This window comes from Hymenobacter frigidus (assembly GCF_014640435.1).
GTDB classification, from domain to species: Bacteria; Bacteroidota; Bacteroidia; order Cytophagales; family Hymenobacteraceae; genus Hymenobacter; species Hymenobacter frigidus.
The window spans coordinates 1-57,671 of sequence record NZ_BMGY01000005.1 but is presented as its reverse complement, the minus strand read 5'-3'; the positions used below and the strand labels follow the sequence as shown (position 1 = coordinate 57,671).

Sequence of the window (57,671 nt, the reverse complement as noted above, 5' to 3'; positions counted from 1 at the left end):
ATAAGCCGGCTCCAATAATAACACCGATACCAATCGCAATCAGGCTAACGCCATTAAGGCTACGCTTGAGGGTATTAGCCCCCGTTTCGGCCGCTTCCAATCGAAGCAGCTCTAAAGATTTTTTAAGCATGAAAATGGATTGACGCTCCTGATGAAGCGTGGAAAACAACTGTGCTGACGCACAGAATAATTAGAACGTCATGTCGAGCAGAGCCGAAGCATCCCGCTTGGGGCAGTAGTCAAAATCGTTTTACGATTGAGCTACTGCCCCGAGCGAAATACCTCGGCTGCGCTCGGCATGACGTTCCTGTTTAACTATTGGACGACCTACGCCAACACCTGAATAACGGACTCCGAGAATCGCTCCATCTCCTCCAGCTGCGGGCTAGCCTGCAGCAGGAAGAAATCCACGCCGACGTTCTCAAACTCTCCAATCCGGTCCTGCAGCTGCGCTGGCGTGCCGGTGAGGCCGGTGCGCAAACCCCGGTTTGATACCGAATAATCTTGCAACGACACCTGCTGTTCGAGCTGCGTACCAGCCAGCCACTGCTGGTAATTGCCGAAGCCCGCAGCCGAGGCTTTCACATTGGTGATTCGGTCGAGCTCCTTCTTTACGTCCTGCTCGTTGTCGCGCACAATCGTGTAGCCGGCCACGCCGAATTTCATGGGCGGGAGGCCTTTCTGCTCACGGCGGCGGCGCATGTCGGCAATGCGGGCACCTATTTGCTCGGGCGAGTCACCGTGCATCACGTAGCCGTCGCACTGGGTCGAGATGAGGTCCTTGGCCGCTTCCGACTCGCCGCCCGCGTACAGGAACGGGGCCTTGGCGGGCTTGGGCTGCAGCACGTTATCGGCCACCTGGTAGTACTTGCCGTCGTAGCTGAAATGGTCCTGCTTCCACACGTTGGTCACCACGTCGAGCCACTCGCGGGTGCGGGCGTACCGGTCGTCGTGCTGCTCAAAGTGCAGGCCGTACTTGGTGGCCTCGTCGCGCCACCAGCTCGATACCACGTTCAGCGAGAGCCGGCCGGGGGCAATTAAATCGATGTTGGCGGCCTGCTTGGCCAGCAGCGCCGGCTGGTGAAACGTGGGCCGCACGGCCACCATTATTTCCAGGTGCTCGGTCACGGCGGCCAGCGCGGCGGCCGTGCTCCAGGCCTCCAGCGACGGCGACTCCGGACCCTTGATGTCGTTCAGGTACAGTTCCGCCACCAGCGTCAGGTCGTAGCCGAGGGCTTCGCTGCGCTGCGCTAGCTGCTTCACATAGCTCCAGTCGGTAGGCATTTGCTCGTCTTCCACGTTGCGCAGCCAGCCCCCAAAAATGGGCATCCAATATCCAAATTTCATGGCTTGTTACTTTATAAAACGGTTGTTCAGAAACGGTCATGTCGAGCGCAGCCTGGACAGCTCGCGTGCTTGACTTTTATGATTACTGCCGCGAGCGAGATGTCTTGGCTGCGCTCGACATGACGGCCTGTTTGTGTTAAAATCGATTAAGCAGTAGCCAACTCGCCCTGCGCGGCCACTGCGACAACGGGCAGCTGCGTTTCGAGGTAGTCCACGAAGCGGGCATAAGGGTCGAAACCCACCACGTTCACGGCATCGGCCACGAAATTTGACAGCGCGTTGATGTCGTAGAACAGCACGTCGCCGGTACGGTCATCAATCAGGTACTCGATGCCGCCCACGTCAATTTTGGCGGCGGCCACAATGCGCTCCACGGCGGCAATGACGTCGGCCGGCGGCGTGAAGGCTTCCACCTGAATGCCCTTTTTCGGCGCTTCCATCAGGCAGAAATCGGCCGACTGCACCTCCGGAATCTGGCAGATTTCGGCCGGGCACAGGTTGAAGCTTTCGCCAGTGGTAAACACCTTCATGGCGTAGAGAAACTTGCCGTCCAGCATTTCCACGCGGTGGATGTTGCCGCCGCGGGGCGTCACGTATTCCTGCACCAGAGCGGTCTGGTCGATGCCGAGGTCAATCTGGTTATTGTCCACGGCCGCCTGCAAGCCTTCGATGGTATCGAAGCGGATGATGCCCGCGCCGCTGCCCCCGATATTCACCTTCACCACAATCGGGAAGCGCAGCTCCTTCGCCGCATCCACGGCCCGCGAGGCGTGATTGATAACCCGCGAGGCCGGGTATTTCAGCCCCAGCGACTCAAACAGCGAAAGCTGCCGGGACTTATTCGTCTCAATGGCCGTGGCCACCGAGCCGTTGATAATGCGCGTGCCGATGCGCTCTAGGTGCGTGGCAAAACCGGCCGTGTGGAAAATGCCCTGACCGTGCCCGCGCAGGTAAGCGGAGGAGCTCATGCGGTTCACCACAAGGCTGTAGCGGCTTTCCTTTTCCGAAGGATTGAAGAGGTGGTGGGCGGCGTCGATTTTCTCGTAGGGCAGCTCGCGCCGGTCCAGCTCCGCGAAGAGCGGCTTGAACCATTCGGGGTGCTCGAAGTAGATGCCAATGGGCTTTTGCAGGGATGACATAAGAAACAGTAATGAGATGAAGTAGAGTCGGAAAAAAAGCTGTGATTCTGAGCCATGTGGCACTTAAAAGCGCACGGCGGCAAATCCAGCGAGAATTAAAATTGAAGCCCGAGCGGGTTGCCGGTAGTTCATTTCCTGAGGGTCGAAGCACGCAGCCGCATCAGCAGAGGGCAGGCAGTGAGGCCGGACGCATGCTAAAAAGCATAACGCGAAACGGACCCAACCCTAATACGGAGCAATCGGCAAACAACCCGGAAAATGAGGACGCAGACGCCGCGGGCGGCCGTAAACACGCCGCTACCGGAAGCTAATCGGCTTCGACAACGGACTTACCTACCCGCGAAAAACTACTCGGGATGGGTTAAGCCAGACAACAACAGCAACAACAGCCCATACCAGCCATTCGCATACTAGCGACGGGGGCACGAAAAGCAGTAGTTCGGAGGGGGAGGTTGTTGGGGGCTTCCACGGCAACTTGTTTTTATATGGTCAGGAATTGGCACCGTGCTCGCGATTGCGAATGGTTGCCGGCGCGTCAGTGAGCCTGTCTCTCAGCGCCTCTGTATAAAAACAATCCTTTAGGAGAAAGAATTGATAGTACAAATGTAGGGATGAAATCCTAATCCCGGCAAAAAGTTGGCGGCGACATACACTTACCTACATAAAAAGCACGTCATGCTGAGCGCAGCCGAAGCATCTCTACCGCGCAAGTAATGCAATTTACTCGCGGTGAAGATGCTCCGGCTGCGCTCAGCATGACGTGTTGCTGGGGATAAATTTCTGCCCTAAATAAGGCCGTTTGCTTACCGGCGCAGGGCCAGCCGCACACCGGCCATCAGCCAGCGCGACGGCATCTGGGCCCCCAACAGGTCGGAGTATTGCCCATTGAACAGGTTCTGAACCTGCCCCGTGAACCACAGCCGCTCGGGCAGCAGCGCCGCTTCGAGGCGGGCGTTGAAAACCACATAGCTCGGGGTGAGCGCAACGGCCAGCTGACCATTGGTGGGCGTGACGGTAGTTTGCTGGGCAGTTCGCTGCTTATACACGCCGCCCACAGCCACGGTGAAACGCCGCTGCACTAAGCTCAGGTTGCCGCTCACCAGGTGCTTGGCCACGTTGCTCAGGTACTGCGACACTACTTCGCCGGCCACGTTGAGGTGCGTGTAGGTGTAGCCCACGCTGCCTTCCAGCCGCAGGCCGGCTGCGAGCTTGGCGCGGGTGCTGGCTTCAAATTCCAGGCCCTGGGTGGTGACGGCAAACAGATTCTGAGCGAAGCGGTAGGTGGCTGCCGGGTTCAGGTTGGTGAAGCCTGTAGCCTCCCGAACCTGGCTACTAGGGGTGTTCACGTAGTCAATCAGGTTGCGGCCATAGCGGTTGAAGTAGGTGGCGCGCAGCGTGATGGCGGGCAGGGGCTCAAAGTCGAGGCCACCTTCGTAGCTGATGGTGCGCTCGGCGCTCAGGCCGGGGTTGCCCACGTTGAACAGATTAGGTACGGTGCCGGGCCGGATGGCCGAGTTGTACTGCTCGGTGAAATTGGCCGCCCGAATGGCCCGGCCCACGGCGGCGCGCACCGTCAGCTTCTCGCCCACTTGCTGGCTGGCCGTGAGTTGGGGCACCACTTCGGTGCCGTAAGCCTGGTCGTGGTCGAGGCGCAGGGCCGCCGTCACGTTCAGGCCCGTATAGGGCGCGAGGCCGGCCACGGCAAAGGCCCCTTGGTGCCACACGGCGTGGTTGCCGCGGTCGTTGCTGCGCACGGAGCGGCGGTCGGCCTGGCCGCCCAGGGTGAGCTGCACCTTGTCGGAGAGGCGCAGCTGGTGCTGGCCCTGCACGTTGAGGTAGTGCATAAGGTGGTCGCTGGCCACCGAGGTGGGCGTGAACACATAAACGTCGGTGCTGGACGTGCCCACCAGCTGCAGCTCGGTGCGGGCGCGGGGGTTCCAGTCGTAGCGCAGCTGGCCCTGGTACCAGTCGCGGGCGGTGGTTTCGCGGGCGCGGTCGCTGGCCAGGGTCGTGTAGTAGTTCTGGGCGTTGTATTCGCGCCGGTCGAAGCTGGCGCGGGCCGCCGCGCTGAGCTTGTCGCTGATTTGGTAAGCCCCGGAGAGCGAGTAGGTGTTCAGCTTAAAGTCGTTGCGCCCGCCGCCGGGCACGCTCAGCAGCTGGCCGCTGGCCGAGTTGTTGAGGATGCCACCGGCCAGGCGCAGGCCCTTGTCCTGGCCGTAAAAGCCGGCGTTGGTGCTTTTCAGGTTGTACTCGCCGGCCAGGAAGGTGCCGGCCAGCTCAACACCGTCGGGCCGGTGGGTAGCTGCGAAGGTTTTGGTCACGATATTGATGAAACCGCCCACGGCATCGGGGCCGTAGAGGGCCGCGCCGGGGCCGCGCACCACCTCAATCTGCTCAATCTCGGCCGGGGTGATGGGTAGGTAACCGGCAAAATGGCCCGTGAGCGGGTCGTTCAGCCGCATGCCATCCAGCAAAATCAGCACTTGGTTGAAGGTGGAGCCACGCAGGGTGATGTCGGCCTGGGTACCGAAGTTGCCGCGGCTCTGCACCTCGATAGCCGGCAGCAGGCGCAGCAAGTCGTCGAGCGAGGCCACCGGATACTGACTGAGGGTGCGGCCGGGAATCACGGTCACGTAGCGGCCGGTCTGGCCGGCGGGCTGGTTGAGGCGGGAGCCATAAACCGTGACTTCGCGCAGGGCACGGCTGCTGTCAGCGGGGGTTTGGGCGAGGGCATTGCCGGTGATAAAAATACAGAGGAAGGGCGTGGCGTAGCGCGTAAGTCGCATTCAGATGGGAGTTGATGAGGGTGCAAAGCTACTGTAGCGCGGAATCTGCGAGTCCGCGAGTTGACCACACGACGCGCGGACTCGCACAGTCCACGCTACTTTCGTGGCGGGCTGGGCAACGTTGACCACGTTGCCCCGTCCTTCGCGCGAATTCACTTTTTTACCTCCCACCAAGTTTTTTCAATGAAGCATCTTTTTGCGATGGGCCTCCTGAGCCTGGCGGCCATGGCTCCGGCAATGGCGCAAGCTCCCACTCCACCGGCCCCCAAGGCTGAATCCCCTTACCGCGCCTCGGTTACCAAAGTCAACGACCTGGTGCACACCAAGCTTGACGTGCGTTTCGACTACGCCAAGCGCTACCTCTACGGCAAAACGTGGATTACGCTCAAGCCCCACGGCTACCCCACCGACTCGCTTCGCCTCGACGCCAAAGGCATGGAAATTAAAGCGGTGGCGATGATGAGCGGCGGCCAGCAGCAGCCGCTGAAATACACCTACACCGATGCCGCCAACCTGCGCATCAACCTAGGCAAAACCTTTAGGCCCGGCGAGGAATACACAATTTATATCGACTACGTATCGAAGCCCGATGAGCTGAAAGTGAAGGGCAGTGCCGCCATCACCGACGCGAAAGGGCTATACTTCATCAACCCGGACAGCGCCGTGGCGGGCAAGCCCGTGCAAGTCTGGACGCAGGGCGAGACCGAAGGCTCGTCGGCCTGGTTTCCGACCATTGACCGGCCCAACCAGAAAACCACCCAGGAAATCAGCATGACCGTGCCCAGCAAGTATGTCACGCTCAGCAACGGCCGCCTGGTGAATTCGGTACCCGCCGGTGCCGGCCTGCGCACCGACACCTGGAAAATGGAGCTGCCCCACGCCCCCTATCTCTTTATGATGGCCGTGGGCGACTTCAAAATCTACAAAGACACCTGGCGCGGCAAGGAAGTGAGCTACTACCTGGAGCCCAAGTACGCGCCCTTTGCCAAGCAGATTTTCGGCAACACGCCCGACATGCTGGAGTTTTACTCCAACCGCCTCGGCGTGGAGTACCCCTGGAATAAATACGCCCAGATTGTGTGCCGCGACTACGTGAGCGGGGCCATGGAAAACACCACCGCCACCCTGCACGGCGAGCAGGTGCAGCGCACCGACCGCGAGCTGCTCGACCGCGAGTATTCGGGCGAATCAGTGATTGCGCACGAGCTGTTTCACCAGTGGTTCGGCGACTACGTGACGGCCGAATCGTGGTCGAACATCACGGTGAACGAGACCATGGCCGACTTCGGTGAGGGCATCTACCTGGAGCACCGCGACGGCCGCGATGCCGCCGAAGCCCACTACTACCGCTACCTCAGCCGTTACCTGGCCAGCCCGCGCGATGCCACCAAAAACCTGGTGCGCTTCCACTACGACAGCCAGGAGGACGTATTTGACCTGGTGAGCTACCAAAAGGGCGGAGCTATTATGGACATGCTGCGCACTTACCTCGGCGACGAGGTATTCTTCGCCAGCCTCCAAAGATATTTGAAGGACAACGCCTTCGGCACCGGTGAAGCGCACCAGATGCGCCTGGCCTTTGAGGCCGTGTCGGGCCAGGACTTGAACTGGTTCTACAACCAGTGGTACTTCGATGCCGGCCACCCCATCGTTGCCATCGACTACAACTGGGACGCGGCCCGCAAAATCCAGTCCGTGACGGTGAAGCAGACCCAGCCGGGCCGCGCCTTCCAACTGCCCTTCGTCATCGACTACTACGTGAGCGGCAAAGTGCAGCACCAGGCCGTAACTATGACCGAAGCCACCCAGACCTTCTCGATGGCGCTGCCGGCCAAGCCCGACCTGGTGAACGTGGATGCCAACAAGAAAACCCTGTGGCTGAAAACCGACAACAAACCCATGGGGGAGTTTGCCTACCAGTACGCGCACGCCCCCCGGGTGGTAGACCGCCTGGAGGCCGTGGCCGCTGCAGCTAAGGAACAAACCACCAGCGCCGCCGCCCGTGGCGTGCTACTGGCCGCCATCAACGATAAATTTTATGGCGTGCGCGGGGCGGCCATTCAGTCGCTAAAGCTGGATGACAAAGCCGTGGCCAAGGCCGCCGCCGCTCCCCTGCGCAAGCTGGCTGCCTCCGAAAAGCAGACCGCCGTGCAGGCGCAGCTGCTGGCTTCGCTGGCCAAGCTGAAGGATAAGAAGGATGAAAAATTCTTCACGAATCAACTCAACAGCCAGTCGTATGGCGTGCAGGGTGCCGCGCTGCGCGCCCTGGCCGCCGTGCAGCCTGCTCAGGCCCTGACCCGCGCCAAAGCCTTCGAAAACGACTCGCATAGTGCCCTGAGTGAGGCCGTGGTGGCCGTGTACGCCAAGAGTGGCGGCCAAGCCGAATGGGCTTATGTGCGCAACAACTTTGACGCGGCCCGCCCCCAGACGCAGTTCAACCTGGCGCAGCCGATGGCCGATATGATGGGCCGCCTCGACGACCCATCTGCCTTTGCCGAAGGCGTGAAACGCCTGCGCGACCTGGGCGTGAAGTATAAAACCTACGGGGCTGATAAGATGGCCACCACCATGCTGCAGGAAGCGGCCAAGGGCCAGGCAAGCCGGGCGCACGCTACCGAGGCCCAGCAGGCAGTCGACAAAGCTGTTCAGGAGCTGAAGGACGCCAAGTAATTCTCGCTTTTGTTAAGAAGCTATCTGAGTTAATAAAACGGTCATGCTCATCTGACGTCCGCTTGTCGAAGCATCTCTACCGCTTCGTTGCACCGGCTCAAGCGAAGCGGCAGAGATGCTTCGACTGCTCTCAGCATGACCGTTTCAGAATGATTTTAGCTGCCGCAACCAGCTTCTAAACAAGAAGGCCTGCCGCAATTGCGGCAGGCCTTCTTGTTTAGAAGCTGGTTGCGGCAGCCGGGCGTTTACTCTGCCAAGCTGGCCGGCGGGACCTAGGCAGAGTCGTGCTTGGGGCCTTTTTTGGTGCTGGATTCTTCTTGGGCGGTAAGCACGGCGGGAGCTTCGGCCTCGGAGTTGGTTTCCGTCGCTTCCTCCTCGTACACTTCGGTGCCGTAGATGTGCTGGAGGTCGGCGAAGGTGGAATTGTCCACTTCCAGGTCTTTCAACACCCCATCAGCCAGGTCGTAGACCAAGCCGTGCAGAATGGGCGGGTTGTCGCTGCGCATGGCGTTCTGAATGATGTTGGTTTTGGCCAGGTTGCGCACCTGCTCGATGACGTTGAGCTCGACCAGGCGGCGCATCCGCAGCTTGGGGTCGGCGATGCGGAGCAGCTCGGTTTCGTGCAGGCGCACCACGTCGCGCACGTTGGTCAACCAGTTGTCAATCAGGCCGTACTGCTTGTTGGAAGCCGCTGCTGCCACCCCGCCGCAGCCGTAGTGGCCAACCACCAGAATGATTTTGACTTCGAGCACTTCCACGGCGTATTGCAGCACCGAGAGCAGGTTCAGGTCGGTGTTGACCACCACGTTGGCGATGTTGCGGTGGGTGAACATCTCGCCCGGCGCGGTGCCCGTGATGGCACTGCCGGGCACCCGCGAGTCGGAGCAACCGATGAACAGGTAGCGGGGCTTTTGGCCCGTGGCCAGCTTTTGAAAATACTCGGGGTCTTCGGCCAGCCTGCTTGCTACCCAGCGGCGATTGCCTTCCAGAATGTGTTCCATATAAAAACTAAAATGAAGGCACCAGCCGTCCCGTTTTCAAAAAAACGACCCGGAGCGCCGCGAAAAATACCAATTAATGCGTACCCAACTCTACCTGCCGAATGCCGCGCAGCTCCAACTCGATGCCCCGCGCCGGGGCTGCTTGCCGAAACGCCTCAATGGCTTCGAGCACATCCTGGTCGATGACATCGGAACGGGAGCCATCGAGGATGACGCGACTACCGGCGGGCAACTGCTCCAGCGTGGTCACGATGCTGGCTTTGTTGAGAAATGACACGTGTTCGGGCAGGCGCAAGTGCATATGGCTGGCAGTTTCGCCCTCCGCTGCCTCGGCGGCCTCGTCGCGGCGCAGGTAAGAGCCGGCTTTGGCGTTGTCGCGCAGAATAAAGAAGAAGCCCAGCACCAAGCCGATGCTCACGCCCTTCAGCAAATCGGTGAAGAGCACGGCCACGATGGTGATAATGAAAGGTACGAACTGCTCGCGGCCCAGTGCCCACTGCTTACGGTACAGGGCTGGGGTGGTCAGCTTGAAACCCACCAGCAACAGTACCGCCGCCAGCGCCGACAGCGGAATCAAGTTCAGTATTGAACCCAAAAACAGCAGGCTTATCAGCAACAAAATGCCGTGGATGATGGCCGACATCTTACTCTGCCCACCGGCGGCAATGTTGGCCGACGAGCGCACGATGACCGCCGTGAGCGGCAGTCCACCTAGCAAGCCGCTGACGAGGTTGCCGGTTCCTTGGGCCAGCAGCTCGCGGTTAGTAGGCGTGTGGCGCTTCTGGGGGTCGAGGTTATCAACGGCCTCCACGCTAAGTAGCGTTTCGAGCGAGGCCACGATGGCAATTGTGAAAGCCACGCCGTAGGTGGCGGGCTTGCGCAAGGCGGTGAAATCGGGGAAAGTCATCTCATCAGCCAGTTGGCCCAGCGACGACAGCACTGGGAGCTTGACCAAATGCACGGGCCGCACCTGCCATTCCGGGGCCAGCGATTTCAGTAACTGGTTGATGGCTACTGCGGCTAACACGGCGATTAGAGCACCAGGCACCAGCCGCGCCCAGGACTGCCGGCGTACCGGTGCTGTGTTCCACAGCAGCATCAGCGCCAGGGCCACCGAGCCCACCAGCACGGAGCCAGGGCTCAACGCTTTCACCGCGGCCCCAATGGCGGAAAAGGTGTTCAAGCCATCAATCTGCAGAAACTTCATGTCTTCGAAGTAGTCGGCATCAGCCCCAAAAAAGTGGGGCAGCTGTTTCAAAATCAGGATAATACCAATTGCCGCCAGCATACCGCGAATAACGGCCGCCGGGAAATAAAGCGCAATGATACCGGCCCGGGCCACCCCCAACAGTATCTGAATAACACCCGCCACGACCGTAGCTGCCAGCACCGCCGGCCAGGAACCCAGCGACGCTATGGCCGACAGCATCACCACCGTGAGACCCGCTGCCGGACCACTCACGCTCACGGCCGAGCCGCTGAGGGAACTAACCAATATGCCGCCGACGATGCCCGAAATCACGCCCGCCAATAGCGGGGCGCCCGAGGCCAGCGAAATGCCCAGACACAACGGCAGCGCCACCAGGAATACGACCAAGCCGGCGGGCGCATCCTGCCCAATGGTGCTGAATAGCGAGGTTTTGGGCCGGGGCGCTGGCGGAAGTGCAGGTGACGCGATGGGTGCTCCGGTGCTAGCCGGGGACGAAATAATTTGTGTCATAAAGCGGAACTAGAATGCCTCACCTCATATAGCGACGAAGTTCGATGACAATACTACGCGCGCGTTATTAAGACCGAATTAAATACAAATTAAAACGGAATTAAAAATCATGAGGATGGTCTTTTCAGCTGACTGAACGTCTTATTTCAGACTACCCAATGGCCAATCTAACCAGACTCTAGTGCCTTGGCCAGGCTCACTTTCTACGCGCACCGTGCCGCCGTGCAAGGCCATGATGCGGGCTGCTAAGGGCAGACCAATGCCGTGCCCCGGAACCGCCCGCGCCGCCGCCGCCCGAAAAAACGGCACGAACACCTGCTGCAAATCGGCGGCCGTGAGACCGGGCCCTTCGTCGGCTACCAGCAGGGTGAAATGACTGCGGGTGCGAGCCAGGGTGGCCGTCACGGTGCTGCCCGTATCCTTCGAAAACTTGCAGGCATTATCCAGAATATTGAGCATGGCCGAGAGTAGCAGCGCCTCATTGCCGCGCACCGTGAAGCTGGCGTTGTCGTCGGCTTCGCCAAAATCGAGGTCGACGCGGCAGGTGGGATGGCGGCGCAGCAGTTGCTCATGCGCCAGCAGCAGCAGCTCATCGAGGCGCACCGCCGTCATGGGCACCTGCGAGGGGTCGTCGGAGGCGCGAGCGATTTGCAGCAGGCCATTGGTTAACTCATTGAGCTGCCGAGCCGAATCCAGGGTACTTTGCAGCACGCGGCGGTATTCGGTGGGGGTGCGTTCGGCTTGCAGCAGCGACACTTCGAGCTCGCCGATGAGGGCGGTGAGCGGCGTTCGCAGCTCATGAGAGGCATCGCGCACGAAGGTGCGCTGGCCCGCAAAGGCCGCTTCCAAACGGGCGAGCAGGCGGTTGAAGCGCTGGGTCAGCAAGCCGATTTCGTCCGTGGAGCCGCCGTCCCGGGTCAGGCGCTGGCTCAGGTCGGTGGCCGTTATGCCGTCGACTTCCCGCACGATGTGCCGCAGCGGCCGCAGGGCCTGGCCAGCAAATACCCAGCTGCCCACGCCCATCACGCCGACCGAAACCAGCAGCCCCAGCACCAGCAGGTGCCGCAGCTGCTGCAGCTGCTGGCGGCTGTCTTCATCCACGGACGAGGCCACTATCACCAGCGGCCCCAATTTGGCGTCGCGATAGAGCTGGCCCACGGTTTCGTGGTAGTTGGTTTCGGACTCGAGCACGGCGCTGCCGGAGCGGCGCACCTGGGCCAGCCAAGCAATGGGCACTGGCTTGGCAGCCCCCTGCCCTTCCTTAAATACCAATTGATTGGATACGTCATAAACCCGCCCCTGCTCGGCGGGCAGGGTGCGGTAGAGTTGGCGCAGGTAGCGCCGGTAAGACGCTTCTTTGCCGGCATCATCACGGTCGTTTTGGCCAGCCACGTAGGCGTGCCCCACTACTAGCGTCCGCTTGAACAGGCTTTGGGTGAACAACGTCCGCCGCGACTGTTGCGTGGCAAAGTAGGTAACGAGCGCAAACAGTAGCAGTGTCACGGCCAGAATAGACCCGAACTGCAGCGCAAGACGGAGGCGGATGGACATTTATTTAACAGACGTGGGAAATACGTGGAAAGGTGGAAGACATGAAAATGCTTGATTTAAAATTAATTAGAAGATTTGGGTGAGTAGCACATCACATCTCTCATATCAACTTTCATTCTTCATCACGTAGCCCATGCCGACCAGCGTATATATCAGCTTGGTTTCAAACCCCTTGTCCACCTTCTTACGCAGGAAATTGATGTACACATCAATCACATTTGAGCCCGTATCGAAGCTCAGGTCCCAGACGTGCTCCAGCAAATCGGCCCGCGATACTACCCGGCCCTGGTTGCGCAGCAGGTATTCGAGCAGGGCAAACTCGCGGGCGGTGAGTTGAATAAGCTGGCCGGCGCGCTCCACGCGCTTAGCGCCGGGGTCGAGGCAGAGGTCGGCGAGGTGGAGCAGGGCCTTGGACGCGGGGGCTTCGGTGCGGCGGCGAACCAGGGCACGCAGGCGGGCCAGCAGCTCTTCGAAGGCAAAGGGCTTGACGAGGTAGTCGTCGGCACCAGCATCGAGGCCGCGTATTTTGTCATCAGTTTCGCCCAGGGCCGTGAGCATGAGAATGGGCACGCCGGGGTCGTGGGCGCGCACCTGGCGGCATACTTCCAGGCCGCTGAGGCCGGGCAGCATCTGGTCCAGAATCAGGCAATCGTAGTGCGTGGCTTGGGCGCGGCGCAGGCCCAGCAAGCCATCGGCGGCGAGGTCGACGGTGTAGTCCTGCTCGGTGAGCCCTTGGTGCAGGAAGGCCGCCACGGAGGGTTCGTCTTCAACTAAAAGGATTTTCATGGGGCCGGAAGGTAGCGCCGCGCGCCCGAAACAGCCACGGTTTTCCAGCTCAGCACAAGACGGCACCGTCGGGGAAATACCACGCTTGGAAGTAAGGACTGGACGCTTAATACCTGATATTATGCGGTGAATTGGGCCAATTTCCGGTGCATGGCTTTAAGCCCGATTAAATAAAGCGGTGCTTTTAAGCGAAAATGCCCAAGTCCGCGCCGCAACTTGAGCACTTCTAACATTTGAATTGCCGAAATTGTCAGTAGTTGGTACCTGTGCCCAACAGGCAAATTCGTTGCGACTATCTGCCCTCAATTGGCCGGATAAGCACGCGTCGGCACCAGGAAACGCATTATTTACGATTGCACCAATACAACTACGCCCCGTAGCCGGGCGTATTGCACCAAAAAGCGCCATCAGCCGCGCTTCGCCCATCTATGACTGAACTCCAACGCCTGCTCTTGGCCTACGACCGGCACCGCGCCGGGGGCCGGCCCTGCGCCCTGGCCACGGTGGTGGAGGTACTGGGCTCGGCCTACCGCCGCCCCGGCGCCCGCATGCTCGTCACCGACGACGGCCAGCTAACCGGGGCCATCAGTGGCGGCTGCCTGGAGGGCGATGCCCGCCAGCGGGCACGCCAGGCCATTTTCCGGGGCCAACCCGCGCTGGTCACTTACGATACCCGGGACGAGGACGACCCGCGCCACGGCCTCGGCCCCGGCTGCCAGGGTGTGGTCCGCATTCTGCTGGAGCCGCTGGATTTCGACGCGGCTGACAATCCGATGGAGCTTTTGCGCGGCTTTGCCCAGCACCCGGAGCCAGCCGTGCTGGCCACGGTTTTTGAAACGGATGCAACGGGCCTGCGGGCGGCGGTGGGGCAACGCCTGTTGCTGTCGGCAGCGGGCGCGTTGCGGGGCACTCCCCTACTGGCCGCTCCGCTGGCGGAGGCCGCACGGGCTACCCTCACGCAGGGACTTTCGCAGGTGTTGGATATTGAAACCGATGCCGGGCCGGTGCGGGTGTTACTGGAGGTGCTCACGCCGCCGCTGCGCCTCATCGTGTACGGGGCCGGCAACGATGCCCAGCCGCTGGTGCACCTGGCCGCTTCGCTGGGCTGGCACATCACGGTGGTAGACGGCCGCCCCAACCTAGCCACCGCCGCCCGCTTTCCGGAAGCGGCCGAAGTACGGATTGTGCCCGTGCGCGAATTGGAAACGCAGATTCCCGAAGCCGGGGCCTACCACGTACTGCTCAGTCACAACTACGCCTACGACTTGGCGGCACTGCAAAATCTGCTTCCGTCATCGGTGCCCTACATTGGCCTGCTGGGTCCCCGCGCCAAGGCCGGGCGACTGTTAGGAGAAGCAGAACTGAATCTATCAGAAGCCGAAGCAGCGGAAGCGCTGCAACACCGCCTGCACAGTCCTATCGGCCTGAGTTTGGGGGGCGAAACGCCCGAGGAAATCGCCTTGGCCATTGTGGCCGAAATCCAGGCCGTGAAGAACGGACGGCGTCCCCAGCACCTACGGGCTACCACGGCCGCCATCCACGCCGATTCTCCGGAGCACCCTTTCGAATTAAGGCCCAAAGCCGCTGAAATGCGTTAAAAGTACCCTGTTTGGCAGGACTGCGCACAGGCACTAATTAGCAGTTGCCTAATCATCCAACCATCCACCCAAAGGCTGCACGCAACTAGCTGCGGCGCATCTGACGTGACGTCAACCTCTGAATCGGGGCGCATCAGGTTACGATACTCCTTGCGAAGTAGAATGCGAAATTTGACTGACGGGTGTAGCGACGCGACTCTTGGCTACACCGTTCTCGCCGACTACTTCGTCACGAGTATAGGTGCTTTGTGCGCCAATTGCTTATGCCTCCGTCGGCACCACCGTTTCGCCGTTAATTACCCGGGCCGTGCCAGGCAGCGTTTTGTGGCGCTCCTTGCCGAGCGCGGCGCTGGGCACGGGTACCCAGTGGTGGCGGCCACCGGCACGCTCGTCATTGAACTCGGTGGGCGCAGTGCCGGCGGCGATGCGCTCCTTCCAGGTGAGGTGCTGGGTGCCGTCGTCGGTGCGGTCCATCGTGATGCACTGCTCCACGGGGCATACCAGCGAGCACAGGTTGCAGCCCACGCAGTTTTCCTCGATAATTTCGGGAACGCGGGTGCCTGCATTCAGCTTAATGGCTTGGTGAGCACCGTCTTCGCAGGCCGTGTAGCAGAGCTGGCAGCCTATGCACTTTTCGGCGTGGATATTGGCCGTCACCTTGTACTTCATGTTGAGGTCTTCCCAGTGCAGCACGTTGGGCAGCGCCTTGCCCACCATGTCGTAGATGGTATTGAAGCCCTTTTCCACCATGTACTGCTCCAAGCCGGAAGTCATTTCCCGGATGATGCCGAAGCCAAAGTGCATGGCCGCCGTGCACACCTGCACTGAGCTCGCGCCCAGTAGAATGTGCTCCACCGCGTCGCGCCAGTTCTCAATGCCACCGATGCCCGAAATGGGCATCTTTATATCGGGGTGCTGGGCGCAGTTTTTCACCATGTTCAGGGCAATGGGCTTCACGGCCGGGCCGCAGTAGCCGCCATTGCTGCCCTTGCCGTCCACAATCGGGTACGGGGCAAACAGGTCTAAATCGACGCCCACGATGCTCTGAATCGTGTTGATGAGCGAAATGGCATTGGCCCCACCGCGCCGCGCCGCCAAAGCGGGTTCTGTGATATCGGAAATATTAGGCGTGAGCTTCACAATCACGGGCTTGGTGGCCACCTCCATCACCCATTCCACAATCATCTGCAGCACCTTGGGCTCCTGCCCCACCGCCGAGCCCATGCCGCGCTCGCACATGCCGTGCGGGCAGCCAAAGTTCAGCTCGAAGCCATCGGCGCCCGCATCCTGGCTTTGGCGCACAATGTCGTGCCACTCCTGCCGGGTTTGCACCATAAGCGAGGCAATGACGGCGTGGTTGGGAAACCGCTTTTTCACTTCCTCAATCTCGCGCAGGTTATCGGCCAACGGGCGGTCCGAAATCAGCTCAATATTATTAAAACCGATTAGGCGCTTGTCACGGTAATTCACCCCGCCGTAGCGGCTCGATACGTTCACGACGGGCACGCCCAACGTCTTCCACACCGCGCCGCCCCAGCCAGCATCGAAGGCCTTCATCACCTGGTAGCCGGAATTGGTGGGCGGAGCCGAAGCCAGCCAGAAAGGATTCGGCGATTTAATGCCGGCGAAATTGATGGAAAGGTCAGGCATGGAAGTTATTACTAATAAAACGTCATGCTCATCTAGCGTCCGCGCAGTCGAAGCATCTGGCTCACGTCGTTGAACGATTTATTTAAGTGCCCACGCACAAGTAACCGGATAAAGAAGAACGTCATTCCGAGCTTGCCGAGGAATCTCGCCCGCGCCAGTAGGCGGCGCGGATGACTCCGGCGAGATTCCTCGGCAAGCTCGGAATGACGTTCTTTTTGGTTGACTACGGTTACTTGTGCGCGACTACTTACTACCACACGCGAGGTGCTTCGGCTACGCGGACGCTAGATGAGCATGACGTGCGTTTTTGTTGAAAAAAATTGGTCTACTTACCTACTTACTCAAGTAAGCGTGAATGCCACGCGCCGTCAGCTTGGCTTCGGCCGTCGCATTCACCACTTCCGCGCCGCCATTCCAGGCATCGCCAGATGCAAAGTATTGGGGGTTAGTCGTCTGCCCGGTGTGCGCATTGGCGGTAATACGACCCTTACCGTCCAGCGCCAGGCCCGGAATCAGGCTCAGGAATTCGGTTTGCTTGGCCTGGCCGGTGGCCTTTATGACCATGTCGCAGGGCTCGATGAATTCGGAGCCGGCAATTTCATGCACTTTGCCATCGGTGGTCGCCGTGCGAATAAATTTCACACCGGAAACACAACTATTGCCCATAATTTCGATTGGCGCTACGTTAAATAATCCCTTCACTCCCACGCCTTTGGCTAAGTCATACTCGAAATCATACGCACCCATTTCCTCCTTGCCGCGCCGGTAGGCCAGAATCACATGGTCTGCCCCGAGCCGCGACGATTCCGAAGCGGCGTCCATTGCAGTGTTGCCGCCACCCAGTACAATCACCTTGCGGCCTACCACTACTTCATGATGATGCTGGCGCAACTCCGAGATAAATTCAACTGCCCCGGTGCAATTAATTTTATTCTCGCCCGGCAAGCCCAATTCATTGGTTTTACCCAAGCCAATTCCCAGAAAAATAGCGCCGTATTTTTCTTCCAGCTTCGCTAATTCATTCCGCGAAGAAATAGCAGAATTGAAATGCACATTATAGCCAAATTGCGATTGCAAATAGGCCATTTCCGCCAACGTTTCCTCGTTCGTTATCTTGTACGGTGCTACGCCATATATTGTCAGACCCGAAGGCTGCGCTTTGGCTTCAAAAACATCCACTTCGTACCCCAGTGAGCGCAGCTCACAGGCCGCCGAAATACCAGCCGGTCCCGCGCCAATTACGGCCACACTTTTTCCATTAGCCACACCCGGCCCGAACAGCTTTTCTCCGCTCTTAATCACCTTAGTTGTGGCAAAGCTTTGCAGGCGGCCAATCTCAATTGGCTTCACTTCCTGCAAATTATACACGCAGGCACCTTCACACAGCACCTCTGTAGGGCATACTTTGCCGCAGACGTTACCGAAATAATTAGCCGCGTAAATAGTGCGTGCCGCACCGGTATCGTTACCGGAATTAATCTGCCGAATAAACTGCGGAATATCAATCCCCGACGGGCACGCCTTGATGCACGGCGCATCGAAGCAAAACAGGCAGCGCGAACTTTCATAAAGCGCCTCGGTGCGGTTCATCACCGGCTTCAATTGCGCGAAATTCTCTGCGAATTGCTGTTCGGTGGTGGGAGTAGAAAATTCAGCCATTGGACGGAATAATTCAGGATTTTAAAAAACTCAGAACGTCATGCCGAGCGTAGCCGAGGCATCTCGCGTGCCACTACTAATCATTGTTTTTGCAACGATTGAATTACTGCTGCACGCCAGATGCCTCGGCTACGCTCGGCATGACGGCCTATCATGCGGAATGGACTCTACAGCTCCACCAGTTTCTCGTAGGTTTCCGGGCGGCGGTCGCGGAAGAACTGCCAGGTATTGCGCACTTCTTCAATCATGTCGAGGTCGAATTCGGCCACCAATAGTTCGTCGTTATCCTCGCTGGCCTGCGCGATAATTTGGCCGCGCGGGTCCACGAAATAGGACGTGCCGTAGAACTTGCCCAGGTTCCAGGGCTTCTCCACGCCCACCCGGTTGATGCAACCCATGAAATAGCCGTTGGCCGCCGCGTGCGCAGGCTGCTCGAGTTTCCAGAGGTACTGCGAAAGGCCGGCCACGGTAGCCGAAGGATTGTACACGATTTCGGCCCCGTTCAGGCCCAGCACGCGGGCACCATCGGGGAAGTGGCGGTCGTAGCAGATGTACACGCCTACTTTGGCGTATTTGGTTTGGAACACGGGGTAGCCCAGGTTGCCGGGCTTGAAGAAGAATTTCTCCCAAAAACCGGAGGTATGCGGAATATGGTTTTTACGGTATTTGCCGAGGTAGGTGCCGTCGGCATCAATCACGGCGGCCGTGTTGTAAAGAAAGCCCGCCGACTCGCGCTCGTACACGGGCACAATCATCACCATGTTGTATTTCTTGGCGTATTCGGCCATGCGCTCAGTGGTCGGGCCGGGCACCGATTCAGCCGAGGCGTACCACGCCTTATCCTGGCCGGGACAGAAATACGGGGTGTTAAAAATCTCCTGCAAACACAGGATTTGCACGCCCTGGCGGCCGGCCTCCTCAATCAGCGGAATGTGCTTTTGCACCATAGCTTCCATGATTTCGGCAATCGTGCCTTCGCCTTCGGTCATCGGCAGGCTCATCTGAATGAGGCCGGATTTAATTATTCTGGACATCTGGTGGAAGGGTTGAAGAGGGAGTATGTGAATTAGAACGTCATTCCGAGCGTAGCCGAGGAATCTCGCTCGCATCGTTGAACCGTAGGTCAGCGTAGCTAATAATTGATTTACTACCACACGCGAGATTCCTCGGCTACGCTCGGAATGACATTCTCATTGATGCGTTCTTTATTCGTGCTAAATGTTTGGCTTGCCGCGCCGAATAAATTGCCCGTAGCCTTTCGAAACTTTGGCTTCTCCGGCATCTACGGCCACTTTTCCACGTAGCAGCACCGTCTCAATCTTACCAGTTAGCGCCCATCCTTCATAGGCCGAGTAATCGCAATTCATGTGGTGCGTGCTGGCCGAAATAGTGTGCTTTTTATTAGGGTCAAGAATTACCAAGTCCGCATCGGCCCCGATGCTGATGGTGCCTTTGCGGGGGAACATGCCGAAGATTTTCGCGGCGTTGGTAGAAGTTACTTCTACGAATTTCTGAAGCGTGATTTTACCTTTGTTTACGCCTTCCGAAAACAGTAGTTCCATGCGGTGCTCCACGGCAGGATGGCCGTTGGGAATTTTCGAGAAATCGTCCTTGCCCAGCAGCTTCTGCTCCCACATAAAAGGGCAATGGTCGGTACCCACCACGTTGACCAGGCCCTGGTTTAGCCCGGCCCAGAGCGTGGCCTGGTCCTTTTTCTCACGCAACGGGGGCGACATCACCACCTTCGCGCCGTTGGCCTCGTCTTCATACAGCCGCGCGTCGAGTAGCAGATACTGAATGCAGGTTTCGACCAGCACGCGCTGATTGCGCTCGGTGGCGCGGCGCACCTGGTTGAGGGCGCCCTCGCAGGTGAGGTGCACGATGTAGGCATTCACGCCCGTGTAGTTGGCGATATCGGCGAAGCGGCCCGAGGCCTCGGCTTCGGTCACTTCGGGCTGCGAGAGGTAGTGGTAGAGCGGCGTAAGCTTGCCCTGCGCCCGGTGCTGGGCGATAAGTGTGTCAATCATGTCGCCGTTGGTGGCGTGGGCCGTCACGAGGCCACCGTGCTTTTTCACCTCCTGCATCAGGCCCACCATCTGCGCGTCGTCAATCATGAGCGCGCCCTTGTAGGCCATGAAAGTCTTGAAGGAAGTAATGCCTTCATCAATCATTTCCTTGATTTCTTCCTTCGTATTTGAGTTGAAATCCGTGACAGCCATGTGGAAACTGTAGTCGCCCACGGCGTTGCCGGTGGCGCGGCCGCTCCACTCCTCAAAAGCAGCCCGCAGCGAATTGCCCTGCTTTTGCAGAATAAAATCGATGACCATGGTAGTGCCGCCGTGCAGGGCGGCGCGGGTGCCGGTTTCGTAGGTGTCGCTGCTGAAAGTACCCATGAACGGCATTTCCAAATGCACGTGCGGGTCGATGCCGCCGGGCACGATGATTTTGCCGGTGCAGTCGATAACCTCCGCCCCATCAGCTGCTAAGTTGCGACCGATGGAGACGATGGATTCGCCCTCAATAAGGATATCACAGACGGCGTCCGAATCGGCGGTAACTACGCGGCCGTTTTTCAGAAGGATGGACATGGTGCTTAAGCAGTTTACTGGCGCGAGTTTAGCGAAGCGTAACTCGTGTTATTTATTCGGGCGAGGCTGCGCCTCGCATCAGAACGCTGGTACTTGTGCAGGCTGGAAATTAGCTGGGCTGACCTTCGATTGCCGCTGTCGCGGCAGTGGCGGCACAGCCGCCACGTCATAGCTGGTCACGAGTTACGCTTCGCTAAACTCGCGCCAGGTCTAGGTTTTTATAGACCTTAGTGACAAGCAGCGTCCGCAATTTCCAGCGCCTCGGAAATGATGGCCAAGCCTTCGTCAATTTCGTCTTTGGTGATGGTCAGCGGCGGGCAGATAAAAATATAGCTCCAGCGCACGAAAGTGTACATGCCCAGCTCGCGGATTTTGGCGGCCACCTGGTTCATCACGGCCATTTGGTCGTTGGTGGCATTCCAGGGGGCCATGGGCTCTTTGGTGGCGCGGTTTTTCACCAGCTCCAGGCAGCCGAACAGACCGGTGTTGCGCCAGTCGCCGATGCTGGGGTGGTGGCGCATAAGCTGGGCCACTTGCTGGTCCATGTACTGGCCCATTTCCACCGTGTTTTCCAGCAGGTTGTCTTCTTCATAAATGTCGAGCACGGCCACGGCGGCGGCGCAGGACACGGGGTGCGCCGAGTACGTGAGGCCGAGCGGCAGGGGTTTGTCGTCGAACGATTTGGCGATTTTCTCGTCCACCATTACCGCGCCCAAGGGCAGGTAGCCGGCGGTGATGCCCTTGGCCATGCACATGATGTCGATTTTGACGTTGTGGTGGTCGGAGCCGAACCACTTGCCAGTGCGGCCAAAACCGCTCATTACCTCATCGGCCACCAGCAAGATGCCATGCCGGTCGCAGATTTCGCGGATGCGCGTCCAGTAGCCGGGCGGGTACTTGATGCAGCCCGACGTACCCGACTCGCCTTCCATGATGATGGCGGCCACGCTGCCCGGATTTTCGTAGCCGATGATGCGCTCCATAGCATCGGCGGCGCGTTGGGCGCACTGCTCGGGCGAGTCGGAGTACCAGGGGCAGCGGTAGGAATACGGGTTTTCGACGTGCACCACACCCGGCATAGCCTGGCTGTCGACGGCAAAGCGGCGGGGGTCGCCACCGGCGCTCATTGCCCCGTAGCTGGCCCCGTGAAACGAGAGGTACAGCGTCACAATCTTATGACGGCCAGTATACACCCGCGCCAGCTTGATGGCGTTTTCAATGGCCTCGGCCCCGCCCAGCGTAAAAAAGGCTTTGGTGAGGTTGGGCGCGGTGATTTCGGCTAATTTCTTACCCAAATCGCCGCGGGTTTTAGTAATCATGCCGGGGTACACGTAGCTAAGCTCGCGCATCTGGGCAGCTACGGCTTCGGTCACGCGCTGGTCGCCGTGGCCGATATTCACGTTCATCAGCTGCGACGAGAAATCAATGTAGCGCTTGCCGTCGCGGTCGTACACGTACACGCCTTCGGCGCGCTCGGCGTTGATGGGATTCAGGCCCGTTTGCTTCGACCACGAGAAAAGTGTGTGGTCGAGGTTGTCGTGCAGGATTTGGTCTTTATCGGTGGCGAAGGTGGTTTCCATTGTCGTTGGTTCTATTTGAACGTCATGCCGAGCGCAGCCGAGGCATCTCGCGAGCAATCGTGAGGGACAATACTAGCCGCTCCAGGTTTGTAAATCTATTGGTTTCCAGCTGGGATTAAGCGTATTGATAAGAAATTCCTTTTTTACCCGCGCCCAGTTTTTAATCTGCTTTTCCCGCGTAATTGCTTGCTTGGCATCAGCACTAATTTCGAAATAGATAAGCAGATTGCATTGGTAGCAACCTGTGAATTTTCCGGCTTCGCCCAAGCCCTGACTGTGCTCATGTAGCCGGCGCTCAAGATTGTTGGTTACGCGGGTGTAAAGCACGGTACGGGCAGGATTGGTGAGAATATAGACGTAGAAACTCACAGCGGAAGAACGAAAAAGAACGTCATGCCGAGCGCAGCCGAGGCATCTCGCTCGCATCGTTTGACGATTGGATTACTGCCGCACGCGAGATGCCTCGGCTGCGCTCGGCATGACGGCCTTTTATAAACGTTTTAGCTCATCCAGTTCACTCGCGACTCGGGATTCCACTTGGTAGTGGTCTTCTTCAGCTGCGTCCAGAATTCAATCGAGCTTTTGCCGGTGATGTCGCAGGCACCAAACTTCGAATCGCCCCAGCCGCCGAAGGAGAAGGGCTCGCGGGGCACGGGCACGCCGATATTTATGCCAATCATGCCGGCGTTGGCGTGGTCCATCACGTAGCGGGCGCTGCTGCCGCTGCTGGTGAATACAGCGGCGGCATTACCATAAGGATTGGCGTTTTCGATAGCCAGGGCCTCGTCCAGGGTGTTGGTGCGCATGATGGCGAGCACCGGGCCGAATACTTCCTCCTGCGCAATGCGCATGTCGGGAGTCACGAAGTCGATTACTGTTGCGCCTACATAATAGCCGTCTTCGTGACCGGGCACCACGGCGTGGCGACCGTCGAGCAGGACTTTGGCACCGGCGGCTTCGGCTTCGGTGATGTGCTGTTCAATGCGCTCCTTGGCTTCTTTGCTGATGACGGAGCCGAGGTTCTGGCCGGCCACAATCTTGCGGGCTTCTTCCACAATTTTGGCCACGATGCCATCTACCGCCCCCACTCCTACCATGGTAGAACCGGCCATGCAGCGCTGGCCCGCGCAGCCCGACATACTGGCCGCCACGTTTGAGGCTGTCATCTCAGGGTGGGCGTCGGGCAGTACCATCAGGTGGTTTTTGGCCCCGCCGAGGGCCACGCAACGCTTCAGGTTACTGGTAGCACGGATGTACACCGTTTTGGCGATTTTGGTGGAGCCCACGAAGCTCACGGCCTGGATATCGGAGTGGTCGCAGATGGCTTCCACGATTTCGCGGTCGCCATTCACCACGTTCAGCACGCCATCGGGCAGGCCGGCTTCTTTCAGCAGCTCGGCGATTTTGATGGCGCTCAGGGGAACTTGTTCCGAGGGCTTCAGAATCATGGTATTGCCCAGCACAATGGCGTTCGGAATAGTCCAGTGGGGCACCATGTTGGGGAAATTGAACGGGGCAATGCTGGCCACCACGCCCAGCGGCTTGCGCTCGGCGCGGGCCTCCACGCCCTTGCTCACTTCCAGAAATTCGCCCTGAATAAGCTGCGGCAGGGAGCAGGCAAATTCGGTCAGCTCGATGGCTTTCTCCACTTCGGCGCGGGCCTCGTCGTAGGTCTTGCCATTTTCCTCGCGCACCAGGTCGGCCAGGGCCGTCATGTCGCGCTCCAGCAGCGTTTTGTAGCGGTAAAAAATCTGGACTCGCTCCTTTATCGGGGTGGCCGCCCACGCGGGATAGGCCGCTTTAGCCGCTTGCACGGCGGCATCGAGCGCGGCGGCGTTGCTCAGGGGAAGCGTGGAAATCAATTGCCCATTGAGCGGGCTGAACACGTCCATGGTGACCGTGGAGGCATTATCTACCGAATGGCCGGCCACGTAGTTGCGAATGGCCGGATACTTCAAGGTTTGGACTTCCATGTTACCATAATGTTAGGCGGGATGCAAGCTAAGATTTTTGCGGGAATTGATGCAATCCCGCAATCGATTTCGCTAAAAAACATTTCATCGCAGGGAGCGGCTGGCCAGCAATTTGCGCGCCGACTACCCCCAAAATAACAAGGCGCTAAAGAACAACGGGAGGTTGTTTTTTAGCGCCTGAAAAGTAGCGATTTCAAATAGAGTTTACTTCACCTCATCCCCGTCATTATCGATGGTGAAGCTGCGGCCGTCCTGCGTGACCCGGGCTTTGCCGTCGGCAAAATCTGTGGCCAGGGTGTAGCGCCCAAATGGCTTGCTGCCACTGCTGGAGTCGGTCAGGTAATCAGAGGTGATGTAGGTGTAGCCGTCCCGCAGCTTCACACGGGCCAGCCCGTCGGTGAAGGAATAGGCTTCGTCGAAGATGAGCGGCGCGGTTGCCGGCTCAGCAGAGCCGCTGATGTAGTACCAGCCCCGGTGGTCGAGCACGGCGGCGTGGCCTTCGGCAAAGTCCAGGGCATTGAAGTAATAGTGGTCGAATTCCTGTCCTTTCTCGTCGATAAACGTGTAGGCATCGCCCACGCGGGCCCGGGCAAAACCGCCCGCGTACGGGTTCAACGCGTCGTAAGCCAAGGGCACTACTTCCTTGCCTTCCTCATTCACAAAGCCGTAGGCCCCGTCCTTAGCCACCACGGCCTGGCCCGCCAGAAACGGGTTGGCGGCCGCGTACTGCGCGGCCACCACCGGCTTACCGCTGGCATCGGCGTAGCCCCAGCGCCCGTTTTCCTGAAACGGCACGGGGGCGTCGTTTCCGCTTCGGGCAAAGAGCAGTACGGCCAAAGCCAGCGCGCCAACTCCAGCCGCCAGCAGCCCAGCCCGGGGCAGCAGCAGCGCCCGCTGCCCTAGTTGCCGGAGCTGCGGCGGCCACTCGAAGTGCCACGGGGTACCGGTAGCAACGGAGCTCGCCGCCGCCGCTGCTGGTACCGCCGCGTGGGACGGCGCTGAGGGTATAAAACGAGCCACGGGCGGCGCTGCAACAACGGCCCCAATGCTGGGCGCGGCCGGAAGTACGGGGCCAGTCACGGATGGTATACCAACAGGAGGCGCAATAATGGGCGCACCCTGAGCCGCCGGCCCGGCTACGGTCGGTGAAACCACAGGCACCGAACGGGCACTGAGTTGGTCGATGAGTTGATTAAGTTGCTGAATCTTACCATCCAGCTCCTGGTTCCGCGCCGCTGATTCGGCCTTGGAAGCCTCCATTTCAGCTTCCAAAGCGGCTTTCGCACGGGTTTCGGCGGAGAGCCGGGATACCAGCGCGGTGGCTTCGGAAGCTACCGTAGGGGCCTGAGCCAACTCGGCCCGCAGCTGACCAATACTGCGCTCCCGCTCGGCTTCGCGGGCCTCCAAGGCTTGCAGCTGCTGGCGCAGGTCGGCTTGCATTTGCTGGCGCAGCTGTTCGAGCTGTTGTTTTTCCTCGTTGCGGGCAGCTACGTCGGTGGTGCCATATCCGTAGGGCAGGTCGTCGTCGGGCACATCGGCAGCCCCAAGCCAGCCCCAGATAGCCCGCGCCTGCTTCCCCAGAAAGCCACTGGCATTATCAGCGGCGGCGGCAGTCGTGGTCGCGCTGTCCATCGGCAGGGTAACAGGGGCCGACGGTTGCGCCGCGAAGGCGGTCCACTCGGCGGCCCATTCGGCCAGGTCTTCGGTGGTCAGGTCGATTTCGGGCGAGGCCAGCTGCCCGAGGCGGCGGGGCAGCTCGGCAGGGTCGCTCAGCAGCTGAAAGCCGGCCGTGGCGCTGCTGAGGGCAACCTCCACATCGGGCGCAGAAACCACCGGCGCACCAAATAGTACCAAGCTGGTCAGAAACTGCAGGTTGGCCTGCTCGGGGCCAAAGCGCCGGCTCAACCAGCTTTGCAGCGCCCCTTTCTGCTGGGCTACCTGCTCGTAGGGATTATCAAAGTCCTCGTGCCCGGGCAGCGGCAGCCCGTTGAGCTGCCAGCTGCCGTAGCCCAGAGCCGGTATGCTCAGCCGGCCGCCCCGTGGCACCAGCACCAGCAGGGTGATGCTGTGCGGGCACACCAGCACGGCGTCGATGGGCGCAGTGTCATCGGTCAGCACCAAGTTGCCGAGGAGCAGCGCGTCGGTGTCGGCAGCGGCCCGCAAAACGGCTTCCACGGCCGCAAACTGAGTGGCCTGGGCCGCATCGGCAAAAGGTGAGGCAGTAAAACTATAAACCATATTTTCTTAAAACTCAAGGAAGCCAAGCCTGACGGCGGCCGGTATTTCAGGTGCGAATCGGGTAGCTACGCTAGTCGTCGCCTTTCCAACGGCCGTGGCCTTTGCCGTGGTTCTTCTTATACTTTTTACGCTTGAAAAAACCGTTGTCCTCGTCGTCATCAGAATCTCCAAACATGGCCTGCAGCAGCGTGCGCGACGACCGGGAATCACCCACCGCGTCCGGAGCCACTGGGCGCGAACTGGCGGGCGAGGCCAGCGCCAGGCGGCCGTCGGCGGTGGCCTGCACGGCTACCGGCCGGCCGCGCAGGTCGCAGCCCTGGCCTTCGCGCAGCTCGGTGCGCTGGCCGGTGGGGCTCACCACGAAGCCGTCCTTGGTGACGGTGAAACCCGTAGGCAGGTGCGCATCGCGGGTCATGGGGCGGCTTTGGCCGTTGCGCAGCACCTGCATCTGGCCGTTGCGACGCTGAAAACCGTCGTTGTTGGGGGCTTGCTGGGCCAGTACCAACTGGGTGGTGGCTAGCAGCAAGCTGATGGCCCAGAAAATGCGGATTCGCATGGTAAAAATAGACATAAAGAAAAAAGCGGCACCGTAGGTTTCCCCACAGTGCCGCTCCTCATACGTCAAATACAACGCCAGGCTGCCAATTCCGGCTATTTTTTTTGCGCTCGCTGCCAAGCACCGGCGCACAAGGGCCCGCGGCTACTTCCTGGCTTCGGTGCCGTCGGCGTTGAATAGCACATCGCGGTGCTTGCCGCCCTGGGCCACTTCCGCCTCATGAGTGGTGAGGCCGGTGGCCGCCGCGACAATTTTGGCAGCTTCCGTGATTTTAAAGGCCTTGTAGTTGGCAGCCAGCGCCTTTTGCACGGGCGCAGGGAGCTGGCTCACGGCCATTTCCGTTTCCGTTTCTTTGAGGACGCCAACGGCGGTGAATACGGCCGACATCTCGGTTTTGCCCAGGTTGAAACCGGCTTCGAAATCAGCCCCTTCTTTTTCCCATTGCACCGTTTTCACGGTGGGGAAAGTCTTTTTGAAGGTGGCGACGGCCTCAGCCGGTACTTGGGCAGCTTTCACTTTTTGCGCGTAGGCCGCGCCGGTCAGCAGCAGGGCCGCCACAAGGGTCAGAAATGCAGTTTTCATTTGATTGTCGAAGTTAAAAAGGTGAGTTTCGAACAGAATGTATACGGGCTTTCTGTGGCTAATCTGTGGGCTGCAGAACCTGCTGAGGCTTTTTTACGGGCGAGGCTACTACCGGAGCCAGCCGGACGTGCAGCGTGTGGCAGGTGCCCGCTTCCGCCAGCGAGTAGGTGACTCCAAAGCCGTAGTAGCCGCAGATGTGCTGCACGATGCTCAGGCCCAGGCCCGGCGACTCGGAAGCGGCGCTGTGCTTGCGGAAACGCTCGAAGAACCGCGCCGGGTCGCCGCTCACGGCGGGCCCGGTATTGCTGATTTTCAGCGCCTGCGGCGTGAGGCTGATGCTGATGTTGCCGCCGCTCACGTTGTGCTTCACGGCATTTTGCAGCAGGTTTTGCAGCAGCGAGTCGGCCAGGCCGGGGTGCATGTGCACCACGATGGGCGCGCGGGCAATGTCGAGGCCGTAGCGCAATTCGCGGGCCTCAAACAACGGCTCAAACTGCGCCACCTTCTCGGCCAGAAGCTGGTCGAGGCGCACGGGCTTGGTGGCGTCAAACTGGCGATTCTCAATTTTGCTGAGCAGGCTAAGGGCCTGGTGCAGGCGCGAGAGCCGCAGGGTCGCGCCGTAGAGGTCGGCCACGAGCGGGGCAGCGGCGGGGTCCTCGGCCAGGACGGGCAGCTGGAGCAGCTGCTCCAACTGCGCCTGCATAATGGCCAGCGGGGTTTGGGTTTCGTGCGCGGCGTTGGCCGTGAACTCGCGCAGGCTCTCGTAGTCGGCCACCAACCGCTGGCTGAGGTGTTCCAGCGCGTGGTTCAGCTCGGCAAACTCGGTGATGGCGGGCGTGGGCAGCTGCAGGGGTTGGTGCTGGTGCAAATCGTAGCGGCGCAGCGCGGCCAGCGTGTGCCGAAACGGGGCCCAGAGGCGGCCCGACAGCCAGCGGTTGAGCAGTACCCCGCCCGTCAGCAGCAGCGCCAACACGCCCAGCATCACGCTCAGCACCACAAAAAGCAGGTCCTTGGCCTCCACCAACGATTTGCGGAGCGTGACCCACACCGGGCCCTCGCCCGCCGTTTGCAGCACGAAGGTGAGCTGCTGGTGCGGCACCAGCTCGCCCTCCTGCTCATCCAGCAGCAGCGTATCGCGGAAGCCCAGGGGCTGGGGCCGGCGGCTGATGGGCAGCACCAGCTGCAGCAGCGCCACGGGCGGCAGCTGGTTGGCCCGAGCCTTGGCGGTCAGCTCCAGCTGGCGGGCCAGCAGCTGCTCTTTTACCTCGTGGCGCAGGGTGCGGTCGACCCCCACATACAGCCCTACGCTGCCTATCACAAACATTGCGGCGGCAAGCAGCAGGTAATAGCGCGTGGTGGTGGCGAGCAGCTTCATTTATAATCGCGAAGGGATAACCAAAAGGTAGCCGGGCCGGAAACTCCGTTTCCCCCTCATATCTAAGGTTACCAGGGAAGCCCGTTGTTCAATGTGCATCTTATCCGTTATTCAGCTTATAACCAACTCCGTACATGGTGCTGATGTAATTATCGGCTCCTTTTTCCTGCATCTTGCGGCGCAGGTTTTTGAGGTGGGTGTAAATAAAGTCGAACGAGTCGGCACTGTCCACGGCATCGCCGCAAAGGTGCTCGGCAATGGCTTCCTTGGTGAGCACGCGGCCGGGGTTGGCCAGCAGGTAGAGCAGCAGGTCGTATTCTTTCCTGGTGAGGGTGAGGGGCTCGCCGTGCACGTGCACTTCGGCCAGTTCGGGCAACACCAGCAGGTCGCGAAACACGATTTGCTGGTGGCCGTTGAACTGCCGCCGACGGATAATGGCGCGCAGCCGGGCATTCAGCTCGGAGAGGTGAAACGGCTTGATGAGGTAGTCGTCGGCCCCGAGGTCGAGGCCGGCGATTTTGTCGTCGAGCGCGTCGCGGGCCGTGATAATGAGCACCCCGGCCGCCGAGCCCGCCGCCTTCAGGCTGCGCAGCAGGTCGAGGCCGGTGCCATCGGGCAGGGTCAGGTCGAGCAGCACGCAGTCGTACTGATAAAGCATGATTTTTTCCTGGGCCTGGGCAAAATCGGCGGCTTCTTCCACCACGTAGCCCGCCTGCTTCAGCGAGCCAAGCAAGACCGTCCGCAGGGCCGTTTCGTCTTCGACAAGCAGTATTTTCATGGGGCGGGGACCGGTTTGGCAAAGGCCCGGCGCGAAGAACGGATAAAAGTCTGAAGACTTTCTGCCGGTAAGCGCGTATTCGCTACCACGTAGCCCAATAAGGCCTACTCGCCAATGCCTCGGATTAGGTGCCAGCCCAATTTTCTTCAGAATTGCTCCGCAGCTTTGTGGCGCTCATCATCCATATTAGTCCGTTGCCTGTTCGCCTAGTCCGTCCACTTATTACCGCCCTTGGAGTTGGGCTGCTGGCGCTGGCCGCGGGCCGGGCCCGCGCCCAAACGCCACGGGTGCTCACGCCCGCGCCGGCCGTAGCCGCCGCGCCCGCCAGCCCCCGCCGCCTCGACGACTTCCTGCTGGTGGCCCGCCAAAACAGCCCGCTACTGCGCGAAACCGACAACCAAGTCCGCCAAAATCGGATTGACAGCCTGGTGCGCGCCCGCCAAAACGGCGTGCAGGTGAGCGGCATCGGGTCGGCGCTCTACTACCCGTCCATCACCAATAGCAAGGGCGAGAGCGTGGTGGGCTACGACAACGCCGTGACCAATGGCGGCAACTACGCCGCCATTGCCCAGGCCACCAAGCCCATTCTCAACCGGTTTCAGCTGCAAAACGACTACCAGATTCTGGCCAACCAAGGCCAGGTGCTGCGCAACACCGGCCGCCTCACCGGCCTCGACGTGCGCCGCAGCATCACCGACCAGTTTCTGAATGCCTACGCGGCCGAGAGCCAGCTGAAATTTAGCCGCACGCTGCTCAACCAGCTGCGCCTACAGGACGAGCAGTTGCGTAAGTTGGTGAATGCCGGCATTTTCAAGCAGACCCAATACCTGAGCTTCTACCTATCGGTGCGCACCCAGGAAGTGACGGTGGAGCAAAACCGGCTGGCCTACCGGCGCGAGCTGGGCACCCTGCGCGCCCTGGCCGGCGTGGCCGACACGGCCCTGATTGCGCTCGAAACCCCTACCCCACCCGCGCACCGCCCGCTGGCCGGCCTGCTGGCGCCCAGCCAGCGCCAGTACACCCTCGACAGCCTGCGCCTGCTGCTGGACCGCCGCGCGGTGGACGCGGCCTACCGGCCCAAGGTGAGCGCCGTGCTCGATGCGGGCCTGCAGTCATCGTCGTACCTGCCTATTGCGCTAGCGCGCAGCGTGGGCATTGGGGGCGGGTTGCAAGTTGCGGTGCCCGTTTTCGACGGCCACCAGCGCCAGCTGCAGTACCAGCGCCTGGCGCTGAGCGAGCAAAGCCGGCGCGGCTACCGGCAGTTTATCACGGTGCAGCGGCGGCAGCAGTACGAGCAGCTCGAAGGCCTGATTCGGGCTGCTGACGCGCTGCTGGCGCGCATTCGGGAGCAGGTGCGGGTGGCCGATGCGCTGGTGGGGGCCGCCCGCCAGCAGCTGGCCACCGGCGACGTGGCCATCCTCGATTACCTGAACCTGGTGACCAGCTACCGCACCTTGCAATTCAGCCTGACGCAGGCCGAGACGGACCGGCTGCGCAGCCGGTTTGCGCTGGATTATTTGGCGGAGCAGTAATTTTTTATGCGTACGCAACTCGCCGGGCTTTTCCTTCCTCATCAATTTCATGACTCCTATTCGCCTTTGCTTTCTCACTTCCTTTCTGGCCCTCAGCGCCTGTAGCCCGAAAGACCCCGCCGGTGAAGCGGCCGTGCCTGCCGACGGTGAGGAGGCCGTGGTGAAGCCCCGGGCGCTGGTCACCGTTGGCACCGTGCAAACTGATACGCTGACCGACGTGCTGCGCCTGAGCGCGGTGTCGGTCTTCCCGGCTAAAGACGCGCTGCGGGCTACTACTACCGGCTACGTGCTGCCGCCCACGCCCGTGGTGGGCCAGCTGGTGCGCGCCGGCCAAACGGTGTTCACCATTCAAACCAAAGAGTCGAAAACCCTGCACCTGGACAAGCTCACCGGCGACCCGCGCCTGCGGTTCAGCGGCATCATCCGGATAACATCGGCCCGGAGCGGCATCCTGGCCACGGTGGATAAGCTGGCCGGCGATTACGTGCAGGACGGCGAACAGCTCGGCCTAACCTACGACAAAAGCCGTTTTGGCTTCATCCTCGATGTGCCCGTGACGCAACTGCGCTACGTGCACACCGGCCAAAGCTGCCGCATTTTCCTGCCCGATGGCCGCGAGCTGGCCGGCCGCGTGGCCGAGGTACTGCCCACCGCCGACGTCAGCATTCAGACCCAGCGCTACACCATCCGGCCCGTGGGCCCCGTGCCCGATTTACCCGAAAACCTGACGGTGCAGGTCGAAATCAACCGCACCGCGCCGCACCTGGCCAGCACCCTGCCCCGCAGCGCCGTGCTGACGGATGAAACCCAGACTGAATTCTGGGTCATGCGCCTGCTTAATGACTCCACCGCCGTGAAGGTGCCGGTGACGGTGGGCAAGGAGGAAAAAGACCGCATCGAAATCAAACAGCCCCACTTTTCGGCCGCCGACAAAGTTCTGTTCAGCGGCAACTTCGGGCTCGATGACACTGCCGCCGTGAAGGTGAACCGATAATACCCTTTTGTTAAGCTTTCTCGCAGGGTCCCGCGGTGTTAAAATCGCAGGGTCCCGCAGTGAACCGCTGAACGACACCGCGCAACACCGCGATTTGACACTGCGGGACCCTGCGTGAAATTTTGCTTCAATTAGTTTATGCGTCCCTCCCTTTTTCAAGCCTACAAAGCGCCCATTGCGGTGCTGCTGGCCCTGGCCCTGGCCTTAGGCACGGTGGCCTACCGGCGCATCAACGTGGCCCTGTTTCCAGAGGTGACGTTTCCGAAGGTGAAGGTGATTGCCGAAAACGGCCTGGAGCCCGTCGACCGCATGATGGTGACCGTGACTAAGCCCATGGAAGATGCCATTAAGCGGGTGCCGGGGCTGAAACTGCTGCGCTCGACCACCAGCCGGGGCTCCTGCGAAATCTCCGCGTTTCTGGACTGGGGCGTGAATGTGGCCACCAGCCAAACCCTGATTGAATCGCGCCTGAACCAGATTCGGGCCGACCTGCCGCCCAACGTGCAAATCACGGTGGAACGCATGAACCCGGCCATTCTGCCGGTGATGGGCTACACGCTGGAAGCCCCCGGCCGCTCCGCCCTGGAATTGCGCAAGCTGGCGCTGTACACCATCAAGCCGTTTTTGTCGCAGGTCGATGGCGTGTCGTCGGTGCAAATCCAGGGCGGGCGCACCAAGGAATACCAGGTGCAGCTGCTGCCCGACCAGCTGGCGGCCCTCGCCCTCGGCCCCGACGACATCACCAAAGCCCTCTCCGCCACCAATTTCGTGCAGAGTAACGGCTACCTCAGCGACTACCGCCGCCTCTACCTGACGGTGACGGATGCCACGATTCTGCAAAAGGAGGACCTTGAGAACATCGTGCTCCGCAACGACGGCCGCCGCATCGTGCGCCTCGCCGACGTGGCCACCGTGGCCCTGGGCGAGCAGCCCGAGTACACCCGCATCAACGCCAACGGCTCCGATGCCGTGCTCATCTCCATCCTGCGCCAGCCCGATGCCAACGTGGTGCTCGTTTCCGACGGCGTGCGGGCCAAGGTGGCCGCGCTGCGGGCCGGCCTGCCGCGCGGCGTGCGCCTGGCTCCTTATTATGACCAGGCCGATTTTGTGTCCGAAGTGGTGCGGTCGGTAGAAGATGCGCTGTGGATTGGGCTGGCGCTGGCACTGGTGGTCACGGCGTTGTTTCTGCGCTCGGTGCGAGCCACGCTTACCATTCTGGGAGCAATTCCGGTGGCGCTGGCGCTCACCATCGCGGTGCTCTATTTCGGGCTGGGCTACTCCTTCAACATCATGACGCTGGGGGCCATCGCCGCGGCCATCGGCCTCATGATTGACGACGCCGTGGTGATGGTGGAGCAGCTGCACCGCGTGGGCGAAGAACACCCCGAGGCCTCGCCCGGTGAGGTGGTGCGTCGCTCGGTGGGCCACTTGCTGCCGGCGCTTATTGGGTCATCATTAAGTACGATTGTGATTTTTCTGCCGTTTGCGCTGCTGGGCGGCGTGGCGGGGGCATATTTCAAGGTACTGGCTACCACGATGGTAGTGGCGCTGGTGTGCTCGTTTTTTGTAGCCTGGCTGGGGCTGCCGGTTATTTATCTGCTGTTGAGTCGGCGGAAGAAATCGCCCACCGGCGCAACCTCACCCCCCAGCCCCCTCTCCAAAAAAGAGGGGGAGCCGAACAATTCCACAGAAGGGAAAACCGGTGCCCCCTCTTTTTTGGAGAGGGGGTCAGGGGGTGAGGTTGACATGGTGGGCGACAAACCCGCCCACCACGAAATCCCCTGGGTGCGGGCCGTCATCCGCCACCCGGCCTACTCCATCATCGGCATTCTGGTGCTCATTGGCAGCATGGTGCTCATCATTCCGCGCCTGGCCACCGGCTTCCTGCCCGATATGGACGAAGGGGCCATCGTGCTCGACTACAACTCGCCCCCCGGCACCAGCCTGGAAGAAACCGACCGGATGCTGCGCCAGGCCGAAAAGCTCATCGTGAAAGTCCCGGAAGTAGCCAGCTATTCGCGGCGCACCGGCACCCAGATGGGTTTTTTCATAACCGAGCCCAACAGCGGCGACTACCTCATTCGGCTGAAAACCGACCGCGAGCGCAGCACCGAGGACGTAATTTCTGATATCCGCCAGCGCATTGAAGCCACCCAGCCGGCGCTCACCATCGACTTCGGCCAGGTTATCGGCGACATGCTCGGCGACCTGATGAGCACCGTGCAGCCCATCGAAATCAAGGTATTTGGTCCCGATGCGACCAAACGCTACGCCCTGGCCAACCAAGTGACCGCGGTGGTGGAAAAAGTGGCCGGCACGGCCGATGTGTTCGACGGCATTGTGCGCATGGGCCCTGCCGTGGGGGTGCGGCCCGACCCGCGCCGGCTGGCCCAGTACGGCCTCACCGCCACCGATTTTCAGACCCAGCTCCAAACCCAACTGGCCGGCACCACCGCCGGTTCGGTGCTCGAAGGCGAACAGCTGCTGAACATCCGGATGCGCTACCCCAACGCCGCCCAGGCCACGCTCACCCAGTTGCGGGCCCAACCTATTTTCCTACCCAACGGCCAGCGCCGCCGCCTCGACGAGCTGGCCACCGTGACGGTGAGCACCGGCGACGCCGAGCTGGAACGGGAAAACCTGCAAGCCATGACGGCCGTGACGGCCCGCCTCGACGGCCGCGACCTGGGCGGGGCCATGAGCGAAATCCGCCAGAAGCTGGCCCAGGAAGTGCCGCTGCCGCCCGGCTATTTCATCCAATACGGCGGCTCGTATGCCGAGCAGCAGCAGTCGTTTCAGGAGCTGCTCACCATTTTGGGCGCGGCCTGCCTGCTGGTGTTTGCGGTGGCGCTGTTCCTGTTCCGGGACCTGAAGGCGGCGGGGCTGATTTTGCTGGTGGCCGTGCTGGGGCCGGCGGGCGGCAGCCTGGCGTTGTTTCTGACCGATACGCCGCTGAACGTGGGCTCCTACACCGGCCTGATTATGGTGGTCGGCATCATCGGTGAGAATGCCATTTTCACCTTCCAGCAGTTCTTCGAAATACTGGGCGAAGGGCGGCCCGTGGAGCAGGCGGTGGGCTACGCCATCGCGGCCCGAATTCGGCCCAAGCTGATGACGGCCCTGGCGGCTATTGCGGCGCTACTGCCGCTGGCGCTGGGCATTGGGGCGGGCGCGCAGCTGCACCAGCCCCTGGCCATTGCCGTGATTGGTGGGCTACTATTGGCGCTGCCACTCCTGCTGGTGGTGTTGCCCAGCTTGCTGCGCTTGGCTTACCGCGGTACAAATGCTCCAATTGCCGCCGCTTAGCCGGGGTCCTAACCTATTTTCGACGCACCAGGTTACTTGCTTGTATTTTCGAAATCAACGGGTTATTGCGTTTTGATTGAGTTAACGCCGCGTTTGCATTTCTGCCGCGCACTGACGCTACTTCCCTCATTTTTCAACTCCTCATCGCCCACTGCCGGTACTTTCATGCGCACGTTTTTAGTTACCCGTTTTGCTGCCTTGCTAGTCCTGGCTGGCAGCCTCAGCCCCGCCTACGCCCAGGTGAGGCCGACCCCAACCGATACCACCAAAAAATACGAAAACCCCGGCGGCATTCCCGCCCTGGTGAAAGCGCCCTGGTACAAGAGCAAGGTATTCAGGGCCGTGGCTATTCCGGCGGTGCTTCTGACCTACGGCGCCATCACTGCCCAGGGTAATGCGGGCATCAACCAAAGTGCCAGGGAGTTCACGCAGAAACAATTTCGGCCGGTCAGTTCGGGCTTCGACAACACGCTGATTATTGCCCCTTATTTCGAGCTGGCGGCCGTGGCGATAGCCGGCGTGGAGTCGCGCGATGACCGCATCAATACGCTGCTTATCATTGCCAAAGGCGAGGCCATCATGCTGGCCTCCACCTACGCCGTGAAATACCTGAGCGGCGAAACCCGCCCCAACGGCTCCGATGCCCTGTCGTTTCCCTCGGGCCACACGGCGCAGGCGTTTCTGGCGGCCAGCATCGTCCACACCGAGTTTCGGGACAAAAGCCAGTGGTACGGCGTGGGCGCCTACACCATTGCGACCAGCGTGGCGGCCCTGCGGATGATTAACGACAAGCACTGGCAGAGCGACGTAGTGGCCGGCGCGGGCTTCGGCATTTTATCGGCCCACCTGGCCTACCTCAGCCACCGCAACCGCTGGGGCCGCAAGCCCATCGGGCGCGACGTGGGCATGTCCCCGGCGTATTTTGGCAACGGTACCCCCGGCATGACCATCAGCTGGCGGCCGTCGCACTAAGGACGACCCCAAACCGGTAACCTGTTGAATATCAGGTTTTCATTCAGAAGTTTGATTATCACCGATTCCCGGTTTTTCCAGCCAAACCGGCACGCCCGACAGCGCGGCATTGCCGGTCAGCTCATCCAGCCGGCTGTCGTCCGTCAGGTCGTTGATGCTGACGCCAGCATGGGCCTGGGCTACGTCCTGGCGCGTGCCGGGGCGGTGGTGGCCGTAGCCGTGCGGCAGGCAAACCACGCCCGGCATGACGGTGGCCGTAATTTCCACGGGCAGCTCCACGGCTCCCACGCGGGAGCGGATGCGCACCGGCTGGCCATCGGCGAGTTGGTGGGCGGCGGCATCAGCGGGATTGATGTGCAGGGTGCAGCGGTTGCGGCCTTTGATGAGGCGGGGCAGGTTGTGCATCCACGAGTTATTCGAGCGCAGCTCCCGGCGACTGATGAGCAATAGCTGGCCCTCCGCTACCGGGGGCCCGGCGGCGAGAACGCGGCGGGCCCGGCCCAGGTCGGCGAGAAAAAGCGGGGCGGCCAGGTTGATGCGTTGAGTAGCCGTGCGCAGGCTGGCGGGCAGGCGCGGAAGCAGCGGGCCGAGGTCGATGCCGTGGGGATTCGCGCGCAGCTTCTCCAGCGAGAGGCCGGCACGCCCGTAGGCTCCGTAGCGCAGGCCCAGGTCCAGCTTGGCTTCGGGGTTTTCCAGGGGCGGCGCGATGGTGGCGGCGGCAGCATCGCCGGCTTCGAGGCGCAGGCGCAGCTCTTCGAAAATCTCCCAATCGTAGCGCGCCGCCGGGCCTTTGTCGAACAGCGGCTCGGAGTAGCGGCTGGTGTTGCGAATGGCCAGGGCATGAAAGCTCACGTCGTAGTGCGCGGTTTCCAAACCAGTGGCGGGCGGCAGGATGTAGTGGGCGTGGCGCGTGGTTTCGTTGAGGTAAATGTCAATTGACACCATGAAATCGAGGCCGGCCAGCGCGGTTTCCAGCTGCGGGCCGTTGGGGGTAGACAGCACGGGGTTGCCGCAGCTCGTGACCAGGGCGCGGAGCTGGCCGGGGCCGGGCGTGAGCATTTCTTCGGCCAGGCAAGCCACGGGCAGTTCCCCCATGAATTCGGGTGCTTGGCGCACCCGGCTGCGGTACCGGTCGTATTTCGTGTAGGGCCCGGGCTTGCCGAGAATGTCCAGCGCGGGCGTGGCAAACATGTAGCCGCCCGGCTCGTCCAGGTGCCCCGTAAGCAGGTTCAGGGCATTTATCAGCCACAGGCACAGCCCACCGAACGCCTGCACCGACACCCCTACCCGGCCGTATACCACGCCGCGCCCGGCCCCGGCCAGCTCCCGCGCCAACGTGCGGATTTCGGCCGGCGCAATCCCGGTAATGCCGCTGACGTGCTCGGGCGTGAACCCGGCCACGGCCGCGCCCAGCTCCGCGAGCCCATCGGTAAACTCGGCCAGGCGGCCGGGATTGACCAGGTTTTCGGCGTACAAAACCTGCGTCATGGCCAGCAGCAGAAACACGTCGGTGCCGGGCCGAATGAAGTGGTGGGCATCGGCGCGGGCGGCGGTTTCGGTACGGCGCGGGTCGACGACGACCACCTTGCCGCCACGGGCCTGAATGGCTTTCAGGCGGTTGGATACGTCAGGCGCGGTCATCAGGCTGCCGTTGGAAACCAGCGGGTTTCCGCCCAGTATCAGCCAGTGGTCGGTGCGGTCGAGGTCGGGCACGGGCAGCAGCAGTGGGTGGCCGTAGAGCTGCCAAGCGGCGAAGTGGTGCGGCAGCTGGTCGACGGAGGAGGCCGAGAACAAGCTGCGCGACCCCAGTGCCCGCAAGAAGCCGGGCGCGGCCAGCTGCGTGCCGGAGTTGTGCACGCTGGGGTTGCCGGCGTACCAGGCCGTGGCGTGCGGGCCGTGCGCGGCGCGCTGCTGGCGCAGGCCGGCGGCCACTTCGTCCAGCGCCGTGTCCCAGCTGATTTCTTCCCAGCCGGTAGCCGTGCGCTTGAGCGGGCGGCGCAGGCGGTTGGGGTCTTCGTAAATATCCTTCAGACCCACGGCTTTGGGGCAAATATGGCCTCGGCTGAAGGGGTCCTGCGCATCGCCGGTGATGCTCAGGACCTGGCCGTTTTCGTGCTTGATTTCGAGGCCGCAAATGGCTTCGCAGAGGTTGCAGGCGCGGTAGTGAGTTTCGGCGGGCATAGCGGGTAGTGGGTGCGAAAAGGGTTGGACTCGGGAAGGTAGCGGGGAAACTGCACCGGCCAGCATGGTCGAGCTTTTTGATTTGACTAACGCAACGTTGCGCGCAATCTCCTGTCTGTTCAATTAAGATTTGTACCCATCTTTACGAATCTGCTGGTTTTATTCCCGAATAACTACATTCCTTTGAAAAGACGCGACTTTGTAGGACTCACTGGCCTGGCCGCCGGTGCCCTCTTTCTCCCCGGCTTCCCCAGTCTGGGCGGCACCCTGGTTGACCCGGCCCGCCTGCTGGAACCCGGCCTCGACCCCGCCCAGAAAAAGCGCCTCGCCGACGCGGCCCTCAACACCGCCAAAAGCGCCGGGGCCAGCTACGCCGACGTCCGCATTGGCCGCTACCTCAACCAAAGCATTTTCACCCGCGAAAAGCAGGTGCAAAACATTGCCAGCGGCGAGAGTTTTGGGGCCGGCGTGCGGGTGCTGGCCAATGGCACCTGGGGCTTTGCCGCCACCAACACCGTGACCGAAGCCGGCCTGGCCAAAGCCGCCCAGTTGGCCGTGGCCATCGCCAAAGCCAACGCGAAGGTGCAGAAGGAAAAGGTGCAGCTGGCCCCGCAAAAAGGCTTTGGCGAGGTGAGCTGGAAAACGCCCATTCAACAGAATTCCTTCGAGGTGCCCGTGGCCCAGAAGGTGGAGCTGCTGCTGGCCGCCAACGCCAAGGCGACGGACAACGGCGCGAGCTTCGTCAATTCTTCGCTGTTCCAAATCAATGAGCAGAAGTACTTTGCCAGCACCGACGGCTCGTACATCGACCAGGACGTGCACCGCATCTGGCCCACGTTTTCGGTCACGGCCATCGACCGGACCACGGGCAAATTCCGAAGCCGCGACGCGCTAAGCTCGCCCATGGGCCTGGGCTACGAGTACCTCACGCCCAAAGCCGCCGACAAGATTCCGGGCGCGGCCGGCACCGGCCTCATCGGCTACCGCAACTCCTACGATATACTGGAAGATGCCGCCCTAGCCGCCAAGCAGGTGAAGGAAAAACTCACGGCCAAGTCCGTGACGGCCGGCAAGTACGACCTCGTGCTCGACCCCAACCACCTAGGCCTGACCATCCACGAAAGTGTGGGCCACCCCACGGAGCTCGACCGCGTGCTGGGCTACGAGGCCAACTACGCCGGCACCAGCTTTGCCACCTTAGAGTGGAAGGCCAAGAATATTCCCTACGGCTCAAAGCTGGTCAACATTGTGGCCGATAAGCTGCAGCCCGGCTCACTGGGCGCGGTGGGCTACGACGACGAAGGCGTGAAAGCCAAGCGCTGGGACCTCATCAAGGAAGGCACGCTGGTGAACTACCAGAAAATCCGCGACCAGGCGCACATCGTCGGCCAGACCGAATCGGACGGGTGCTGCTACGCCGATTCCTGGGACTCGGTGCAGTTTCAGCGCATGCCCAACGTGAGCCTGCAGCCCGGCAAAGCCAAGCTGAGCGTGGACGAGATGATTAAAAACGTGGACAAAGGCATTTACATCGCCGGACGCGGCTCCTACTCCATCGACCAGCAGCGCTACAACTTCCAGTTCGGCGGGCAGGTGTTCTACGCCATCGAGAAAGGCCAGATTGCGGGCATGATTGAGGACGTGGCTTACCAGGCCAACACCCAGGAATTCTGGAACTCCTGCGCCGCCATCTGCGACGAGTCGGACTATCGGTTGTTCGGCTCGTTCTTCGATGGCAAAGGCCAGCCCAGCCAGGTTTCGGCCGTTAGCCACGGCTCGGCCACCACGCGCTTTAATGGCGTGAACGTGATTAACACGGCCCGTAAAATCGGTTAATCGAACGACTCTGTAAGAACGTCATGCCGAGCGTAGCCGAGGCATCTCGCGTGCCGCAGTAACCCCAATCGTTGAACGAGGCGAGCGAGATGCCTCGGCTACGCTCGGCATGACGTTCTGATTTCATCCAGCATCTCCACATTAAAAAATCATGGCCATTCTCTCCAAAGACGAAGCCCAGACCATCCTTAAGAAAGTCCTCAGCTTCAGCACCGCCGACGAGTGCGAGGTGACGCTCAACGGCAACAGCGGCGGCAACGTGCGCTCGGCGCGCAACTCCATCAGCACGGCCGGGGCCAGCGACAATGTGTCGCTGGCCGTGCAGTCGCGCTTTGGCAAGCGCAGTGGGCTGGCTACCTGCAATGAATTTGACGAAGCCAGCCTGCGCCGCTGCGTGCAGCGGGCCGAGGAAATTGCCAAGCTCGCCCCCGAAAGCCCGGAGTACGTGCCGCTGCTCGGGCCGCAGACGTACCTGGCCTCGCCGGGCTCGTTTGCCGCGCGCACGGCCGCCATCACCCCCGACTACCGGGCCGAGCAAATCGGGGCCAGCATGGCGCTCTGCGACCAGAAAAAGCTCAGCTCCGCCGGGTTCTTTAGCGACTCGTCGGGCTTCGTGGCCAAGCGCAATTCCAAAGGTCTGGAGGCCTACCAGCAGCTGACGAGCGTGGATTTTTCCATCTCGGTGCGCACACCGGATGGCACGGGCTCGGGCTACGCCATTGCCAACTACACCGATTTGGCCAGGTTCGACGCGGCCCGCCTCACGCGGGTGGCGGCCGATAAGGCGGCTTCCTCGGTGAATGCCAAGGCCATTGAGCCCGGCAAGTATACCGTGATTCTGGAGCCCGCCGCAGCCGTCGATTTGCTGAGCAACATGATGGACGCTATGGACGCCCGCAACGCCGACGAGGGCCGTAGCTTCCTTAGCAAAAAGGGCGGCGGCAACAAGAAAGGCGAAAAGGTTTTCGATGAGCGGGTGACCATCTACTCCGACCCCACCCACCCCGACGTGCCCGACCTGACGTTTGCCGGCGACGGCCGCCCCCAGAAAAAGGTGACGTGGGTGGAAAAGGGCGTGGTGAAGAACCTCTATACCTCACGCTTCTGGGCGCAAAAGTCCGGCGTACCGGACATCGCACCTCCCGGCGGCTGGATTATGGCCGGCGGCACCCAAAGCACCGCCGACCTCATCAAGGGCACGGCCAAGGGCATTCTGGTCACGCGCCTCTACTACATCCGCGCCGTGGACCCGCAGACGCTGCTCTACACCGGCCTCACGCGCGACGGCACGTTCTACATTGAAAACGGCGTCATCAAATTCCCGGTCAAAAACTTCCGCTTCAACGAGAGCCCGGTGATTATGCTCAACAACCTGGAAGCCATTGGCAAGCCGGTGCGGTTGGGCGGCAACCTGGTGCCGCCGCTCAAGATTCGGGACTTCACCTTCACCAGTTTGTCCGACGCGGTGTAGGTTGTAGCGTGGACTCTGCGAGTCCGCGTGATTCATGGTCGACTTTGCTAATTTTCAAACAACGCTTTCTCCAGCTTTTAATACAGACCCATGCGCGGACTCGCAGAGTCCACGCTACATTTCAACCATATGAAAAGACGCGACTTTGTGGGACTGACCGGCTTGGCGGCCGGCGCCCTCTTCCTGCCCAGCTTTCCCAGCCTGGGCGGCATTTCGGTTGACCCCGCCCGCCTGCTGGAGCCCGGTGCGGACGTAATCGTAAAAAAACGCCTGGCCGACGCCGGCCTCAACGCGGCCAAAGCCGCCGGGGCCAGCTACGCCGATGTGCGCATTGGCCGCTACCTCAACCAGAGCGTGTTTACCCGCGAGAAGCAGGTGCAGGGCATTGCCAGCACCGAAAGCTATGGCGTGGGCGTGCGCGTGATTGCCAACGGCACCTGGGGCTTCGCCTCGACCAACATCGTGACCGAAGCCGGCATTGCCAAGGTCGCCCAGCTGGCCGTGCAGATTGCTAAGGCCAACTCCAAAGTGCAGAAGGAGAAAGTGCAGCTGGCCCCGCAAAAAGGGTTTGGGGAGGTGAGCTGGAAAGCACCTATTCAGCAAAATGCGTTTGAAGTTCCGATTAAGGACAAGGTTGATTTGTTGCTGAGCGTCAATGCCAAAGCGTTGGACTTGGGCGTGTCCTTTATCAACTCGATTCTGTCGCAAGTGAACGAGCAGAAGTACTTTGCCAGCACCGACGGCTCGTACATCGACCAGGACATTCACCGGATTTACCCGTCGTTTGGCGTAACGGCCATTGACCGGACCAGCGGCAAATTCCGGTCGCGGCAGGCCCTTAGCTCGCCCATGGGCCTGGGCTACGAATACCTAACGCCCAAGGCCGCCGACAAAGTCGCGGGACCATCGGGCTCGAACATCGTGGGCTACAAGAATAGCTACGACATGCTCGAAGACGTGGCCGCCGCCGCCAAGCAGGTGAAGGAAAAGCTCACGGCCAAGTCCGTGACGCCCGGCAAGTACGACCTCGTGCTCGACCCGCATCACCTGGGCCTGACCATCCATGAATCCGTCGGCCACCCGCTGGAGCTGGACCGCGTGCTGGGCTACGAAGCCAACTTCGCCGGCACCTCGTTCGCGACGCTGGAGTGGAAGGCGAAAAACATTCCGTACGGCTCAAAAATCGTCAATATCGTGGCCGACAAGCTGCAGCCCGGCAGCCTGGGCGCGGTGGGCTACGACGACGAAGGCGTGAAAACCAAGCAGTGGAACCTCATCCAAGAAGGCCGTCTGGTGGATTATGAGAAAATCCGGGACCAGGCGCACATGGTGGGCCAGAAGGAGTCCGACGGCTGCTGCTACTCGCAGTCGTGGCAGGACGTGCAGTTTCAGCGCATGCCCAACGTGAGCCTGCAGCCCGGCAAAGCCAAGCTGAGCGTGGACGAGCTGGTGAAGAACGTGGACAAGGGCATCTACATCGCCGGCAACGGCTCGTTCTCGATTGACCAGCAGCGCTATAACTTCCAGTTCGGCGGGCAGGTGTTTTACGCCATCGAGAAGGGCCAGATTACGGGCATGCTGGAGGACGTGGCCTACCAGGCCAACACCCAGGAGTTCTGGAACTCCTGCAACGCGATTTGCGACGAGTCAGATTACCGCCTCTTTGGCGCCTTCAACGATGGTAAGGGCCAGCCCAGCCAGAGCTCGGCGGTGAGCCACGGGTCGAGCACCACGCGCTTCAACGGCGTGAACGTGATTAACACGGCCCGGAAAATCGGCTAGCGTATTGCCCTAGAGAACGTCATGCTGAGCTTGCCGAAGCATCTCTACCGCTTCGTTGCAACAGTGTATACTTGCGTAGTAGAGATGCTTCGACAAGCTCAGCATTACGTTCTGATTTAACTCACCAAATCAGCTAATTGAAATCATGGCCATTCTCTCCAAAGACGAAGCCCAGACCATCCTCAGGAAAGTACTCAGCTTCAGCACCGCCGATGAGTGCGACGCGACGCTGAACGGCAGCACGGGCGGCAACGTGCGCTCGGCGCGCAACTCCATCAGCACGGCCGGAGCCAGCGACAACGTGTCGCTGGCCGTGGAAAGCCGCTTTGGCAAACGCGCCGGCACCGCGACGTGCAACGAGTTCGACGAAGCCACTTTGCGCCGCTGCGTGCAGCGGGCCGAAGAAATTGCCCGCCTCGCGCCGGAAAGCCCGGAGTACATGCCGCTGCTCGGGCCGCAGGCTTACCTGGACGGCAACCGCTCGTTTGCCGCCGCCACGGCCGCGATTGACCCCGATTATCGGGCCAGGCAAATTGGGGCCAGCATGGCGCTGTGCGACCAGAAAAAGCTCAGCTCCGCCGCGTTTCTTAACGACTCGGTGGGCTTCGTGGCCAAACGCAATTCCAAAGGCCTGGAGGCGTACCAGCAGCTTTCCAACATCACCTTCAGCGTGACAGTGCGCACGCCGGACGGCACCGGCTCGGGCTACGCCTCGGGCGATTACGTGGACGCCGCCAAGTTCGACGCGGCCCGCTTCACGAAAATCGCGGCTGATAAAGCGGCGTCTTCGATGAAGGCCCGCGCCATTGAGCCGGGCAAGTACACCGTGATTCTGGAGCCCAACGCGCTGCTCTCTAACGTCGACACTTCGCTAATTGGGGCGCTCATGCAAAGCCTCGACGCCCGCAATGCCGACGAAGGCCGCAGCTTCCTGAGCAAAAAGGGCGGCGGCAATCGCAAGGGCGAAAAGATGTTTGATGAGCGGGTCACCATCTACTCCGACCCCCTGAACCCGGATATCAGCGACCTGACGTTCAGCGGCGACGGGCGGCCCCTGCAGCGCACGACCTGGATTGACAAGGGCGTGGTGAAAAACCTCTACGCCTCGCGCTACTGGGCCCAGAAAGCCGGCATCCCCGACCTGCCCCGGCCCAACGGCTGGATAATGGAAGGCGGTACCCAAAGCACCGCCGACCTCATCAAGGGCACCGCCAAAGGTATTCTGGTGACGCGCCTGTGGTACATCCGCCCCGTCGACCCCCAGACGCTGCTTTTTACCGGCCTCACCCGCGACGGCACGTTCTACATCGAGAACGGTCAAATCAAGTTCCCAGTGAAGAACTTCCGCTTCAACGAAAGCCCGGTGATTATGCTCAATAACATTGAAGCCATCGGGAAGCCGGTGCGCCTGAATGGCAATTTGGTGCCCCCGCTCAAGATTCGCGACTTCACCTTCACCAGCTTGTCGGACGCGGTTTAGCAACTGTTTATTCGGGCTGCAAATCCCTGAATCCGCTGGGTTCAGGGATTTTTTGCGTTCGAACGGCTATGCGCGGGCAACCACGAGCCTGGAGGTTGCATCTGGCCGGTTGACGGCATGGCGCGGGACGCTATATTGCACCATCTTTCCTCCTTTCTATTCTGCATGAAGTACCACTTATTCACCGCTGCCACGGGTTTGCTGATGGCCTTCGGGCCGGCGGCCACCGCCCAGCGCCTCACCGGCAAGGTGCTCGATGCCAGCACCGGCCAGCCGGTGCCTTACGCCAGCATCTCGGTGCTGAACTCGCCGCAGGGCACCACCAGCAATGCCGAGGGCGAGTTTGAGCTGGGTGCCGTGGCGCTGCCGGGCAAGCTGGTGGTGTCGGAGCTGGGCCACCAGCGCGACACGGTGGCCGTGGCCACGGCCGGGCCGCTGCAAATCCGGCTGCGGCCGGCTTCGGTGCTGCTGCCCGAGGTGCAGGTGGGCAGCTACCTCGGTGACTTGATTGCGCAGGCCTACCGGCAGATGCGCCGCACCCACGACCGCAAGCTCTACGGCCAGGCTTTCTACAGGCAAATCACTCGCATTGCCGGTGATGCTACCGAAGTGCAGGAAATGGTGTGGGACGCCGCCACCAACAATGCGGGCATGGATGGCAGCGCCTTCGCCCACGGCCGCTTCGCTAAAAAGAAAGCGAATCTGAGCTTCAACAACTTTTCCATCTACACCAAAATGGTCGGTTTCAATATGAAGGATGACAGCCTCACTCAAAGGGGCATTGTGGGCCTGAATGTCGCTCGATACTACAAGCTGTCTTTGATTAGCGTAACGCAGAGTGGCAACCAGCACTTGGTTGAGATTGGCTTCGACAGCAGGCCCGGCCTTGCCCCCCTCACGACCAAGGGCAGCCTCATTATTGACGAGGCCACTCACCAGATTTTGCATGTGCGCTTTGAAACTCCCGGTCTGATTTCCATTAAGATAAACAATCCAGTGATGAAATTCAAGGGCCAGCATTCGGTCTTCGAAATGGACTTCCAGCCGACCCCAAATGGTGCTGTGCTTAACTATATTAAGATAGATTATCAAGCCGCCGTGACAAGTCCGCTGCAACGCAGCGTTGCCATCCAGGCCACTTCCTTCACCTACTTCTACAACAGCCGGCCCACCCCCGATGCCCGCGTGACCTACGCCCCGGTAAAGGGCGGTGAAGTCGATTTGGCGCTCATCAAGCAAACCACTTACGACCCGGCTTTCTGGCAGAATAACGCGGTGGTGAAACGCACCCCGCTGGAGGAACAAGTCATGAAATCCTTTGAGCAAAAGGGCGCTTTCGGCACTATGCTCACGCCATAACTTGTAGCGCGGAATCTGCGAGTCCACGCCTTGGCGAATGGCCAGGTGTTTTCCAATCAACCCATGCGCGGACTCGCAGAGTCCACGCTACACTTCACCTTTTTTTCCTGCACCAATGAAGAGACGCGACTTTGTGGGGCTGACCAGCCTTGCCGCCGGAGCCTTGTTTTTGCCGAGCCTACCGGGCTTCGGCTACACCGCCGTGGACCCCGCCCGCCTGCTGGAGCCGGGCGCGGATGTTATCGTGAAAAAGCGGCTGGCCGACGCGGCGCTGAATGCCGCCAAAACGGCCGGGGCCGACTACGCCGACGTGCGCATTGGCCGCTCCCTCAACCAGTACGTGTTCACGCGTGAGAAGCAGGTGCAGAACATTGTGAGTACCGAGAGCTACGGCGTGGGCATTCGGGTGCTGGTGAACGGCTGCTGGGGCTTTGCCTCGACCAGCGTGGTGACCGAGGCCAGCCTGGCCGCCACCGCCCGCGTGGCCGTCGATATTGCCAAGGCCAACCGCCTGGTGATGAAGGTGCCCGTGCAACTGGCCGCCCAGCAGGGCTATGGTGAAGTGAGCTGGAAAACGCCCATTCAGCAAAGCGCCTTCGAGGTGCCCGTGAAACAGAAAGTGGATTTGCTGCTGGCTGCCAACGCCGCCGCGCTGGATGGCGGGGCCAACTACATCAACTCTGCCATTTTTCAGGTGAACGAGCAGAAGTATTTTGCCAGCACCGACGGCTCGTACATCGACCAGGACGTGCACCGGCTCTGGCCCACGTTTTCGGCCACGGCCGTGGACACGAAAACCGGAAAATTCCGCTCGCGGGAGGCGCTGAGCGCGCCGGTGGGTCTGGGCTACGAGTACCTCACGCCCAGCGCGGCCGAGCAGATTGCCGGCCCGGCCGGCACCGGCACGGTGGGCTACAAGCTGCGCTACGACATGCTGGCCGACGCTGCCATGGCCGGCAAGCAGGCCAAAGCCAAGCTGACCATGAAATCCGTGACGCCCGGTAAATACGACCTCGTGCTCGACCCCAGCCACCTGGGCCTGACCATCCACGAAAGCGTGGGCCACCCCACGGAGCTCGACCGCGTGCTGGGCTACGAGGCCAACTTTGCCGGCACCAGCTTCGCCACTCTGGAGTGGAAAGCCAAAAACCTGCCCTACGGCTCGAAGGCGGTAAACATCGTGGCCGACAAGCTGCAACCCGGCTCGGTGGGCGCGGTGGGCTTCGACGACGAGGGCGTGAAAACCCGCGAGTGGGACCTCATCAAGGACGGCAAGCTGGTGAACTACCAGAAAATCCGGGACCAGGCGCACATCGTGGGCCAGAAGGAGTCGGACGGCTGCGCCTACGCACAGTCGTGGGAGGACGTGCAGTTCCAGCGCATGCCCAACGTGAGCCTGCGCCCCGGCACCGCTAAAATGAGCGTGGATGAAATGATTAAGGGCGTGGACAAGGGCATTTACATTGCCGGCGCGGGCTCTTTTTCCATTGACCAGCAACGGTTTAATTTTCAGTTTGGCGGGCAGTTGTTTTTTGCCATCGAGAAGGGCAAAATCACGGAGCCGCTCGAAGACGTGGCGTACCAGTCGAACACCCAGGAGTTTTGGGGCGCTTGCGCGGGCAGCTGCGACCAGTCAGACTACCGCATTTTCGGCACTTTTTTCGATGGCAAAGGCCAGCCGTCGCAGGTGTCATCGGTGAGCCACGGCTCGGCCACCACGCGCTTCAACGGCGTGAACGTCATCAACACGGCGCGGAAGGTTTAACCCAAAAAAACCTCACCCCCAGCCCCCTCTCCCATGGAGAGGGGGAGCCTGACGATTTTAATCACCGGTTTCTTTAGAAGCATAACCGGTGTCCCCTCTCCACGGGAGAGGGGGTCAGGGGGTGAGGTTCCGCTGCCCGAATGTCCCAATCTTCAATTTCTGCAAATCCAATCATCATGGCTATTCTCTCCAAAGACGAAGCCCAGACGCTCCTCAAAAAAGTCCTCGCTTACAGCACTGCCGATGAGTGCGCGGTGTCGCTGAACGGGCGCACCATGGGCAACATTCGCTACGCCCGCAACAGCGTGAGCACGGCCGGCGCGGCCGATACCGTGTCGCTGGCCGTGGAGTCGCGCTTCGGCAAACGCTCCGGCATTGCCACCTGCAACGAGTTCGACGACGCGGCCCTGAAGCGCTGCGTGCAGCGGGCCGAAGAAATTGCCAAGCTCGCCCCCGAAAGCCCGGAGTACGTGCCGATGCTGGGTCCCCAAACCTTTTTGAGCCCGCCCTCGGCGGCTACTACGCAGCTCACCGCCGCTACCCGCGCCCAGGCCGCGGCCGACAGCATGGCCCTGTGCGCCGCCAAAAACCTGACCGCCGCCGGCTTTCTGGATGGCGGCACCCGGTTTCAAGCCCTGCGCAACTCCAAGGGCCTGGAGGCCTACCAACAGTCCACCAACACCGACTTTTCGGTAACGGTGCGCACCGCCGACGGCCGCGGCTCGGGCTACGCCATTGCCGACGTGACGGACCCGGCCAAGCTCAACGCCAAAGCCCTCACCCAGCGTGCCGCCGACAAAGCCCTGGGCTCGGTGAATGCCAAGGCCATCGAGCCCGGCAAGTACACCGTGATTCTGGAGCCCGCCGCCCTCATGGACGGCGGCGACTTGTCGCTGCTCGGCGGCCTGATGTACGGCCTCGACGCCCGCTCGGCTGATGAAGGCCGGAGCTTCATGACCAAAAAAGGCGGTGGCAACCGCAAGGGCGAGAAGCTGTTTGATGAGCGCATCAACATTTACTCCGACCCCATGAACGCCGAGGTGCCCGGCAGCGCCTTCGACGGCGAGGGCCTGCCCACCAAGCGCCTGAGCTGGATTGAGAAAGGCGTAGTGAAGCAGCTATACTACTCCCGCTTCTGGGCCGAGAAAAACAAGGTGGCTGCCACGGCTTTTCCCAGCGGTTTCATCATGGCGGGCGGCACCCAAAGCACCGCCGACCTCATTAAGGGCACAGCCAAGGGCATCTTAGTCACGCGCCTCTGGTACATCCGCGAAGTCGACCCGCAGACGCTGCTCTACACCGGCCTGACCCGGGACGGAACGTTCTACATCGAGAACGGGAAAATCAAGTTCCCCATCAAGAACCTGCGCTTCAACGAGAGCCCCATCATCATGCTCAACAACATCGAGGCCATCGGCCGGCCCCAGCGCCTGGCCGGCTGCCTGATTCCACCGCTCAAGATTCGCGACTTCACGTTCACGAGCTTGTCGGACGCTGTTTAGGGGATTGCAATAATCGTTTGTCATCCTGAGCGAAGCGAAGGACCCTATCACGTTGGTGCCGATTGCAATTACTGCAGAAAGCTCAGCGGTGATAAGGTCCTTCGCTCTGCTCAGGATGACAAACGATTCACGTATTCTTAAGCCTACTTCTTGCCAAACTGAAGCGCGGCGTACACCTGAAACACCCGGTTTTGCAGCCGCGGGTCGTTGATGCCGGACAGGTTTTTCGCGTCATTAATGTCGTTGAGGCCAGCGACCAGGCGGCCGCCCAGCGATAGACTACCGCCCAGCTTGAGGCCCACGCCACCCACCACGCTAAAATCGTTGCGCTTGAACTCGCTGGTGGCCGGGCGCGACTCGTTGCCATAAGCCGGCTTGCCATCGGCGGTGAAGCCCACCTGCATGGTGCCCGATTGATTGGCGCTGAGCAGCACCCCAAATTGCGGCCCGGCCTCCACGAACACCGGCCCGAGCGTGAGCTTGGCCAGCACGGGCACCGTGAGGTAGTGCAGTTTGCTGTCGTAGTTGGTAAAGGCTGATTTCAGGTTGCCGCCGGCCACCGAATACTGCACTTCGGGCTGAATGGAGAGCGGCCCGAACAGGTTGGCTTCGTAGAAGGCCCCGACGTGGTAAAACGGCCTATATGAAGTACTTTCGCCGTCGCGGCCGGTCAGCTCCGCCACGTTCAGCCCGCCTTTAATCCCGAACTGGGCCTGGGCCAGCGGCGTAATGAGCAAACTCAGCACGCCAATAATCAGGAGCTTTTTCATAGGGCGTAGGGGGGTGTGATGAGGACGATGAACGGCGGGCGGCCGATGATTCAGCAGTAGCTTAGCCGACGATAGCCCGGTTGAATAATCCGTAAAAATAGCTACTGCACCGGCCAGCCAATAGGTTGCGCACTGGCTTGATGCTAAAATATCGAGTTCTGCACCGACTTCAACGGGCATAATTCAACGCCAAAGCAACCCGTTTATTTTTAGTCCGACTATCGCTCAAGCGCCCGGCTTACTCGTCCTCGTTTTTTTTTACGCTTCTACTTCGTTCTCTGTGCCCGCTGCCCCTTTCACTTTTGTGCGCCTGAAGTACCACTCCGGCGACTGGGACGCCGTGGACGAGCGCATGCCGGCCAACCTGCTGCACTCACTAGTGCAGTACACCAAAGTGCCCATTGCCCCCAAAGAAAAAGTAGTGGCCCTGGATAGTCCGGAGCTGTTCAATTACCCATTCTGCTACCTCTCGGGCCACCGGCTGGTGCAGTTTTCTGGTGCTGAGAAACAGAATTTTACCCAATACGTTCGCAACGGCGGCTTTGTGTTCGTCGACGACTGCAATCACGATATCGACGGCCTGTTTGCCCGCTCTTTTGAGGAGCAGATGCGCCAGTGCTTCGGGGCCAGTGCCCTGAAGAAAATCCCCAAAACCCACCCGATTTATTCCCAGTTTTTCACCTTCAAAGACGGCCCGCCCAACACCGGCTTCGAGCTGAATGGCTGGGGCGACGACCTCGTGCACGACTACCTGAAAGCCGTGGAAATAAAGGGCCGCATCGGCGTGCTTTACTCCAACAAAGACTACGGCTGCGAGTGGGATTACGACTTCCGCAACAAGCGTTTTTTGGCGGAGGACAACACCAAGTTTGGGGTAAATATTCTGCTGTACGCGCTGACGTGACGATTTGCTTTAATGGCACGTCATGCCGAGCGCAGCCGAGGCATCTCGCTTGTGGCAGTAATCAAAATCACTGCAAAAATCGATTTAGTAGTACACGCGAGATGCCTCGGCTGCGCTCGGCATGACGTACTTGCAATACGACTTTATACCCCCCATGACCGAACAAGAAGTAAACACCCTCCTAGCCAAGCTGCCGGTTCTCAAAGCCGAAATCGCCAAGGTTATCGTGGGCCAGGAAACTGTGTTGGATGAAGTGCTGGTGGCCTTGCTGGCCGGCGGCCATGCACTGCTGGAAGGCGTGCCCGGCCTGGCCAAGACGCTGCTGGTGCGCACGCTGGCCGCCGCCACCGATTTGCCCTTCCGCCGCATCCAGTTCACGCCCGACCTGATGCCGACCGACATCCTCGGCACCGAAGTATTGGAAGAAGACCACGGCACCGGCCACCGCTCGTTCAAATTCAACCCCGGCCCTATTTTCGCCAGCCTGGTGCTGGCCGATGAAATCAACCGGACGCCGCCCAAAACCCAGGCCGCCCTGCTGGAGGCCATGCAGGAAGGCCACGTCACCTACGCCGGGCAGGAGCACGCGCTGCCCAAGCCGTTCTTCCTGCTGGCCACCCAAAACCCCATCGAGCAAAGCGGCACCTACCCCCTGCCCGAGGCCCAGCTCGACCGGTTTTTGCTGTATGTGCGCATCGGCTACCCCACCGCCGAGGAGGAGCTGGCCGTGCTGCGCGGCACCACCGGCGCGGCGGGCCAGGCCGTGCAGCCGGTGCTGGGCGGCGCCGATATCCGTGCCCTGCAGGCCCTTGTGCGCCAGGTCAGCTTCAGCCCCGAGCTGATGGATTTTGTGAACCGACTGGTGCGGGCCACGCGGCCAGCTACTTCGGAAGTGAAATTTATTAAGGACTACGGACGCTGGGGTGCGGGACCACGAGCCGGGCAGGCCCTGATACTTTGCGCCAAAGCGCGGGCCCTGCTGCACGGCCGCTTCGCCGCTACGCTGGAGGACATTCGCACGCTGGCCCCGCCGGTGTTGCGCCACCGGGTGCTACTGAATTTCAACGCCGAAGCCGAGAATCTGACGACGGATGATGCGGTGGTGGAATTACTGAAAGCGGTTCAGGTTTGATTGAACGTCGTTGATTAAACGTGTTCAGTTGAACGTCATGTCGAGCGCAGCCGAGACATCTCGCGTGCCGAAGTAATTCAATCGTTCAATGATGCGAGCGAGATGTCTCGGCTACGCTCGACATGACGTTCTTTTAGCTCACTGCTCACTGTTAACTGCTCCCTAAAATTGCTCTCCCCCGAACTTCTGCACGGCCTGCGCAACCTGTCCCTGGCGGCCCGGCAAGTGGCCGAAGGGTTCCTCAACGGCGCGCACGCCAGCCGGCGGCACGGCGCGGGCATGGAGTTCAGCCAGTACCGCCCCTACCAACCCGGCGACGACCTGCGCCGCCTGGATTGGCGCCTGGCCGCCCGCTCGGACCGCTACTATTTGCGCGAGTCCGAAATCGACACCAGCCTGACCGTGCATTTGCTGCTCGATGCCAGCGCCAGCATGAACCACCGCGACGACAACGGCCTCACCAAGCTCGACTACGCCCGGCTGCTGCTAGCCTCGCTGGCCTACCTCGCCACTCAGCAAGGCGATGCCGTGGGCCTCACCATTCTTAGTCCCACCGGCTTGCGCCATTTGCCGCCCCGCGCCGATGCCCGCCAACTCCCCCGCCTCTACCACGCCCTCGAAACCGTTGAGGCCGCCGGGAGCTTCCCCGACCATGCGACCCTGGCCCCGCTCACGGCCCGGCGGCAGCGAGCGCTCACCGTGTGCGTGAGTGATTTGTACGAGTCCGAAGCTGAAATCAGCACCCTGCTCACCCGCCTGCGGGCTACCAGCGGCGACGTACTATTGCTGCATTTATTATCTCATAACGAGCTCACATTCAGCTACCAGGGCGCGGTTACTTTCCGGGATTTAGAGAGCGGCCAAACCCTGCAGATTGATGCCGACCAGCAACGGCCGGCTTACCAGCAACAATTGCAGCAGTGGCTGCGCGACACCGCCCAAACGGCCCGCCGCCAAGGCTTCGACTACCATCAGCTCAGCACTGCCGAGCCGCTGGATGGAGCCATTCGGGAGTTTCTGCGAAAACGCAAAAATAGTTAAAGGTGAAAGGTTAAAACAGCTAATGTTTTCACCTATTCCTTTTGCTTTTTAACTCTCAACTTTTAACTTTTAACTTCACTTGTTCACGCTCCTCAATCCATTTGCGCTGCTGGCCCTGCTAGGCCTTTTGGTGCCGGTGGCCATTCACCTATGGAACCGCCGGCCGGGCCGCGAAGTGGCCGTGGGCAGCCTGCGCTGGCTGGCCGCCGGGGCCAACCGCCGTCTGCGCAACCTGAAGCTGGAGCAGGTGTGGCTTTTGCTGCTCCGCGCCGCGCTGCTGGCCGTGCTGGCCCTGGCCGTGGCCGAGCCCGTGTGGCGGCAGCTCCAGCCCGCCAGCCGGGGCCAGGTACTGCTGAGCCCCGAGGTGCTGGGCACGCCCGCTTTCACGGCCCTGCGGCCAACCATCGACTCGCTGCGGCGTCGGGGCTACGTGGTGCGCTGGCTGGCCGCTGAGTTTGCCCGTGTGCCAAGAGGTACCTGGCGAGCCGATTCGGCAGTTCGGCGCGGTGGCTCACCAAACGGAGTGGTAATGGGCTCCGACCAGCCAGAACGATTCGCTTGGGCGCGGGTGCGGCAGGCCGCTGACGTATTTCCGGGCCAGCCGCTTTTCGTGGTGACATCGGCGGCAGTGCGGAATTTCCAAGGAATTCACCCACCGCTACCCGCTGCTGTGACTTGGCAAATGCTCCCCAATAGTGTTGTCAAAATCTGGCTGCAGGCCGCTGCCCTGCACCGCGATAGCCTGCAGTTGCTGCTGGGCCAAAGCGACGAGACGCGGACTTCATTTCGGCTGGTTTCGGTGGCCCGGCCCCAGCCGGGTGCGCAGTTGCGCGTGGCCGGGTTGCCGCCGTTGCAGTTTGAGAATGGCGCAACGGGAAGCCTATTGAAACCGTTGGGAGCTGCTGAGGACTCCTTGGCAAATCCAGAGTTGACCATCCCAGTACGCACCCAGCCTTTGCGCGTGGTTATCTACGCAACAGCTGGTTACGCGTCTGATGCGCGCTACTTGCGAGCGGGCCTACGGGCCGCGGCCGTGGGCCTGCCCGTGCCGTTGGCCCTCACCACGACTGCCCAAATTCCGGTTTCAACTATGCCTGCCGATTGGCTTTTCTGGCTGAGTGATGCGCCCCTGCCCGCCGCCTGGCGTACCGCAGCGGGCAAGGGCACCAAAATCTGGCAGGAAACCCGCGGCGCGGGCGTGGCCGATACGGCAACCCTGGCAACCAACGAAGCTGAAGCAGCGGCAGTCGCCGTGTTTCGACGGGACGATATTACGCCCATGAAAACGGCCCGGCCGCTGTGGACGGATGGCCAGGGACGACCCGTGCTCACGCGCCAAGCGCAGGACGCTGGTGCGATTTACCAACTTCACACTCGCCTGAACCCAGCGTGGAGTGAGTTGGGCGACGACCCCACCCTGCCCGCCCGCCTGCTGGCGCTACTGCAACCAGCACTTACCGACGACCTTCCTTCCGCCGAAGCAGCCCTCGACCAAGCGCTGGCAACCCACGACCAACGCACCCTTGACCCCACGCAGCTTTTCGGTGGCAATGCTACTCCAACCAAAACCAGCCCGCCCGCACCGCCAGCGTTTCGCGTCACCGATTTGCGGCCGTGGCTGGTGCTGGCAGCCGGGCTGCTGTTCCTGCTCGAGCGCCTGCTGGCTCGCCGGCGGGAAGTCCGGATATTGTCTTCGCCGCTATTATGAGCCAGGTAATTGATTCTTCGCCAACGGTGACTGTAAACCAGGCCCGGCAGGCAGTACGGGCGGTGGGCCAACGCTACGTGGCCCGGCGGGTGGCGGCAGTGCTGCTGCCCGCGCTGGCCGGAGCCGCGCTGCTGGCAGTAATGGGCCGGCAGTGGCCGGCGGCGGGGCCAGCGTTGGTGGCGGCGGCCGGCCTGGGTTTGGCTTTGATTGGATGGCAACTCTGGCCCTTACGTCTGGTGCAGCTGGCCACCACCGCGCCCCGGCTCGACCGGCAGTTTGCGGAGCTGGAGGACAGCACTGGCCTGCTACTGCGTAACCCGGCCGACCTAAACCTCCTGGAACAGCTGCAGCAGCAGCGGGTGGCCCGGCGCGTGGCCGAGCTGCGCACGGCCGATGCCCTGACCTTGCCCGTGGATTTTCGAAAAGCCACTTGGCTAATGGGAATACTGCTAATAGCCAGTGCCGTAGCCTGGTGGTGGCCAGCGGCACGGGCCAAAAAACAGCCTGCCGGCGTACCCATTCACTTTTCCAGTCCCGGCAAACCCACGGTTGCGGGTCAGGCGGTGCCCCGCATCACCGAAACGCAATTGCGGGTGACCCCGCCGGCCTACACGCGCCTGCCGGCTTTTGCCCCGGCGCAGGGCTCGTTTCAGTGTTCGCAGGAAGCGCGGGTACGCTGGCAGGTGCGCGTGAGCAGCAATAGCAAAGCTGTACCTGAGCTGGAGCTGGGCCGGCAGCGGGTGAAGCTGCGACCCGTGGCCGGGCAGCCCGGCGCGTTTTTCACCGAGCAGCTGCTGACAACTTCCACCCTTTATCGGCTACGATTTGCGGGCACGGTTTCGGATGATTACGCCATTGATGTACGGGCCGACCAGGCCCCGGTGCTGCGCATCATCACCCCCAAATCCTATACGCTGGTGGCCGCCATTGGCCAACGGCCCGAGGTGCCGATACGCGCCAGTGTGCGCGATGACTACGGCCTGAGCCGGGCTGAGCTGGTTATCACCGTAGCCCAGGGCCAAGGCGAGGCCGTGAAATTTCGGGAAGTGCGGCGCGATTTGAGCGCGGACCTGGGCGGCAATACCGCGCAGGCCACGCTCATTAGCCAACTCAAACTGCCCCAATTGGGCCTGACCTACGGCGACGAGCTTTACTTCTACCTCACCGCCCACGACAACCACGGCCACTCTACTCGCACCGACGCCTACCTCGTGCAGTGGCAGGACACGGCCGTGGCCGACAGCCCCACCGACCTGGGCATGGGCGTGAAAGTGGCCCCGGCCTACTTCCGCAGCGAGCGCCAGATTATCATCGACACCGAAAAGCTCATCGCCGAAAAGCCTAAGCTCGATGCCGCCACCGTGGCCAGCCGCGCCAATGCCCTGGGCTTCGACCAGCAGAGCCTGCGCCTGCGCTACGGCAAGTTTATGGGCGAAGAATCCGAAGCCGGCATCGGGGCCCAGGCGCCGCGTTCGCCCATTGCCGAAGACGAGGACGCGCCCGCCAGCCCCACCGCCGAGGCCCCGGAACAGCACGATGAGCACGACGGCCACGACCACGGCAGCGCGCCGGTTTCGCCCGCCAAAGCCTCTCCCACCGCCGAAACCGACGCCCTGATGGAGCCCTACATTCACAAGCACGACGACTCCGAAACGGCCGACTTCCTGGAGCCCGCCGTGAAGGCCAAGCTCCGCGCCGTGCTCGACCAGATGTGGGCCGCCGAGCTGCGCCTACGCACCGGCCAGCTCAAGGAAGCCCTCCCCTACGAGTACCGCGCCCTGCGCCTGCTCAAGCAAGTGCAGCAGCAAACCCGCGCCTTCGTCAAGAAGGCCGGGTTCACGCCGCCGCCCATGCCCGAAGCCACCCTGCGCCTCACCGGCGAGCTGGCCGGGGCCGCCGTGCCCCGCCGCCAGCAAACGCTGCCCGCCCCTGCCTCCCAGCCCGCCGTGCGCGCTGCCCTGCGCTGGCTGGCGGCCGCCGATAATGGCCTGTCCGGCCGCCCCGCCGATGCCGCGCTGCTCGACCAGGCCGGCACTGTGCTGGCCGGCGCGGCGCTCAGCCGGCCGGGCGCGTACCTGCCGGCCTTGCGAGCCCTGCGCGAGTTGGGGGCCGACGTCCGGGCCGGCCGCCCAACCCGCGCCGCCGCCCGCCAGCCCGTGGCCCGCGCCCTCACCGACTTGCTGGCTGCGCCCACACCCTCACCACCCACCATACCCGCGCCCAACCGACTGGCCCGGCGCTACTTTCAGGAATTAAGCCGCTAGTCCGTTGCCCACTCTGCCCCCGAATCCTATTCCTATGTTCAGACACGACCTCTTAATTTAGGTCAATGAAGGAAAGGAGTGGAGTAAGATTCTAA

The 57,671-nt window shown here is 61.2% G+C and carries 40 protein-coding genes and 1 riboswitch (1 of these 41 running past the window's edge); of the genes, 18 read left to right on the top strand and 22 right to left on the bottom strand.

Annotated elements, in window-relative coordinates; genetic code table 11:
• The 4 genes from IEW17_RS03875 to IEW17_RS03860 all read right to left on the bottom strand — a co-directional run.
• On the bottom strand, nt 1–130 hold the beginning of the coding sequence (locus tag IEW17_RS03875; protein WP_188560711.1) for an amino acid permease. 1,325 nt of this gene lie to the left of the window's left edge; only the first 130 of its 1,455 coding nucleotides appear in the window; it begins with the start codon at nt 128–130; its stop codon lies off the left edge, out of view.
• Nucleotides 131–327: 197 nt separating this feature from the next.
• Nucleotides 328–1,347 carry an LLM class flavin-dependent oxidoreductase gene (locus IEW17_RS03870; RefSeq protein ID WP_188560710.1) on the bottom strand — a complete coding sequence of 340 codons (1,020 nt, stop codon included), beginning with the start codon at nt 1,345–1,347 and terminating at the stop codon, nt 328–330.
• 146 nt (nt 1,348–1,493) lie between these two features.
• Nucleotides 1,494–2,486: an ATP-grasp domain-containing protein gene (locus tag IEW17_RS03865; RefSeq protein WP_188560709.1), complete on the bottom strand. Its 993-nt coding sequence runs from the start codon at nt 2,484–2,486 to the stop codon at nt 1,494–1,496.
• 478 nt (nt 2,487–2,964) lie between these two features.
• Nucleotides 2,965–3,057, bottom strand: a riboswitch (SAM riboswitch).
• A gap of 232 nt (nt 3,058–3,289) precedes the next feature.
• A complete protein-coding gene (locus IEW17_RS03860) occupies nt 3,290–5,272 on the bottom strand; it encodes a TonB-dependent receptor plug domain-containing protein (RefSeq protein ID WP_188560708.1) in 1,983 nt (660 codons plus the stop codon).
• Nucleotides 5,273–5,455: 183 nt separating this feature from the next.
• On the opposite strand from IEW17_RS03860, the gene IEW17_RS03855 reads away from it, so the two are divergent.
• A complete protein-coding gene (locus IEW17_RS03855) occupies nt 5,456–7,942 on the top strand; it encodes a M1 family aminopeptidase (protein ID WP_229748798.1) in 2,487 nt (828 codons plus the stop codon).
• 272 nt (nt 7,943–8,214) lie between these two features.
• On the opposite strand, the gene IEW17_RS03850 is transcribed toward IEW17_RS03855, so the two are convergent.
• From IEW17_RS03850 to IEW17_RS03835, 4 genes are all read right to left on the bottom strand, one after another.
• On the bottom strand, nt 8,215–8,943 hold the full coding sequence (locus IEW17_RS03850; protein ID WP_188560707.1) for a carbonic anhydrase: 729 nt from the start codon (nt 8,941–8,943) through the stop codon (nt 8,215–8,217).
• Between the two features lie 73 nt (nt 8,944–9,016).
• The gene (locus IEW17_RS03845; protein ID WP_188560706.1) at nt 9,017–10,663 is read right to left on the bottom strand and encodes a SulP family inorganic anion transporter; all 1,647 of its coding nucleotides are present in this window, start codon (nt 10,661–10,663) and stop codon (nt 9,017–9,019) included.
• Between the two features lie 141 nt (nt 10,664–10,804).
• Nucleotides 10,805–12,214, bottom strand: coding sequence for a sensor histidine kinase (locus IEW17_RS03840; protein ID WP_188560705.1), 1,410 nt, complete (start codon nt 12,212–12,214; stop codon nt 10,805–10,807).
• 105 nt (nt 12,215–12,319) lie between these two features.
• Nucleotides 12,320–13,000, bottom strand: coding sequence for a response regulator transcription factor (locus IEW17_RS03835; RefSeq protein ID WP_188560704.1), 681 nt, complete (start codon nt 12,998–13,000; stop codon nt 12,320–12,322).
• Between the two features lie 428 nt (nt 13,001–13,428).
• Here IEW17_RS03835 and IEW17_RS03830 point away from each other — a divergent pair, with 428 nt between their 5' ends.
• Complete coding sequence (locus tag IEW17_RS03830) at nt 13,429–14,598, top strand: XdhC family protein (RefSeq protein WP_188560703.1); 1,170 nt, start codon at nt 13,429–13,431, stop codon at nt 14,596–14,598.
• A gap of 261 nt (nt 14,599–14,859) precedes the next feature.
• Here the strand turns inward: IEW17_RS03830 and preA are convergent, their stop codons facing one another.
• From preA to IEW17_RS03770, 12 genes are all read right to left on the bottom strand, one after another.
• Nucleotides 14,860–16,248 carry an NAD-dependent dihydropyrimidine dehydrogenase subunit PreA gene (gene preA, locus IEW17_RS03825; RefSeq protein WP_188560702.1) on the bottom strand — a complete coding sequence of 463 codons (1,389 nt, stop codon included), beginning with the start codon at nt 16,246–16,248 and terminating at the stop codon, nt 14,860–14,862.
• Between the two features lie 333 nt (nt 16,249–16,581).
• Nucleotides 16,582–17,907, bottom strand: a complete 1,326-nt coding sequence (locus IEW17_RS03820; protein WP_188560701.1) for an FAD-dependent oxidoreductase — start codon at nt 17,905–17,907, stop codon at nt 16,582–16,584.
• A gap of 167 nt (nt 17,908–18,074) precedes the next feature.
• Entirely contained in the window at nt 18,075–18,941 is an 867-nt protein-coding gene (locus IEW17_RS03815; protein ID WP_188560700.1) for a nitrilase-related carbon-nitrogen hydrolase, read from the bottom strand.
• Nucleotides 18,942–19,121: 180 nt separating this feature from the next.
• The gene (gene hydA, locus IEW17_RS03810; RefSeq protein ID WP_188560699.1) at nt 19,122–20,495 is read right to left on the bottom strand and encodes a dihydropyrimidinase; all 1,374 of its coding nucleotides are present in this window, start codon (nt 20,493–20,495) and stop codon (nt 19,122–19,124) included.
• A gap of 227 nt (nt 20,496–20,722) precedes the next feature.
• The gene (locus IEW17_RS03805; RefSeq protein WP_188560698.1) at nt 20,723–22,075 is read right to left on the bottom strand and encodes an aminotransferase class III-fold pyridoxal phosphate-dependent enzyme; all 1,353 of its coding nucleotides are present in this window, start codon (nt 22,073–22,075) and stop codon (nt 20,723–20,725) included.
• Nucleotides 22,076–22,147: 72 nt separating this feature from the next.
• Nucleotides 22,148–22,444 (bottom strand): GIY-YIG nuclease family protein, encoded by a 297-nt coding sequence (locus IEW17_RS03800; RefSeq protein WP_229748797.1) that lies wholly within the window; start codon nt 22,442–22,444, stop codon nt 22,148–22,150.
• Nucleotides 22,445–22,575: 131 nt separating this feature from the next.
• The gene (locus IEW17_RS03795) at nt 22,576–24,048 is read right to left on the bottom strand and encodes a CoA-acylating methylmalonate-semialdehyde dehydrogenase (RefSeq protein WP_229748796.1); all 1,473 of its coding nucleotides are present in this window, start codon (nt 24,046–24,048) and stop codon (nt 22,576–22,578) included.
• A 204-nt stretch (nt 24,049–24,252) separates the two neighbouring features.
• Entirely contained in the window at nt 24,253–26,286 is a 2,034-nt protein-coding gene (locus tag IEW17_RS03790) for a WG repeat-containing protein (RefSeq protein ID WP_188560696.1), read from the bottom strand.
• 70 nt (nt 26,287–26,356) lie between these two features.
• Nucleotides 26,357–26,857, bottom strand: coding sequence for a DUF6799 domain-containing protein (locus tag IEW17_RS03785; protein WP_188560695.1), 501 nt, complete (start codon nt 26,855–26,857; stop codon nt 26,357–26,359).
• A 129-nt stretch (nt 26,858–26,986) separates the two neighbouring features.
• Nucleotides 26,987–27,424, bottom strand: a complete 438-nt coding sequence (locus IEW17_RS03780) for a PepSY-like domain-containing protein (protein ID WP_188560694.1) — start codon at nt 27,422–27,424, stop codon at nt 26,987–26,989.
• 58 nt (nt 27,425–27,482) lie between these two features.
• Nucleotides 27,483–28,799, bottom strand: coding sequence for a sensor histidine kinase (locus tag IEW17_RS03775; protein ID WP_188560693.1), 1,317 nt, complete (start codon nt 28,797–28,799; stop codon nt 27,483–27,485).
• Nucleotides 28,800–28,899: 100 nt separating this feature from the next.
• A complete protein-coding gene (locus IEW17_RS03770; protein ID WP_188560692.1) occupies nt 28,900–29,577 on the bottom strand; it encodes a response regulator transcription factor in 678 nt (225 codons plus the stop codon).
• Nucleotides 29,578–29,771: 194 nt separating this feature from the next.
• Between IEW17_RS03770 and IEW17_RS03765 the strand changes: the two genes are divergently transcribed.
• The 4 genes from IEW17_RS03765 to IEW17_RS03750 all read left to right on the top strand — a co-directional run bounded on the left by IEW17_RS03765 (nt 29,772) and on the right by IEW17_RS03750 (nt 36,381).
• Nucleotides 29,772–31,109: a TolC family protein gene (locus tag IEW17_RS03765; protein ID WP_229748795.1), complete on the top strand. Its 1,338-nt coding sequence runs from the start codon at nt 29,772–29,774 to the stop codon at nt 31,107–31,109.
• A 49-nt stretch (nt 31,110–31,158) separates the two neighbouring features.
• Complete coding sequence (locus IEW17_RS03760) at nt 31,159–32,103, top strand: HlyD family efflux transporter periplasmic adaptor subunit (protein ID WP_188560690.1); 945 nt, start codon at nt 31,159–31,161, stop codon at nt 32,101–32,103.
• Nucleotides 32,104–32,241: 138 nt separating this feature from the next.
• Nucleotides 32,242–35,409 carry an efflux RND transporter permease subunit gene (locus tag IEW17_RS03755; RefSeq protein ID WP_188560689.1) on the top strand — a complete coding sequence of 1,056 codons (3,168 nt, stop codon included), beginning with the start codon at nt 32,242–32,244 and terminating at the stop codon, nt 35,407–35,409.
• Between the two features lie 198 nt (nt 35,410–35,607).
• The gene (locus IEW17_RS03750) at nt 35,608–36,381 is read left to right on the top strand and encodes a phosphatase PAP2 family protein (RefSeq protein ID WP_229748794.1); all 774 of its coding nucleotides are present in this window, start codon (nt 35,608–35,610) and stop codon (nt 36,379–36,381) included.
• A 39-nt stretch (nt 36,382–36,420) separates the two neighbouring features.
• Here IEW17_RS03750 and IEW17_RS03745 read toward each other — a convergent pair whose 3' ends face one another.
• Nucleotides 36,421–38,562 carry a molybdopterin oxidoreductase family protein gene (locus tag IEW17_RS03745; RefSeq protein WP_188560687.1) on the bottom strand — a complete coding sequence of 714 codons (2,142 nt, stop codon included), beginning with the start codon at nt 38,560–38,562 and terminating at the stop codon, nt 36,421–36,423.
• A gap of 183 nt (nt 38,563–38,745) precedes the next feature.
• Here IEW17_RS03745 and IEW17_RS03740 point away from each other — a divergent pair, with 183 nt between their 5' ends.
• From IEW17_RS03740 to IEW17_RS03710, 7 genes are all read left to right on the top strand, one after another.
• A complete protein-coding gene (locus IEW17_RS03740; protein WP_188560686.1) occupies nt 38,746–40,398 on the top strand; it encodes a TldD/PmbA family protein in 1,653 nt (550 codons plus the stop codon).
• A 151-nt stretch (nt 40,399–40,549) separates the two neighbouring features.
• Complete coding sequence (locus tag IEW17_RS03735; RefSeq protein ID WP_188560685.1) at nt 40,550–41,869, top strand: TldD/PmbA family protein; 1,320 nt, start codon at nt 40,550–40,552, stop codon at nt 41,867–41,869.
• Between the two features lie 129 nt (nt 41,870–41,998).
• Nucleotides 41,999–43,651, top strand: coding sequence for a TldD/PmbA family protein (locus IEW17_RS03730; RefSeq protein WP_188560684.1), 1,653 nt, complete (start codon nt 41,999–42,001; stop codon nt 43,649–43,651).
• Nucleotides 43,652–43,796: 145 nt separating this feature from the next.
• Nucleotides 43,797–45,131 carry a TldD/PmbA family protein gene (locus tag IEW17_RS03725; protein ID WP_188560683.1) on the top strand — a complete coding sequence of 445 codons (1,335 nt, stop codon included), beginning with the start codon at nt 43,797–43,799 and terminating at the stop codon, nt 45,129–45,131.
• A gap of 165 nt (nt 45,132–45,296) precedes the next feature.
• A complete protein-coding gene (locus IEW17_RS03720) occupies nt 45,297–46,490 on the top strand; it encodes a carboxypeptidase-like regulatory domain-containing protein (RefSeq protein ID WP_188560682.1) in 1,194 nt (397 codons plus the stop codon).
• Between the two features lie 115 nt (nt 46,491–46,605).
• Complete coding sequence (locus tag IEW17_RS03715) at nt 46,606–48,255, top strand: TldD/PmbA family protein (protein WP_188560681.1); 1,650 nt, start codon at nt 46,606–46,608, stop codon at nt 48,253–48,255.
• Between the two features lie 176 nt (nt 48,256–48,431).
• The gene (locus tag IEW17_RS03710; RefSeq protein ID WP_188560680.1) at nt 48,432–49,757 is read left to right on the top strand and encodes a TldD/PmbA family protein; all 1,326 of its coding nucleotides are present in this window, start codon (nt 48,432–48,434) and stop codon (nt 49,755–49,757) included.
• A 143-nt stretch (nt 49,758–49,900) separates the two neighbouring features.
• On the opposite strand, the gene IEW17_RS03705 is transcribed toward IEW17_RS03710, so the two are convergent.
• A complete protein-coding gene (locus IEW17_RS03705) occupies nt 49,901–50,527 on the bottom strand; it encodes a porin family protein (protein ID WP_188560679.1) in 627 nt (208 codons plus the stop codon).
• A 280-nt stretch (nt 50,528–50,807) separates the two neighbouring features.
• Here IEW17_RS03705 and IEW17_RS03700 point away from each other — a divergent pair, with 280 nt between their 5' ends.
• The 5 genes from IEW17_RS03700 to IEW17_RS03680 all read left to right on the top strand — a co-directional run bounded on the left by IEW17_RS03700 (nt 50,808) and on the right by IEW17_RS03680 (nt 57,576).
• Nucleotides 50,808–51,431 carry a DUF4159 domain-containing protein gene (locus IEW17_RS03700; protein ID WP_188560678.1) on the top strand — a complete coding sequence of 208 codons (624 nt, stop codon included), beginning with the start codon at nt 50,808–50,810 and terminating at the stop codon, nt 51,429–51,431.
• A 154-nt stretch (nt 51,432–51,585) separates the two neighbouring features.
• Complete coding sequence (locus IEW17_RS03695; RefSeq protein WP_188560677.1) at nt 51,586–52,563, top strand: AAA family ATPase; 978 nt, start codon at nt 51,586–51,588, stop codon at nt 52,561–52,563.
• 168 nt (nt 52,564–52,731) lie between these two features.
• Complete coding sequence (locus IEW17_RS03690) at nt 52,732–53,604, top strand: DUF58 domain-containing protein (protein ID WP_229748793.1); 873 nt, start codon at nt 52,732–52,734, stop codon at nt 53,602–53,604.
• Nucleotides 53,605–53,683: 79 nt separating this feature from the next.
• On the top strand, nt 53,684–55,312 hold the full coding sequence (locus IEW17_RS03685) for a BatA domain-containing protein (protein ID WP_188560676.1): 1,629 nt from the start codon (nt 53,684–53,686) through the stop codon (nt 55,310–55,312).
• Nucleotides 55,309–57,576, top strand: a complete 2,268-nt coding sequence (locus IEW17_RS03680; protein ID WP_229748792.1) for a DUF4175 domain-containing protein — start codon at nt 55,309–55,311, stop codon at nt 57,574–57,576. The genes IEW17_RS03685 and IEW17_RS03680 overlap by 4 nt, the downstream gene beginning before the upstream one ends.
• Nucleotides 57,577–57,671 lie beyond the last annotated feature (95 nt).

Bases quoted from the DNA above. Each gene is read 5' to 3' on its own strand.
- preA (WP_188560702.1), bottom strand. From the start codon at position 16,248: ATGCCTGACCTTTCCATCAATTTCGCCGGCATTAAATCGCCGAATCCT.
- IEW17_RS03795 (WP_229748796.1), bottom strand. From the start codon at position 24,048: ATGGAAGTCCAAACCTTGAAGTATCCGGCCATTCGCAACTACGTGGCC.
- IEW17_RS03715 (WP_188560681.1), top strand. From the start codon at position 46,606: ATGAAGAGACGCGACTTTGTGGGGCTGACCAGCCTTGCCGCCGGAGCC.
- IEW17_RS03725 (WP_188560683.1), top strand. From the start codon at position 43,797: ATGGCCATTCTCTCCAAAGACGAAGCCCAGACCATCCTCAGGAAAGTA.
- IEW17_RS03815 (WP_188560700.1), bottom strand. From the start codon at position 18,941: ATGTCCAGAATAATTAAATCCGGCCTCATTCAGATGAGCCTGCCGATG.
- IEW17_RS03780 (WP_188560694.1), bottom strand. From the start codon at position 27,424: ATGAAAACTGCATTTCTGACCCTTGTGGCGGCCCTGCTGCTGACCGGC.
- IEW17_RS03730 (WP_188560684.1), top strand. From the start codon at position 41,999: ATGAAAAGACGCGACTTTGTGGGACTGACCGGCTTGGCGGCCGGCGCC.
- hydA (WP_188560699.1), bottom strand. From the start codon at position 20,495: ATGTCCATCCTTCTGAAAAACGGCCGCGTAGTTACCGCCGATTCGGAC.
- IEW17_RS03835 (WP_188560704.1), bottom strand. From the start codon at position 13,000: ATGAAAATCCTTTTAGTTGAAGACGAACCCTCCGTGGCGGCCTTCCTG.
- IEW17_RS03680 (WP_229748792.1), top strand. From the start codon at position 55,309: ATGAGCCAGGTAATTGATTCTTCGCCAACGGTGACTGTAAACCAGGCC.
- IEW17_RS03865 (WP_188560709.1), bottom strand. From the start codon at position 2,486: ATGTCATCCCTGCAAAAGCCCATTGGCATCTACTTCGAGCACCCCGAA.
- IEW17_RS03860 (WP_188560708.1), bottom strand. From the start codon at position 5,272: ATGCGACTTACGCGCTACGCCACGCCCTTCCTCTGTATTTTTATCACC.
- IEW17_RS03695 (WP_188560677.1), top strand. From the start codon at position 51,586: ATGACCGAACAAGAAGTAAACACCCTCCTAGCCAAGCTGCCGGTTCTC.
- IEW17_RS03745 (WP_188560687.1), bottom strand. From the start codon at position 38,562: ATGCCCGCCGAAACTCACTACCGCGCCTGCAACCTCTGCGAAGCCATT.
- IEW17_RS03855 (WP_229748798.1), top strand. From the start codon at position 5,456: ATGAAGCATCTTTTTGCGATGGGCCTCCTGAGCCTGGCGGCCATGGCT.
- IEW17_RS03705 (WP_188560679.1), bottom strand. From the start codon at position 50,527: ATGAAAAAGCTCCTGATTATTGGCGTGCTGAGTTTGCTCATTACGCCG.
- IEW17_RS03785 (WP_188560695.1), bottom strand. From the start codon at position 26,857: ATGTCTATTTTTACCATGCGAATCCGCATTTTCTGGGCCATCAGCTTG.
- IEW17_RS03790 (WP_188560696.1), bottom strand. From the start codon at position 26,286: ATGGTTTATAGTTTTACTGCCTCACCTTTTGCCGATGCGGCCCAGGCC.
- IEW17_RS03870 (WP_188560710.1), bottom strand. From the start codon at position 1,347: ATGAAATTTGGATATTGGATGCCCATTTTTGGGGGCTGGCTGCGCAAC.
- IEW17_RS03840 (WP_188560705.1), bottom strand. From the start codon at position 12,214: ATGTCCATCCGCCTCCGTCTTGCGCTGCAGTTCGGGTCTATTCTGGCC.
- IEW17_RS03805 (WP_188560698.1), bottom strand. From the start codon at position 22,075: ATGGAAACCACCTTCGCCACCGATAAAGACCAAATCCTGCACGACAAC.
- IEW17_RS03820 (WP_188560701.1), bottom strand. From the start codon at position 17,907: ATGGCTGAATTTTCTACTCCCACCACCGAACAGCAATTCGCAGAGAAT.
- IEW17_RS03710 (WP_188560680.1), top strand. From the start codon at position 48,432: ATGGCTATTCTCTCCAAAGACGAAGCCCAGACGCTCCTCAAAAAAGTC.
- IEW17_RS03850 (WP_188560707.1), bottom strand. From the start codon at position 8,943: ATGGAACACATTCTGGAAGGCAATCGCCGCTGGGTAGCAAGCAGGCTG.
- IEW17_RS03760 (WP_188560690.1), top strand. From the start codon at position 31,159: ATGACTCCTATTCGCCTTTGCTTTCTCACTTCCTTTCTGGCCCTCAGC.
- IEW17_RS03830 (WP_188560703.1), top strand. From the start codon at position 13,429: ATGACTGAACTCCAACGCCTGCTCTTGGCCTACGACCGGCACCGCGCC.
- IEW17_RS03755 (WP_188560689.1), top strand. From the start codon at position 32,242: ATGCGTCCCTCCCTTTTTCAAGCCTACAAAGCGCCCATTGCGGTGCTG.
- IEW17_RS03735 (WP_188560685.1), top strand. From the start codon at position 40,550: ATGGCCATTCTCTCCAAAGACGAAGCCCAGACCATCCTTAAGAAAGTC.
- IEW17_RS03720 (WP_188560682.1), top strand. From the start codon at position 45,297: ATGAAGTACCACTTATTCACCGCTGCCACGGGTTTGCTGATGGCCTTC.
- IEW17_RS03775 (WP_188560693.1), bottom strand. From the start codon at position 28,799: ATGAAGCTGCTCGCCACCACCACGCGCTATTACCTGCTGCTTGCCGCC.
- IEW17_RS03770 (WP_188560692.1), bottom strand. From the start codon at position 29,577: ATGAAAATACTGCTTGTCGAAGACGAAACGGCCCTGCGGACGGTCTTG.
- IEW17_RS03845 (WP_188560706.1), bottom strand. From the start codon at position 10,663: ATGACACAAATTATTTCGTCCCCGGCTAGCACCGGAGCACCCATCGCG.